The following is a 57,671-nucleotide window of genomic DNA, read 5'->3' on the forward strand; positions in this document are numbered from 1 at the left end:
CGCCCTTTTGCTGATCGCTTTCCCTAAAACCGCGGCCGTATAGTGGCGGTGTCGATGCAAACTCAAAAACATTCCAGCTGACGTAAGATGCATTAAACTTCACGGTGCCAGACTTGCCTTCAATATCTTGAAATAGCGCGGTACCGTCTTGATAAAAACCAATGTCATCTACGGCATCGATTTCTTTTTTCACACGCTCTAAATCAAAGGGATCAGCAGGACGACGAAACAGATGATTGTGATCGAACTGCGCTTCGATAGCATAAATTGGCTGATCGCCATTAAGCGTCATTGGTTTAAACACCAAGCTATTAAGCATCGAGTAGGTATAAACCGTTAACCCCAAACCAACCGCGACAATCAAAATACTGGTGAGGGCAAACAACGGCTTTTTCAGCAGCAATCGCGCGGCATATTTAATATCTATCCAAAAAGACATAATAATCTCCTATTACACCGCAATTGCCGACGCGCTGGCAGTTTGCTTGTCAGCAACAATCTTGCCATCGAACACTTCAATCATGCGACTAGCGCGCGCTGCAGATGCAGGATCATGCGTCACCATACAAATGGTTACGCCATCTTGGTGCAGCTTATCCAACAGATTCATAACGATTTGCGCATTTTTAGAGTCGAGGTTACCCGTTGGCTCATCGGCAAGGATGATTGACGGCGTACCCGCCAATGCTCGCGCAATGGCCACGCGCTGCTGCTGACCGCCTGAGAGCTGTGACGGAAAGTGGCTAGCACGATGGGCCATTTCAACTTTTTCGAGTGACTGAGTGACGCGTTCATTGATTTCGCTAGCAGATAAATCGCCGCGATACGTCAGTGGCAACGCAACATTTTCCGCAACGCTTAAATCACTAATGAGATTAAACGATTGGAATACAAAACCAATTTCCTTGTTGCGAATGCGCGCGCGCTCATCGCGTGATAAATCCGATACATCGTGCCCCGCCAGTTGATATTTGCCTTTGCTAGAGGTGTCGAGTAAGCCAAGTAGTGAGAGCAAAGTTGACTTACCGCACCCCGACGGCCCGGAGATAGACAGGTACTCACCTTTGTTGATGGTGAGATTAATACCGTTAAGTGCTTGGGTTTCAACTTCATCAGTGTGGAAGATTTTGTTGATGTCCACCAAGCTCACTAACGCTTGTTCGTTATTATTTGTTGTTTCGTTGCTCATGATAGTATTCCTTTGCTTAGTTAATGCTAACTTTTTGATGTGATTGCCACGCCGTAACATCAGATACAACGATGCTATCTCCCGGCTTAAGGCCTGATTTAATTTCAATGAATTGATTCGATGTTTGCCCGTAGGTGATATCGCGCTTAACCGCGTATTGCGATGCTTGATCAAGCACATAGACTTTGCTGGTGGTGTCGTTTTTCGCGAACATTGGGCGTTTTACGTAAAGTGTGTTTTCAATATCGGCAATATCGATAACGCCATCGATTGTTAGATCAGGACGCGCCTCAATTGGCAACTCGCCAACCAAATCAACATCCACCTGCACAGTGCCGTTAACCACTGCTGGGTCAATACGAATAATGTGGCCCTTGATTTCCGAACTGCGGGTATCAACCGTCACCGATTGCGATAACTTTACGTTTTTAATGAGTTTTTCAGGAATGCGCAGTTCAGCAATAAACAACCCACTACGCGCCAAACGCGCCAAGTTGTTGCCAGGATTAACCTGTTGTCCCAGCTCTAGCGGCATTTCTTGGACAATAGAATCCATGCTGGCGCGTACGGTTAGATTGTCCACTTGGGTTTGTGCTCGCGCTAGACTATGGCGTAAACGCTTGAGTTTGGCTTGGTAAGATAAGCGCTGTGCATCTAAATTTTCACGGCGCTTGGCAAGGCGCTTCTTCTCTAAGTCCCAACGCTGTTTAAAGCGATTCACTTCGATTTTCGCTTCTTGGTGTTTGATCTTAGAAATAGCGATAACGCCTTGCGTCAATAATGTATTTTCAGCATCAAATGTCAACTTAGCGCGTTCGTAATTGAGCTTCTCGTTAAGCACTACGGTTTCTTGATCCAACAGTTGAGACTCAAGCGATACTTCCAGCGCCGTTGTTTCCGCTTCCATTTCTTCAAGCTGCCACTGGAAATCTTCCATCTGTTGCACTAACTGCGGATTTGAAAGCTCTAAGATCACATCACCCTTTTTAACCACCGCGCCAGCTTTGGTAACAATGCGTTCTACGCGACCAGCAACATCTGTCGCCAACCAGCGAATATCTTTCGACGCCAAAACGCCCGTGCCGCGCACACGAACTTTCATATCGCCTTGTTCAACCGTCGCCACCAAAAGCGCATCGCGATCTACCACATAAGAGGCGTTACTAGGCTTGAAAACAAACGCCAACGTACTAAGGGCTACTACACCGATAGCGCCCACCATTAGCAGTGGTTTGCGTTTTGATTTTTTCTTATCTCTAACAATATCCATTTTCGGCTCACTTTTAACCTTGAATATTGATGACATTACAAGGGCTGTGCCAAAACAAATAAACACAATAAAAACAAAACCTTGGATAAATAAAAGGAAAATCAATAGATAGTCTATCTCGAAAATGGGACGAATTCTCGAAATCGAAATCCCACAAATGGGACGCGGAAAATTAGCTGATGAATAAATTGTAAACAGTTAGGCGAGGACGAAAGGTTACTACTTGAAATCTAAGAATTAGCGGGTAGTATTAAGCGTGATTTTATCCCCTAAAATCATCAGTCGGAACGTAGCGCAGCTTGGTAGCGCACTTGTCTGGGGGACAAGTGGTCGCAGGTTCAAATCCTGTCGTTCCGACCAATTTTCCAACTAGCCCAAATTCCCTCATCTCTAATTCTTCTAGCCTAGGCCAAGCCATTAAACGCCGTCATAGCGACAGCTATTTATTACATCTTGTTTTTAACAATATTTACTGTTCTAATCATTTTTTACTTACTGATTTATGCAGTGTTCTATAGACAAATCCTCAATGCGGCCGTTCACAGTAATGCTTTCCAACGTTGATAGTTTCAATTAAAACTATTAGAATTATTATTAATTGAATGTTCAATTAAAATAAACAGCACCTAATTTGTTTTAACTTATTGAAAAGCCTTCACCACAATAAACAGATATTGGAGACCTCTTCGTGCCTAAAGTTGGAATGAAAGAATTGCGTGAGCAGCAATTAATCGATGCCACTTTAGAATCAGTTGCCCAATACGGTTTACACAACACCACCATAGTAACAATTAGCCGATTGGCTGGACTGTCATCTGGAATTATTAGCCACTACTTTGGCGGTAAACAAGGTTTAGTTGACGCCACTGTTAAGCATTTGTTATCCCAATTAAAAATAGCGTTGTTGGAAAAAACGCATGATAAACAACTATCGCCAGAGCAGCGTTTAATGGTGATCATCGACGCCAACTTCAGTCAAACACAGCGCTCGGTAGCGGCGACTAAAACTTGGCTTAGCTTTTGGGCGCAATCGATGCATGAGCCGGGGCTCGCGCGACTTCAACACATCAACAACAAGCGTTTGTACAGTAACCTTCTTCACTCTTATCGCCGCATTCTAAACAACGAAGCAGCAAATATTGCAGCCAAACAAACTGCCGCAATGATTGATGGCTGTTGGCTTCGCAGTGCATTAAGCCTTCGCCCAGAAGAAGAGTTTGTGCAAGCACAGGCGCTGTGTAAGAAATTTATCAAAGACTTGCTAGTGCACAGCGCATAAGCAATACGGAGAACACCTTTGTCATTACCAACTCATCAAAATTACGTTAACGGTCAATACCTCGCTAATAAAACTGGCGAAATCTTTGACGTTATTAACCCTGCAACTGGCCAGGTGATTTATCACATGGAAGTCGCTGATGACTTTATTAAACAACAAGCAATCGACAGCGCTAAACAAGGCTTTGCCATTTGGTCAGCAATGGATGCTACCCAACGCAGCCGCTTGTTATTAAAAGCAGTTGCCCTGCTACGCGAACACAACGATGAGTTGGCAAAGATCGAGGTGCTAGATACTGGTAAGCCATGGCAAGAAGCGAGCGTAGTTGATGTTGAATCTGGCGCGGATGCGATTGAGTTTTTTGCATCGCTCGCCCCGTCTATCGAAGGTAATCAACAAAGTGTTGGCGACGATTTTTACTATTCTCGCCGCGAGGCATTGGGTATTTGCGCTGGGATTGGCGCATGGAATTACCCAATACAAATTGCCTGTTGGAAATCAGCTCCAGCACTTGCCTGTGGTAATTCGATGATTTTTAAACCATCTGAAGAAACACCACTTGGAGCGTTAAAACTCGCTGAAATATTTACCCAAGCTGGCATCCCAGATGGTGTCTTTAATGTTGTACAGGGTGCTGGCGATGTTGGGGCGTGGTTGTCACATCACAGTGAGGTAGAAAAAGTGTCTTTCACTGGCGAAGTAGGCACTGGCAAAAAAGTCATGGCTGCGGCTGCTAGCACGCTAAAAGATGTCACGATGGAGCTTGGAGGAAAGTCACCATTAATCGTATTTGAGGATGCTGATATTGACAACGCAATTTCTGGGGCAATGTTAGGTAACTTTTATACCCAAGGGGAAATTTGTACCAACGGCACCCGCGTATTCGTGCATAGCTCAATCTTAGATACCTTTGTTGAACGCTTATTAGCACGTACTCGCAACAACATTGTCATTGGCAACCCAATGCATCCAGACACTAACTTTGGCGCGCTAATTTCTCAAAAGCACCATCAATTAGTGCTTGATTACATTGAAAAAGGCATTAGTGAAGGAGCGACATTACTCGAAGGTGGTCACGCATTATCGCCGTCAGATAGCGCTGGCGGCTACTTTGTTGCACCAACGATTTTTAGCGATGTGACTGATGAAATGACAATTTGTCGCGAAGAGATTTTCGGCCCTGTTATGTCAATTTTAACCTTTGACGACGAAGAAGAAGTCATTCGCCGAGCTAATAACACCGACCTAGGGTTAGCCGCAGGTGTCTTCACCCAAGATATTACGCGTGCTCACCGCGTAATGCATCAAATTCAGGCGGGAATATGCTGGATTAATAACTATGGCGCATCACCAGTGCAAATGCCTGTTGGCGGCTATAAGCAATCGGGTATTGGCCGTGAAAATGGCATTGAAACACTGCGCCATTACACGCAAATAAAATCGGTTTACGTTGGTATGACACCGCTTGAAAGCCCGTTTTAAGAAAACAGTATTTGAATGCATGAATAAAGTAACAAATTAAAGCTATTGAGAATTGAAATGAGTAACGCGAAGTTTGATTATATTATCGTTGGTGCTGGCTCTGCGGGCTGTGTATTAGCCAACCGTTTGTCAGAAGATCCAAACAACAGAGTATTGCTATTAGAAACCGGCGGTAGTGATAAAAGCATTTTTATTCAAATGCCAACAGCACTGTCAATTCCGATGAATACTAAAAAGTATGCATGGCAGTTTGAAACCGAGCCTGAGCCATTTTTAGATAATCGCCGCATGCACTGCCCTCGTGGCAAAGTGCTTGGTGGTTCATCATCCATTAACGGCATGGTGTATGTACGCGGCCACGCAAAAGATTTTGATGAGTGGCAAGAGCACGGTGCAAACAACTGGGATTACGCCCATTGTTTGCCCTACTTTAAACGTGCCGAAACTTGGGCATTTGGCGGCGATGATTATCGCGGCGACCAAGGCCCACTGGGCGTTAACAACGGCAATGAAATGAAAAATCCATTGTATAGAGCATTTGTCGATGCCGGTGTACAAGCGGGATATTTAGCCACCGACGATTATAACGGCGCGCAACAAGAAGGCTTTGGTGCAATGCACATGACTATAAAAGATGGTGTACGAGCATCAACTGCCAATGCCTATTTACGTCCAGCCATGAGCCGTCCCAACCTAACCGTTATAACCCATGCACTGGTTCATCATGTGTTGCTTGAAGGCAAAACGGCAACGGGTATTAAATATGAACGTAAAGGCAAGGTGATTGATGTTCACGCCGCTAAAGAAGTTATTTTATCAGCTGGCTCTGTTGGCTCACCACATATTCTGCAATTATCAGGGATTGGTGATAAACAAACGTTAGAGCAAGCCGATATTGCCGTTAAGCATGAATTACCGGGCGTTGGTCAAAACTTACAAGATCACTTAGAGTTTTATTTTCAGTTTAAGTGCAAGCTGCCAATTTCATTAAATGGCAAACTCGATCTGTGGAATAAATTCCTTATTGGCAGCCGTTGGTTCTTTACCAAAACGGGGCTTGGCGCCACCAATCACTTTGAGTCCTGTGGCTTCATTCGCGCCAATGAACATTCACCTTGGCCAGATTTACAATATCATTTCCTGCCGGCTGCGATGCGTTACGACGGTAAAGAAGCCTTTGCAGGTGATGGTTTTCAGGTTCACATAGGCCATAACAAACCAAAGAGCCGCGGCGCTGTTACTGCAGTATCAAATGATCCTAAAGCTCATCCTCGCATTCAATTTAACTATCTTGAAGACGAAGCTGATCGCGAAGGTTTCCGCGCCTGTGTGCGTTTAACGCGTGAGATTATCGGCCAAGAAGCATTTGATGAGTTTCGCGGTGAAGAAATTCAGCCAGGCACACACATTCAAACAGATGAAGAAATTGATACCTTTGTTCGTCAATTTGTAGAAAGCGCCTATCATCCTTCTTGCTCATGCAAAATGGGAGAAGATGATATGGCGGTTGTCGATAGCAAAACCCGCGTTCACGGCTTAAAAGGACTGCGTGTCGTTGACTCCTCTATTTTCCCAACAATTCCAAACGGCAACCTCAATGCACCGACGATTATGGTAGCAGAGCGAGCAGCCGATATGATTTTAGGAAAAGAGATGCTTGAACCTGTGACAGCGCCTGTCATTTTAGATACCAGCGGCAAACAACGCCAACAGGCACCACAACGAATTATTGGCTAAGCTCAATCTTGAGTACGCCCTTCAGGTGTTAACTATCATCGTCAGCTTGAGACTGATGATTATAGTTAACACTTGGTATTTTGCTCTTAGTCGGGCGTACTTTTAACTTTGTAATCTAGGAGCAAAAACGTGTTTACACACAATAACAAAAACAGGAGACAACTATGACCACCTGGTTATCGGCAGGTCTATTATTTACCTTCGCAGCAATCGCTTTCATTGTTTATCGATGGGGCAATATGCGCTGTGTTGGTGTTACCCCCGTAAGAACATTTACTTTTATCGCAATCCTATTTACCTCTGGCTTAGATGTGGGACTCATCATGTTCCCGCTAACCGAGTTTGCAGGATATGCCGACCTAGCCACTAGCCCAGAGTATGGGTTTACAAACCCACTCGCCATTGAGTTTGGTTTTTGGGCATTCTTAATTTGGGGATTCTATTTCCTGACGTGTTTCTATTTCTGTGTTATTGAACCGCGCGTGAAATTTTTTGAAATACCAATCATTAAATTAATCAACAATGTCGTTATTATTGGCACTTGTGCCTTCACCGCCTACTTATTACTAAGCAATTTACCTTGGTATGTACCATCGCTTGGCGACGGTGAATCAATCATTAGCACGTTCTATTTAATTGTCTTTGTAGTGATTGCGGCAGCGGTTTATTCAAGTACTAGCATTCGATATGTACGCATTTTAAGTTTAGCAACAACCTATTTATTCCTTGGTCTTATTGTGCTCATGTGGGCAGGTGCATTTTTGTCGGACAAAGGTGATATCAGCGCATTTGTTAGTACAGTTGCGTTAATTGGCGGCTATTTTGGCAACATTCACGAATTCGTACTCCCAATGAATGACTACCACGAATTCTACCTATTCTGGTGGTTTGCTTGGAGCATTATGATTGGTCAATTTACTGCGCGCTTTGTGGGTGGTTTACGTACTTATCAAGTATTAGGTGCGATGTTGATCTTCCCATCTATTCCAATCGCAATTTGGTTCGCTGTACTTTATTACTACAGCTCAAATGGCATTGAGACTGCAGGTTTTTATAACATCACTATGGCGATCGTAGGCATCACTTTTGTAATCAACTCTCTTGATTCATTGATCCGCCTATATACCGATAATCTCGATTTAACCGTTGCTAAATTAGGCAAAGTAAAATACTTCTTTGCTAACTTGATTGCACTGAGTTTATTGACCTTATTATTTAAACTCGACTTCCTACAAATTCAGTGGGTTGGCGCAGTGGTAATCGGTTTATTCTTCACGTGTTTCGGTTACATTCTGGTCAACAAATTCAAGGCAGTACGAGAAATCGATGCATCACCTAAAGAAAACAAAATCGACTTTAACAAGATCGAATTAATTAATTAACTACAATATTGTGCGCCTTGATAGGCGCACCTTTCACTTGGAAAATAGCATGAAAAAAACAATAACAGCTGCTAGCATTGCAGGATTACTATTATCAACCAGCGCCATGGCTAACGTATCTTCGACCGTTAAAGTCGTATCAGATTACACCTTTAACGGTGTAAGCCAAACAGCTAACGATCCAGCCTTACAAGCGAGCCTCGATTACGCTGCTGACAGCGGTTTTTACGCCGGCACGTGGGCGTCTAATGTTGACTTTGGCGGCGGCGATGATACCAACCTAGAGTGGGATGCCTACATTGGTAAGTTCTACCAACTCAATAAGCGTTGGAGTGTTGACACTGGTATTGCTTATTACACCTACCACGGTGATGATGCTTCATCAGACTACAACTACCCAGAAGCTTACGCAAAATTTGGCTACAACTCATCAATGGGCGATACTGAATTTAACTTTTGGTATTCATGGGACTACTTTGGTTTAGACGCAAACCACTACATTGCGATGGTTGCACATACATTCGAAGTTACCGAAGGCCACAACATTCGCGTCAGCTTTGATCGTTCAACCTCTACTGACGAACAGAAATGGTCATGGGATGGCGGCAAGTCATACAATCATTACCGCGTTGCTTATACCACAAGTTACAGTGGCTTTGATTTTGATCTTGCCTTAGAAGATACCAGCATTGATTCAGACACCACTGATACACGTGTTGTATTTGGTATTTCACGTACTTTTGGTTTTTAATCAGTACTCTTACATAGCCTAAAGCCCTAACCTGACGGTTTAGGGCTTTATATTATCATCGTCTATGCTAGCAAGTATTCTCAATATTAAATTTATCTGTTAATGTGCGCGCCTTTCATCATTGTTAATGTAAGCAAGCGATTATGTGCAGGCTAACTGCTATTTGGGAGCATTATGGAAAAATACGAACAGCTACTTATTTCTTTACGCCAAGTGATTCGTGCTATCGATATTCACTCACGAAAATTGAGTAAACAATCCGGGTTAACTGGCCCACAGCTAGTTGTGATGAAAAAAATAGCAGAGCTTGATGCGCCGATGGCAAAACAAGTAGCTAACGAAATAAACCTCAGTCCTGCAACTGTAACTAGTATTATTGATAGACTAGAAGCCAAAGCATTAGTGATCAGACAGCGCAGTCAAGTTGACAAGCGTAGAGTTGAACTCTATCTCACTGACAGCGGCAGCTTATTACTTCAAGATTCACCAAAACCACTACAAGATCATTTCATTCAGCGCTACCAATCGCTTGAGCCATGGGAACAAAGTCAGTTACTTTCATCAGTGGAACGCATAGCCTCTATGATGGACGCTGAAGAATTAGATGCATCACCTTTGCTCATGGTTGGAAAGATTCAAGATAGCCAGTAGGATTTACTTCAGCCGATTTGTGCTAAATTCCAGCTGGCTCCAATTATGCTATGTGATGATTGTTCAATACAGACATCATGTAGCCAGAGAACTCTGTAATTACATTAAAAATTTTAATTACAGAGGCCCTCCGAATCATTTTAATTTAGCCGTTTTTTACATGCGCCTTAAATCTCAAAAACAGCAGTAATCCAATTGTTGTCAAATAACAATACGGCTGAAAGAGTCAGTGTTGTAATAGCTGGGATTGCATCTTTAACGGTGTCATATATTAAGTGAAAATAAATGGCTCCCAGTGAGGTGAGAAAGATTCCTACACTGCCAAATGCTCGATTCATGTCACTCTCTAAAACAAAAGAGCTCAATAATAGAAGTGATGCCAATAACTCAATCACGCCAATGACAATCATGTGGCTGCGATTCAATCCGTATTTTTTAAAAAACTTTAACTGTGTCTCAAAAATAAACCTGTGCCATCCAGCTATTTTTATAGAGCTCGCGAAAAGAAAAAATAATGCTAAAAAGCTAGTAATTAAGTACATAAATAATCTCCAAATTTGTATATTTCGCAAACATTAAACCATTCCAACTTGCTAGGTTAAATGCTATTTTAAAGCTAGTTACTATTCCCAGTAGGAATGAAAATGGACAAATTAGATTGCATGAAAATGTTTACTCAGGTAGCTCGCTTGGGAAGTTTTACTGCTGTTGCTAATGAGCAGAATCTGACTCAAGGTGCGGTGAGCAAAAAGATTGCATGGTTGGAGAACACTATTGGCTTTTCTCTTTTCCATCGAACATCTAGGAAAATATCTCTAACTAACAGTGGAGAAAAGTATCTAGGCTACTGCGTTCAACTTCTTGAGGAAATGCTTCATACCGAACAAAATATAAAAGGTGAACTTAGTGAAGCTATCGGTGAGCTAAAAATATCTGTACCGTCGGCTTTTGCAACCCAACGACTCGCCATCCCCATTTCCAAATTCATGGAGTCCAACCCAAACGTTAAAATCAATGTTTCGGTGAGTGATAAGCAAGTAAATTTGTACGAAGATGACATAGACATAGCGATTAGAGCTGCTCAACTGGAGGACTCGGGGCTAAAGGCTAAAAAGATACTCGATCATCAGCTTTGCTATTTTGCCTCCAGAGAATACATCAAGGGTTATGGAAAGCCTGAAAATCCATATGAACTTATTGACCATAGATGTATAACTTACTCACTCAGTAATCCGTCCGATGTTTGGCAAATTGGAAACAAAAAATATGCCGTTAATGAAACGTCCACCAGCGATAGCCCAGAGTTAATTGTGAAACTTGCGCTAGCAGGCTCAGGCATTGCTGCAATGCCTAAATGGATGGTTGAAAAACATTTATTAAATGGACAACTAATAGAACTTTTTAGAGCTATTCAAAAGCCCAGCCTACCAATGTATGCGCTATACAAGAATGTTGAATTTTTACCTTATAAAATTAGAGCCTTCATTGACTTCATCGATAGTTATTTTGACGATGACCTCAATAATGGCTAACTCCTTACATCTTGATATTAAAAATTAATCTTAAGCAACTCGTTATCAAGAGATATTTGTTCTAATTTAACAAACAGTTGTTGTGCTCTATTGACAATCTATTGTGAAAATTAGGATCATTACCCTAATTCTACTTAACGTTAAAACCCATGATTTTACTTTCAATTTACCTGTTTATTGCCCTGTTCTTTTCCTTTATTTGTTCGATTGCCGAGTCGGTGATTTTAAGTGTTAGCCAAGGCCAAGTGGCGTTACTTGAAAAAGAAGGACGCCCGTCAGGTAAGATTCTTGCGAAACTCAAACAAGATTTAGACAAGCCACTTGCGGCTATTCTCACCTTAAATACCGTTGCACATACTGTTGGTGCTGCAGGTGTTGGTGCGCAAGCGGCGGCGGTTTTTGGTGAGTCTTATCTTGGCGTGATTTCTGCGGTTCTTACTATTCTAATTCTATTTATTTCTGAGATTATTCCTAAAACACTTGGCGCAACCTACGCCAAGCAGTTGGCACCTATTACTGCACACGTATTGAAGTACATGATTATGGTGCTAAATCCGATCATTATTATTTGTGAATTTGTGACTAAGTATCTGGTACGCCACAAACCACAGTTTGATTTTAGCCGCGATGAATTTACGGCGATGGCGGAGATTGGTGAGAAACAAGGGACTATCGACAGTCACGAAGCGCAGATTTTGCAAAATTTAATGATGCTGCAAGACTTAAAAATCAAATCGGCAATGACACCAAGTACCGTTATTTTCAGCGATGAAATCAATACTACTGTAGAAGCCTTCTTCTTAGAGCATCAAAAAGTGCGTTTTTCTCGTATTCCAGTTTACGAAAAATCAAGCCACGATATCGTCGGTTTTGTGTTGCGCTCAGACTTATTACTCGCTCAGGCGCGTGGTAATACAGAAACCACCATTGGTAACTATTTACGTGAAATGCCAACGCTGTTAGAGACCATGACGTTATCGCACGCGATGCGTGAATTATTGGCCAAGAAAGATCACATGGCGCTGATCGTCAATGAATACGGTACGGTGCGCGGTATTATCACCCTAGAAGATATTCTCGAAACGCTCATTGGCCGTGAGATTATCGACGAAGGCGACAAAGACATCGACATGCAAAAACTGGCCAAAAAGCTATGGAAAGCCAAAGCCCAGAAGTTAGGTGTCGATGAAGATGTGATTAACCCAAATGACGATAAGCCAACAAGCTAACCGTCCTAAAACCACTTCACAATATGTTGATGCGGGCCAACGCCCGCAATATCAAATACGGTGTCATCAACATTAAAATTGGCGCGGCGATAAAAAGCTATCGCGGACACACGTGCATTAGCCCACAAATAGTTATCTGTTGCAGCATAATACTCACAGATTGCCGTTAACAATTGCTGCCCAACACCCTTTCCTTGCACGCCCTGAGAAACGGCCATTGAACGTAACTGTCGGCCATGGCCTTGATAACTTTGATAATTTCGCTGATAAACAGACGCTATTGCCACCAGCTCTTCGTCGTCGAAATAGCCCCAATGATGAGTATCGGGTAGTTCGTCGCCATCAAACATACAATCTTGCAGGTTGCCATCAGGACGCAAAATCGCTTGTCGCAACGGGTAGGCCTGTTGAGGGCTAATACGTTTAATCATGCTTGACCTGCTGTTGTTTGATTGTCTGGAAATACCTCATCTAGCACCAACTCTTCAATTCCCTCATTTTGCTGGATGCTAAGTTGGACGAGCTTTTGTGCCACCTGCTTTCCTTGAATTGGTCGGTAGCGTTTTAGCATCGGTAGTTTACAAAGGAATGGTAATAGCGCGCCTGCGATTTTCTCTCCGAAGCGAAAATGATTGCGCTCGCCTAATAAAACCGACGGTTTCACAATACTGATGCGTTTAAATGGCATGGCTTTAATCGCATCATCCAATTCCCCTTTCATCTTTAAATATTGGCTAGCACTTTGCGCGTTAGCGCCGCTCGATGAAACTAGCAGATAATGGGCGACCTTGTTATCACACGCCAATTTAGCTGCGCTAATTTGATAATCTAAGTCGATTTTACGTTGAGCAACGATTGAACCCGCCTGCTTTTTGGTCGTGCCTAAACACGAAAACATCACGTCTCCTTGAAACATCGCTGCATGTTCAGACAGGCATTCAAAATCTATCACGTGATTTTCAACTTTATCGTCGTGAAAAGTAACTCTGCGGCGAGTAATAGTGACGATTTTTGAATAATACGAACAAGCTGCAAGCTCTTTGACTAACGCGCTGCCAACAAGACCAGTAGCGCCAATGACGATGGCGGTTTTGGGTGTTTGCGATTGTTGCAGGATTGAAGAATGTTCAACTGATATCATAGAGAGATGAGAATTAAGCTACTGAGAAAACAGTAGCTTATCACAAGATGTTATTTAGTGAGTTAAGTTTTAGAAGTAGACGTCGAAGCCAATACCATAGTGATTTTCTTCACTGCCAACAATCTCAAACTTTAACGCGACGTATTCGTTAAAGTGGTAGCTAGCGCCAGCACCGAACAAAGCAGCAGTACCACTGTTATCAACATAGCCAGTAATACGCTTTTCAAATGGGTCGTAGTAATGACCCTCTTCTGAATACGAAAAAGCGCCGAGTTTACCGTATAGATTAAAGTTACCTAGCGGATATTTAGCCACTAGCGCTGCTGCATATCCATCAAAACTAATATCTTCGAAATCGTCATTATCGCTCTTACCGTAATCAATTTGACTCAGCTCTACAGCAAAATTTGGATGGAACTGATAACCAATATTAAACTGAGCTGGATTTTTAACTTTATAATCACCATTGGCAATAAAAGAAGCGCCAACAATGAATTTATTATCGAAGTCATTTGCATTAGCAGATGTGAAAAATAACGAAGAAGCGAGGGCAATAGCGCTTAAACCTATCCCTTTGTTCATAAATATCCTTAATAATCTTAGCGTTAAAAAAGTGTAAATGAGTTTAGCACAAAAATATCTAAACGCTGTCGATAATTCAAACACCTAATCATTTATATAGCGCAATCGAATATTAGGACGGTTTGAACGCTGTTAATAAAATGTTATCTTGTGGCGCTCATGTGCTGTTAAAACAATAAGAACAAAAATAATGAGCCTAAAACGTCAACACTTTATTGCCATTGGCCCCGTTGCGGCAATGGCTTTTTACTATGTCCTCATCGCTTCTGGTTTAGGAGACATGCCGGCAAAGGCTGCGGCGATTACGCTGCTTACGGTCATTTGGTGGGTCACCGAAGCTTTGCCCATTCCGGCAACTTCATTAGTACCTTTTGCATTACTGCCGATGTTTGGCGTTGTCGATCACAAAGGCGTCGCATCAGCGCTTGGTAGCCACGTTATTTTGCTATTGATGGGCGCATTTATGCTGAGTAAATCGCTAGAGAAAAGCGGTGCTCATCAGCGGCTTGCAGTCTACATGCTTAGAGCAATTGGTGTGTCGAGTGGCAAGCGTTTAGTGCTTGGCTTTATGCTCACTGCCGGCTTTTTAAGTATGTGGATTTCTAACACTGCCACCACCTTAATTATGCTGCCAATGGCACTAGCAATCTTAGCCAATGTCGATAATCCAAAACTCAAAATTGCCCTTATTCTGGGGATAGCTTATGCAGCGAGTACTGGTGGCATCGCAACGCCGATAGGCACACCGCCAAATGCGATATTTAGCGCGGTATATCAAGAAATCACCGGTAACGAATTTAGCTTTTTCCAATGGATGAAAGTTGGCGTTCCTGTTGTTCTTATCGCCCTGCCAATCATGGCACTGTGGTTAACCCGTAATGTTAAACTTGAGCAAAATCTCGAACTGCCTAAATTGGGTGAATGGCGCACCGAAGAAAAACGCACGTTGATTATCTTCGGCTTAACGGCGCTTGCTTGGATCACCCGTAAAGAGCCATTCGGCGGCTGGAGTGGATTATTAGATATTAAGATTGCAGGCGACAGCACCATTGCTCTGCTCGCCGTGGTGATTATGTTTATGACGCCTAATGGTAAAGGCGGCCGCATTTTAGATTGGGACAGCGCCAAAGAAATTCCTTGGGGCATGCTGTTGTTATTCGCAGGCGGTATCGCCATTGCCAAAGGTTTTGTCGCATCTGGACTTAGCGATATGATGGGGGAATGGCTCTCAGGTATGACTCACTTGCCGATTATTCTAGTTATTCTAACTATTTGTCTAACAGTGACTTATTTAACTGAAATCACCAGTAATACAGCAACCGCTACGCTGTTAATGCCAATTCTTGCGGCAGCGGCGATCAGCGCAGGATTAGATCCCGCTATCTTTATGATTCCTGCAGCCATGGCAGCCAGTTGTGCTTACATGTTACCAGTTGCAACCGCACCAAATGCCATTGCCTTTGGTACGGGAGAATTTGAGATCCGTGATATGGTGAGAGAAGGCGCAGTGCTAAGTTTGTTAGTTTCCTGCGTTGTCGCTATGGTGTGTTATTTCTTATTAGTGAATTAATATAAAGGTCCCAGCGCTAACAATCGACTTAGTGTTGGGACGTCATGCCAATCATAAAATTCTTAATTTCTAGTAGACGATTGTTACGTTCCATTTCATTAAACCATTCCCATAATTCTACACGCTGTTCATCATAGATAATGGTTAGCCTAGCTCTGGTTTCGTCAACTTTTGCAGGTTGCTCAGAACTTATTTGTAACCACACCTGATGTTTTAGGAGTAGCTGAAGTAAATGCTTCATTGACTGTGGCGTTACACTTTCTGATTGTGGTGCTAATTTAACGCCGAGTGATTTTCGACTTAACTCATATTCACCGTTCACGCTGATTTCAATGCCGCCATGAAAACCATGATAATCGCTATAAATCACTTGAAGTGGCTCTATCGGTAAATCCCCTGACTCAATTTTTCCAAGGAGTGATTCAATTGGATGCTTCGCAACTATCTTAGGCTGAGTTTCCTGTCTTCCCAACATGCTTAAAGCTAGAACAAATAAAAAACTAGGTATGACAAGATACATTAAAAGGTTTCGGTCAAACAGCCAGTTCTTAAGGCGTGGACGTCGCGCCTTTATTCGCTTTTGGATACGTTTTTTACTCATCGAATCAGTCTTCTTTCACGTGTAAGATCATATCAACACGGTGCATCCCCCCGCCCCAGCCATTGGGAGTTTCCTTTATGACCTTGGCAGCAAATTTAGCAAAAAACGGTGCAGATAAATGACTGGCCGCAATCGAAATTTCACTAATACGCTGGTCACGCGCCGTTTGAACGACCTGCGCCATTATTTGCTTACCTAAACCGATGCCTTGCGCTGTCGGTGATAATAAAATCCAATTTAACGCATGGCTACTATCATCTTGTTTTAGCAAGCCAAAGGCTCCCACGACCTTGCTCTCCAATTCACAAACACAATAGCCGTCGTATTGCTGATCCAAGAATCCGCGGTAGTCATCACGTTCGTTTGGGGCAAAAAACTGCGGACAATTTTCATCAAATAGTGCCAAACAAGCGTCTTGATGTTCAGGCGTGTATGGTATGAAAGCCGCTGTGTGGGTCATCGTAATTCCTTAAATTAGTACTTATGGGCATCGATACATGTAATAAGACTCGTAGATTTAGTAACAGTCAATAACATAGCCGTTGACCAGCTAACTAAACCAAAGCGCCACAACTTGTACTGGCGCTTCATCGTCACATAAATAGAGCTGCCACAACAAGTCTTCATCACTGTGTTCAAAACGTACACGCCACAATAATTGGTGTTCATTAACGCGTTTCAAATAACCGAGATAATCGCACGAGACCAATTGCCCTAGCGGCAAAATAGCCTCATCAACCGCTTGCTCGAAACGCTCTATCGTTAATACGTCTTTGTATTTTTGGCTAAAATGACGGGTGAGTAATTGATAATCACGTGTCTGATGGGCGGTAAGAATTTCATTAATAATACAACGGCCTATTTGCTCTGCATTATCGGGTGTAATAGTAATAATCATCGGTAATTCGTTTCTCCAATCAGTGATCATTAAGTCTCAGTCACGCGTATGCTCTTAACCACAGATGTTATTTGTCGCAAATGTTTCAAAGTATGTCAAAGATCGCTATATGTAAAACATTGTAAAACAAAACAGAGAATGGCGTAATTTAGTGTATTGTGCCGCCATCAATAAACCGTGAACAATCAAACTGTGAGTAGTTGTATAACATGAGAACAATAAAAATACTCTTACCCTTTATCGTAATCGCTGTCTTTGTGACGGCTGTTTACCTGATCTTTTTTTCAAGCCCAGAAGCGCGCAAGCGCGGTCAACGTCCACCACCAAGCTTAGTGGTTGAAGTATTAGATGTGAAACCACAGAGCTATCAAGTGACACTGTCGTCATTTGGTAAAGTGACACCTACTACGCAAAGTCAGCTGTCATCACAAGTTAGCGGTCAAATTGTTGCAGTAAGCGATAAGTTCAAAGTGGGACAATTCTTTAGCAAAGGTGATGTGTTAGTAACCCTTGACGATCGCGACTACAAAATTCGCGTGCAATCGGCCAGCGCAGAGCGTGCACAAGCACAAGTAGCGCTAGACGAAGAAATCGCTTTATCAGCACAAGCGATTAAAGATCGTAAAAATCTAGGCACCCTCGGCCAAGCCAGTGACTACGCACTTCGCAAACCGCAAATGGCAGCAGCTCGTGCCAAACTACAAGCGGCAGATGCCAACTTGAAACAAGCGGTGTTAGACGTTGAACGTACCAAGATCACCGCGCCGTATGATGGCCGTATTTTAGCCAAGAAAGTATCAGTCGGTCAGGTTGTTGGCTCAGCAACCGCCCTTGCCGATATCTACGCAGTTGATAACGCCGAAGTTGAGTTGCCAATTAAAAACTCACAGCTAGCACTTATCGATTTGCCCAATAACCATTTAGGCAGCGGTAGCAAAGGGTCACCAATTACCTTGTTAAATAACGAAGGTGGTGCGACCCAATTTTGGCAGGCACAAGTTGCTCGTACTAGCGGCGCAATCAACGACAATACCCAACAGCTAAGCGTGATTGCCGAGATTAGACATCCATTTGCTAGAGACGACAAACGTTCGTTAAACATCGGACAGTTTGTGACTGCAGAAATAACAGGTAAAACCATCGATAACGCCATAGTGATTCCTAATGCGGCAATTTATCAAGGCAGTTACGTTTACCTTTACCAAGACGGCGTATTGCAACGCAAAACAGTCGATATTACCTATCAAAACGATAAAGAAGCCGTAATTGCTGCGGGTGTAGGTGCTAATGACAAATTAGTAACAACACCGCTAGGTCAAGTTAACTCGGGGACTGCTGTGTCTATTGCTGGCCAAAAGAAAATGCGTAACAAAAAACGTGGTGGCAAAGACGGTAAACGTCGCGGTGAAGGCCGTAAGCAAGGTGGCAAGAAAGGCGCCAAGCAAAATGGTAAGCAAGGGAGTGAGTCATGATCGCTTGGTTTGCCAGAAATGGCGTAGCCGCGAATCTATTGATGGTTTCCATCTTAATTTCCGGCTTACTGATTTTAAACACCAAAATTCCACTAGAAGTTTTTCCAACGCTTGAAGCGCGTACTATTTCTGTATCGGTAAGTTTGCGTGGTGCAACGCCAGAAGATACAGAAAAAGGCATCGCAATCTTAGTTGAAGAAGCGGTACAAGATCTCGAAGGCATTAAGCAATTGCGCAGTCGTTCAACTGAAGGCAGCGCCAGCATTTCTATTGAATTGGACAATGGCGCCGATGCGCAAAAACTACTTAATGATGTAAAAAGCCGTGTCGATGCTATTAACAACTTCCCTGGCAGCGCCGAAAAACCTGTGGTTCGCTTGGCACAGCGTACACAAGAAGTAATCAGTGTTGTGGTTGCTGGCGTGCAATCTGAAAAGGAAATTCGCCAGTTAGCTGAAACAGTGCGCGATGATATTCTGCGTATCGATGGTGTTACTCAAGTGCAGTTAGACTCTGTGCGCCCTTATGAAATCACTATCGAAGTGAATCAAGACATTCTTCGTCAGTACAATATTTCCCTCAATCAAATCTCACAAGCCATCAACAACAGCTCACGTGATTTGTCATCGGGTAATATTAAAACATCCGGTGGTGATGTACTCATTCGTTCATCAGGCCAAGCGTATCGTCAAGATGAATACGAGAACATCGTTATCTTGACCCAAAACGACGGCAGTCTTATTCGCTTAAAAGACATTGCTAAAGTTAAAGATGGTTTCGAAGACAGTGATTTCTCATCACGCTTTAACGGTAAAAACGCCGCCTTTATCGAGGTGTATCGCATAGGCGATCAAAGTGCGATTGAAATCGCCGACAAAGTTAAAGCTTATTTAGAAGTTAAAACGCCAACTATGCCGCAAGGCACTGAATTAACCTACTGGCGCGACCGCTCGGTGATTGTTAAAAACCGCTTAGCAACGCTTACTGGTAACGCGATTCAAGGTGGTATTTTAGTACTTGCGCTACTGACGTTATTCCTACGTCCTGCTATCGCTTTCTGGGTATTTATCGGTATTCCAGTGAGCTTTATGGGGGCGTTTTTCCTAATGCCGTTAATGGGCGTTACCCTCAATATCTTTAGTTTATTCGCCTTTATTCTGGTGCTGGGTATCGTGGTAGATGATGCGATAGTGACGGGGGAGAATATCTACGCCCATATGCGCAACAGCGACAATGGTTTACAGGCGGCCATCAAAGGCACGCAAGAGGTAACTGTTCCGGTAACCTTCGGTATTCTAACCACAGTCGCCGCATTTATGCCGCTGGCCTTTATTGAAGGACGCCGTGGTGATCTGTTCGCGCAAATTCCAATTGTTGTAATCCCTATTTTACTGTTCTCACTGATTGAATCGAAATTAGTCTTACCATCGCATCTTAAGCATTTACGCCTACGCAAAGACAAAAAAGAGCCAAATGGGTTTAGTAAATTCCAACAAAAATTTGCCGATGGTTTCGAAAACGCCATCATCAAATACTATCGCCCTGTACTCGACATTACGCTGCGCAACAAAGCCACGACCTTGCTTAGCTTTATTGGCGTGCTTGCGGTAGTAATTAGCTTAGTAATGAGCGGTTGGACGCGCTTCACCTTCTTCCCTCGCGTTGAAAGTGAAACGGCAACAGCATCGTTAACCATGCCTGCTGGAACGCCATTTGAAGTAACAGATCACTACATTACTAAAATGACAGACGCTGCTTTTGCCCTTAAAAAGAAATATTACGAGCAAGAAGGTGTCGATTTAATTTTGGATATCAATGCCACTATCGGTAGTAGCGGTCGTAGCCAAGGCTCACATCTTGGTCGTGTAAGATTCCAAACAGTGCCGCCTGAGCAGCGCGATCTCAAGATTGGGTCAAGTCAACTCGTGCGTGAATGGCGCGCGCTTATCGGTGAAGTGCCGGGTGCACAAAGTCTCACCTATCGCGCTGAGATTGGCCGTACCTCAGATCCTATCGACATTCAATTTGCCGGTAACGACTTTAAAACCTTGGGTGAAATCTCGGAAAAAGTTAAAGAGAAGCTAGCAGAATACCCTGCACTATTTGATATTTCAGATTCCTTATCAGATGGTAAAGAAGAGCTGCAAATTGAGCTTAACGAGCAAGCCTATGCTCTCGGTTTAACCCGTAGTGAAGTGCTAAGCCAAATTCGCGCCGCTTACTTTGGTATTCAAGTACAACGTATTCAACGTGGACGCGATGATGTGCGTGTCATGCTTAAATTGCCAAAAGCTGAGCGCCGCTCTATCGCAGGTCTTGAAGACTTACGTATTCTGACACCAACCAAGCAAAGCGTGCCATTGTCGCAAATCGCCAGCTTATCACCGGGCAATTCACCAACGGCGATTAACCGTATCGATCGCTTCCGCACCATGACGGTTAATGCCGACGCAGTGAAATCAGAAGCCAATATGACACTGATCAACCAAGAGTTACGTGAATTTATCGACGAGTTACTCGTGCAATACCCTGGTGTTAGCTACGAGTTAGAAGGCGAAGCCCGTGAACAACGTGAATCTTTCGGTTCAATGTTCATCGGTCTATTGGTAATGTTATTTGTGATTTATGGCCTACTGGCTATCCCTTTCCAGTCATACTTGCAGCCAGTTATCGTCATGTCGGTGATCCCATTTGGCGTTATTGGCGCCATCGGTGGTCACTGGTTAATGGGCATGGACTTAACTATTTTGAGTTTAATGGGAATGATGGCGTTGGTAGGTGTTGTAATTAACGACTCGTTAGTATTGGTGGATTATATTAATCAGCGCTATCGCAACGGCCCTATGAGCTTGATGGATGCTGTATTAACCGCTGGTGTCGCGCGTTTTAGACCGGTAATGCTAACCTCGCTAACGACATTCATTGGCTTGATGCCACTACTATTTGAGAAATCGACACAGGCGCAATTCTTGATCCCAATGGCAGTATCACTGGCATTCGGTATTATCTTTGCGACCTTTATTACGCTCATCTTAGTGCCAATCAACTACGTGTTAGTTGAGAAAACACGCCTCGCCTACACGCGGTTTGTTAGGGCCTGATGATCTTTCGAGGATGAATTTTGTGCAATTGACAAGGCTGTTTCGCAAGGCATGAGGAGCGACGCCTAGTTTACCTAGGCGAGCGACGAGAAACGCGGCGAAAATGTCTTGTCATTGCATCCAAAGGACAGCGTTTGTTCGTGATTTCTACTGCGTTATCGCCTGCTAGCTTAGCCCACTAAGCGTCGCAGGCTCTGCCTTGTATAAAACCCGAACAATTCGCTGCAAAAACCTTCTCCAAAGACCAACAGGCCCTATTAGCTGATGAAACAAAAAGAGCATTGTCATTAAAACGTAACATAATAACATTATGCTACGCAGCAATGAGAACGCTCTCTCTAATGACTGTTAACAGTTAATTGTGGCTACCCAATTGGGTAGCCTTTTTTTTTTGCCTGAGCTTTTTAGTTTTTTAAACCTGCTTAAACGTTATATTTTCAAGCTCATCTTTAGATAATATCGAACGTAAATATTGCTCGATTTCGTTACCACTGCCATCGACGAAAAAGTCATAGCCATTGCCGTTACCATCAACAATCACCGACAAATAATCTTCGCGAATGCTAAATACAGATAAGCGCGCCACTTCAAGTTCTACGCCCTGCTCTAATTTATAGCCGCCTTGCGGTTTACTTTTAAATACAACCTTATCGCCCTCCCTGCTAATTAAGACTGGTAGAGCAAAATCTCCTGCACTTAGTTTGGCGTAATGACGTGCCCAATAGAACGAAGACAACGATATAACCAACATGCTGGCAATTCCTAATAATTGCCCGTCGTCCATGAAGAAATTGTAAGTACGTACTACTGCAACAATCCCTGTTAACGTGCCAAGGGCAATTAATGCATTTTGTCTTAATTTTCTTTTATTACTCAAAACGATATTCCTATTATCTAAATCCAGCTATGTACTTTATGGACAAAAGTTACAAGAGGCAATTAACATTTATCAGATGGGTGAAATTTAAACGCTGCACACCCGTTCTAATTCAACACTGTCTCACAAAAAACAATAACAATTATGACAATCTCTCGCTGGCTGTTTTTATCATTCTCACTGCTATTAGTGGGATGTGGTGGTTCCTCAAGCTCTCAAACCACCACGCCAACACCAGAGCCAACACCGCCTGTATCGCCTGTCGTCGCGCCGCAAATAACTAATGCCGTTAGTGATAAACAAACAACGGGGCGTTATCAGAAAATAGAATGGCAGCTTGATATTAACGCCAGCTATGACAACCCCTTTGATCAACGCCAAGTTTCTGTCAATGCTCGCTTTACCTCACCCGATAGTAAAACCCATGACATCAAAGGATATTGGGATATTAGACGCGGATGGATAGTGCGCTTTGCGCCGAATCAGATTGGCAGCTGGCGAGTCAATTTCTCCGTTACTACACCTAATCAACAAAGCGCTGAAGTAAATCAGCAGTTTAATGTCACAGCATCAAACGAAAAAGGCATTATCCAAATTGCTAACCAGATAGATGCTACGTATTCACCCCGCTATTTCATGCATCAAGACGGCAGCGAATTCTACGGCATTGGCCACAGCGACGCCTTTTCAATCTTTAGAAACTCAGATACCGCCGACAGATTATTTGCTCGTATGAAAACCGCCAATGAAAACTATTTTATGTGGTGGCCGTTCTTCTATTTTTCGATGGTTGAAACCAATTACAACAACTTTAATTTGCAAAATACTGAGATGATTGACGAGGTCATTGAAAAAACCGAACAAGCAGGACTGACTTTAGTTTTTACCCTATGGGATCACTCACAGCTGAGAGATAACAATCATCCGTGGAGTGATGGCCGCTGGCATCGCAACAATGGATTTAATCTGCTCACCAGCGCCAATGAATTCTTTACCGATGAAGAAGCGTGGCAATGGCAACAAAACTTGTACCGCTACATTATCGCCCGCTGGGGCCATAGCTCAGCCATCGCCATGTGGCAAACGGTGAGTGAAATAGACGGCACCAATGCCTTTGAAAACAGCAATACGTGGCATCAGAAAATTAACGACTATTTCAAAGAAAACGATCCCTATCGCCATCCAATTACCGCTAGCATGGCAGGCGATAAAACATGGCCGGAAGGCCATGCAGTGATGGACGTGCCGCAAGTTCATATCTACCGCGATTTACTCACCGACAAAAACGACGCCCGCTCACCCGCAAAAGTCATCGAAAGCGCGTCAATCATCGCAGATTACACATCAAATATGTGGCAAGCACAGGCAAAACCAAATTGGATTGGCGAATTTGGAGTGATTAACCATCCAGTCAATCAAGATGAAGACTATTACCCCGAAGTATTTCACAACGCCTTGTGGTCAGCCTTAGCCTCAGGCGCAGCCATGACGCCAGCAGAATGGAATGACTTTTCCGACTGGGCACAAGTTACCGCTGAAATGACAACAACCTTGCAGCACTTTTCGACTTTTGTTGATCGGTTATCACTGGCCAAATGGAATCCGTCCCCACTTAACATCACCTCACCCAATGGCATCAAGGCATGGGGAATCGCCAGTGAGCAAGGCGGAATGATTTGGCTGCAAGATACAACACTGCAAGGTGAAAGTATTTCTAATATTCGATTACAACGCCAACCTACAGCGCCATTAACAATTGAACTCAACAATATGCCTGCGGGGGATTATCAGATCACGCCGTATAACACGCAACAAGGTGAGTTTCTCGCGCCAATATCGGTGACATGCCAAAACAGCATACCGTGTTTGATTACTGTGCCAGAGTTTTTGGGGGATTTGGGGTTATTGGTTACGAGATAAAGCAGTGTCATAAAGATGTGGCTTTAAAAGATCATTTCTGAGCCTAGGCAGTAAAATTATGGATATTAAATATCTATAACAGAATTTAATTTACTCTTTCTGTGGAAATAAAAAACCATTGCTTGATGTACTAATATAAAGACGCCTTGATAGTTGGTTGTGTGAATTAGTAATGAAGCCCATTAGTCCATGATCATAAGAATATAGAAATTCATTACTTAGACTGCTCGAAAGAGAATCTTTTTGTGTACTTTCAATAACAAAAACTTCTATATCAACTCCTAGAATCTTCAAAAAGGTCTTTTCCTTAGTTTTGTATCTGATATCTTCTTTTTCCCAAACTGCATTGATTTTGGGTGGGATCTTAGGAATAGCGAACTGAAGGGCTTCAGCTCTAAAACAAAAAATAAGTTCTGTACTACAAACCTCAATACTTTCAACAACATCATAAGATTCGATGCCCCAGCCGTAACGAAACTTCTTTAATTTGATGATATCTTTAGAGCCATTCACTACTGAATTCTCTATATTAATATAACTATATGAATCAGTGGTTTTAATTTCGCTAGATAAAGTCACTTGTGTAAAAAATAGTATTCCAAGAGCAATAAGTACTTTCAAAATTGTCAGATCCTTTTGGAGCGCTTTGTAAGCATAAAGCACAAATATCTCATTGATTCAATTCAAGTACAAACAATCCCAATACAATTCAGTAAATAAAGAGAGAAAGACTCTGCTTAGTTTATAAATAGAAAAGATGTGAATTTAGAAACTATCAAATCCTAGTCCGCGCCTAGAAGAATTCGTATTGACTCAATATCTAAAAACACACAACAAATTTGCACTTTCAGAATCTTCTAATAGGCTTAAATAAGAACAAATTATTAGTGTGTGTTTGATACTAGGTATCAAGTTGGTCAAATGCGGAGGTGGAATATGTACACCAAAGCTAAGGGATATACGCTTATTGAACTCATCATTGTCATTATTGTATTAGCAATAATTGCAGTATCGGCCTACTCACGCTATGTCGATATTACAACCGAAGCGCGAATTGCGACAAATCAGGGTATAGCGCAGAGCTTTGATTCTGCAGTGTCATCTGCCAACATTCGCTGGCGCATAGAAGGCTCTCCGGGACGTATCCAAAACCTTGGTGTATTTGGTGAAGAGGTTCTAGATTTCAACAGCTCTGGCTGGCCTATCGGCGTTAATAAAGGCTCTCGCAACGATAATATTGGACGCGGAACATTGGGATGTACTTCGGTTTGGAACTACATCATGAATGACTCACCGCTGTCATCAGAATCAGCAGACACCGATTATCAATCATATCGACATAGTGGTAATTCCCAATGTTCCTACATTCTACGTACCAATGGCGACACCGCGGGACGTACCGCTGCAGAATTAGGCATTCGATATAATTCCACCGACGGCAGTGTTACTGCTTGTGGGCAGTTAGTTGGGTCAAATTGCTAGAGACTAGCGAAATCAAAGACAACACAGATGATAGGCACAAAGAGCCTAATGAGTAAAAGGCATCCTATAACAATTATTGCTGGTGTAGATGAGTTATTTTACACGTTAGCCTAATGCACTAATTATGAAACTTATGCTTTAATTCCTCATACTCAACATGACTAAACAAGAAAATCTCTATGGAATACTTCGGCGTCATTAACTACGTTACTTATGTCATCGGCGCGATACTTATCGTATTATTACCCGGTCCTAATTCGCTTTATGTCTTGTCACTCGCCGCACAGCATGGGCAGAAGGTAAGTTGGTCAGCGGTTGCTGGTGTCTTTTTAGGTGATTCATTACTCATGTTAGCAACGGCGCTGGGAGCCGTGACATTATTAACCACCTATCCTGCCCTATTTATGATTATCAAATATGCCGGCGCAGCCTATCTTGTTTATATCGGCTATAACCTATTAACAAATGCGCTAAAAACATGGCGTCAGAGCAACTCATCTATCGACATCCATGTACAGAATACTAATCACATTTCAGGCAAAAAAGCCTTTAACAAAGCATTGTTGATGAGCCTACTTAATCCGAAAGCGATTCTATTTTTCCTGTCTTTCTTCGTGCAATTTGTTGATCCGCAATATTCACAACCAATAGTACCTTTCTTGATCCTCGCACTTACGTTGCAAGTTTTTAGTTTGCTCTATTTAGCAACACTGATTTATGCAGGCTCGACCCTAGCCCATTTATTTAGAAAACATAAAAAAGTCTCAGCGCTATCTGGTGCTGGAGCAGGCAGTGGCTTTATTGCCTTTGCGGCTAAGTTAGCATTTGCAAATGCTAACTAACCCAAGCCCCACTTAATTAATCCACCAAATTTGCTAAGTTATAACAAATAACACTCGTCATATTGCAATAACCGTTGTAGTATGACGAAAACGTCTAGACGTCCAAACGTCTAATACGTGTAAATCTTTACCATTTCAATGTATAGCAGTTAGGGTTATTTGTTATGAGCCGTCAATCTAGTACTAACACAAAGAGTCATTTAAAAAGTCAGTTACAAGAGATACTTCAAGATCGCATTATGATCTTAGACGGCGCTATGGGTACCATGATTCAAGCGCATGATTTTAATGAAGAAGACTTTCGCGGCGAACGCTTTAAAGATTGGCCCTGTGCGATCAAAGGCAACAATGACCTATTATCGATAACTCAAAGCGAAGCGATTAAAGACATTCACCGTCAATATTTCGCGGCTGGCGCTGACATCGTTGAAACCAACACCTTTAACGCCACCACTATTGCGATGGCGGATTATGAGATGGAATCTATTTCGCGTGAAATCAATTATGTTTCCGCGAAAATAGCCCGTGAAGTGGCGGATGAATTTGCGATTAGCGAGCCTGAGAAACCGCGTTTTGTGGCAGGTGTACTTGGCCCAACCAACCGTACTTGTAGTATTTCGCCGGATGTCAATGACCCCGGCTTTCGTAACATTACCTTCAATCAGCTAGTTGAGGCCTATCGCGAATCAGCGCTTGCACTAATTGAAGGCGGCAGTGACATTTTGATGGTAGAAACCATCTTCGACACGCTAAACGCCAAGGCCTGTTTGTTTGCCATTGAAAGCGTGTTTGACGACATTGGTTTTAAATTGCCAGTGATGATTTCTGGCACCATTACCGATGCCTCAGGCCGTACCCTCACCGGACAAACGACCGAAGCATTCTACAACTCACTACGTCACGTTGAACCAATCTCGATTGGCCTTAACTGTGCCCTTGGCCCAGCGGAATTACGCCAATATGTAGAAGAATTATCACGTATCAGTGAATTTCCAGTAAGTGCCCATCCCAATGCTGGCCTGCCGAACGAATTTGGCGGCTATGATCTCGATGCTATTGAAATGGCGGGCTACATTAACGAATGGGCGCAAAGCGGCTTTTTAAATATCGTTGGTGGTTGTTGTGGTACCACGCCATTGCACATTCAAAAAATCAGTGAAGCATTAAACAGCACCGCGCCGCGTCAGCTGCCAGAAGTCAATGTAGCTTGTCGCCTGTCAGGGCTTGAGCCATATAATATCTTTGAAGATTCGCTTTATACCAACGTGGGTGAACGTACTAACGTTACTGGCTCGGCGCGCTTTTTACGTCTTATTAAAGAAGAAGATTACACCACGGCATTAGAAGTAGCGCTACACCAAGTAGAAGCTGGAGCGCAAATCATCGATATCAACATGGATGAAGGCATGCTCGATGCCAAAGCAGCCATGACGCGCTTCTTAAACCTCATTGCCTCAGAGCCTGAGATTTCTCGCGTACCTATTATGATTGATTCGTCTAAATGGGACGTTATCGAAGCCGGCCTGCAATGCGTGCAAGGTAAATGCGTAGTGAACTCGATTTCTCTTAAAGAAGGCGAAGAAGAGTTTATTAAACAAGCCACGCTTATTAAGCGTTACGGCGCAGCCACAATCGTGATGGCGTTTGATGAAGACGGCCAAGCCGATACTTATGAGCGCAAAGTAGAAATTTGTCAGCGCGCTTATGACGTACTGACCCAAAAAGTAGACTTCCCACCAGAAGACATTATTTTCGATCCTAATATTTTCGCGATTGCCACTGGTATCGAAGAGCACAATAATTATGCGGTAGACTTTATTGAGGCTACCCGTTTTATACGCGAAAACTTGCCTCACGCGGGTGTGTCAGGCGGTGTGTCTAACGTCTCATTCTCTTTCCGTGGCAATAATCCAGTGCGTGAAGCCATCCACGGCGTATTTTTATATCACGCCATTAAAGCTGGCATGAACATGGGGATTGTAAATGCCGCGCAACTGGCAATTTACGATGATATCCCAGCCGATTTAAAAGACGCGGTGGAATATGCAGTGCTTAATCACGGCGAAGATGCCACCGAGAAACTGCTCGAAGTCGCCGAAGAATATCGCAACGCGGGCAGCAAATCGAAAACCCATGTTCAAGATTTATCGTGGCGCGAACTGCCAGTTAACGAGCGACTAGCCCACTCGTTAGTTAAAGGCATTACAGAATATATCGACGAAGATACCGAAGCGGCGCGCGTGATGTTCGACAAACCGATTGAGGTTATCGAAGGGCCATTAATGGATGGCATGAACATCGTTGGCGACCTTTTTGGCTCTGGCAAAATGTTCTTACCGCAAGTAGTAAAATCAGCCCGTGTAATGAAACAAGCGGTGGCCTACCTCAACCCATTTATCGAGGCAGAAAAAACACCCGGCCAATCCAACGGCAAAGTGGTGATGGCAACCGTTAAAGGTGATGTGCACGACATCGGCAAAAATATCGTTGGCATCGTATTGCAATGTAACGGCTACGAAGTGTTTGATTTAGGGGTGATGGTAAGCGTTGAAGACATTATTAAATGCGTTAAAGAAAACGATGCTGACGTTATCGGCTTATCAGGCCTGATCACGCCATCGCTGGATGAAATGGTGCACAACGTAAAAGCCTTTACTCGTGAAGGCATTGATGTGCCAGTACTGATTGGCGGTGCGACCTGTTCGAAAATTCACACCGCCGTGAAAATTGCGCCTCACTATGAATACGGCGCACTTTATGTGGCGGATGCCTCACGCAGCGTACCAATTGTAACGCGTTTAATTAGCGATAAAACGCGCAAAGCCTGCATTGATGAGCATTATCAAGAATACGATGTAATGCGTGAAAAACGTCTCGCGCAAGGGAATCGCAAAACACTTGTGAGCATCGAACAAGCGCGTGAGAATCGCTGCACTTTTGATTATGAAAACAATCCACCAGCTAAACCTAATGTACTTGGCAAACAGGTATTTGACGATTATCCATTAGAGAATTTACTCGATCGCATTGACTGGACACCGTTTTTCCGCTCGTGGGAGCTACACGGTAAATTCCCGAAAATTCTAGAGGATAAAGTTGTTGGTGAAGAAGCCACTAAACTCTTTGCCGATGCACAGGAAATGCTTAAAAAGATCGTCGATGAGAAATGGTTAACAGCACGCGGTGTAATTGGCTTATACCCTGCTAATAGCGTTAATTACGACGATATCGAAATTTACAGTGATGAGTCACGCTCAGAAGTTTTAATGACTACCCATCACTTGCGTCAGCAATTAGAGCGTGTAGGTGGCAATCACAACTATGCCCTTTCCGATTTTGTTGCCCCGAAAGATTCCGGTGTGCCTGATTACATGGGTGGCTTTGCGGTCACCGCAGGTATTGGTATCGACGAGCACGTTGAACGCTTTGAGGCCGCCAACGATGATTACAGTGCTATTATGCTTAAATCCCTTGCAGATCGCCTCGCCGAAGCCTTTGCAGAGCACATGCATGAGCGCGTACGTAAAGAGTTCTGGGGCTATGCCAGCGATGAAACGCTCGATAACGAAGCGCTTATCAAGGAGAAGTACAAAGGTATTCGCCCTGCGCCGGGTTATCCCGCCTGTCCAGATCACACTGAAAAAGCGCTGTTGTGGGAGTTATTAACGCCAGATCAAGATATCGACCTTAATATCACCGAAAGCTTTGCCATGTTCCCAACAGCAGCTGTATCGGGTTGGTACTTTGCTCACCCAGAATCACGTTACTTTGGAGTTAGCGATATTAAAAAAGATCAGGTAGAAGATTACGCCAAACGCAAAGGCATGAGTTTGCAAGAAGCTGAACGTTGGTTAGCGCCTAATCTGAGTTACGATCCAGAGTAATCGATATTCCCCCTAAGTGAAGGGGGAATATAAATTTATTTAAACATTAACGATGCTATTGATATGTGAAGAACCATTTGGTGTGCTAAAAAATTATTCGATTAATTTGAATTTTGTGCGAGCACACCAGTTACTTTTCTTTGCGTCGCCAAAGAAAAGTAACCAAAAGAAAGGCGACCCGTAAATTTCGCGTTGATTCTTAAATAATTAATTGCCTTATCAATACCGTATTTGATCCGCATCCATGCGGCAAATACTCAAAAATCATCCCTGATTTTTGCATTGGGCAATTTCTGATTTAAGACGCGAAATGACGGGACTTAGCCGCGCTTCATCTCTAGCGAAAATATGAACAGCTCAGTATTACATAATCAACGGCGTTTTTACTTCTTTTAACCATTAACCATAGATAACATCATGCTTGAATTTATCACCAGTAATTTATCAACCCTGTTCGCGCTAGTCGCCACTGGCATATTCGCGGGCATTCTAGCGGGCCTACTTGGCGTTGGCGGCGGCATCGTAATAGTGCCCGTATTATTCTTTTTGTTTCAAAGCTTTGGCGTATCGCCAGAGTCAGCCATGGTCATTGCTACTGCAACATCACTAGCGACAATTATTCCCACCTCAATTAGCTCAATACGCGCTCACAAGAGCAAAGGCAATGTCGATGTTGAGCTCTTAAAACGTTGGGGCGTATTTATCTTTATCGGCGTGTTGGCGGGAAGTTATCTGGTGACTCGTGTTGATGGCACTTACCTCACAGCACTATTTGGCACAATCGCGAGTTTATCGGCGCTTAATATGCTATTTCGCACTGGTAAATCCGCGCTATTTGAGCGTCTGCCAAATGCTGCAGGTCAAGGGGTAATGGCAAGTGGCACAGGTTTTTTCAGCGCCATGGTCGGCATTGGCGGCGGCACTATTTCGGTGCCACTGTTAACAGTATTTAACTACCCTGCCCATAAAGCTGTTGGCACTGCTGCTGCGATTGGTTTACTGATTTCATTGCCCGGCGCAGCAACGATGTTGCTACTAGGTGAAACTCCGGCCGATGCGCCTGCTGGCACCTTTGGTCTGGTCAATATTGTCGGTTTCGCCTGTATTGTGCCGCTTACCGTGTTATTTGCTCCTGTTGGCGCGGCACTGGCGGCAAAGCTCGATGCCAATAAGCTTAAAAAGATTTTTGCTGTAGTGTTACTTATCACTGGCGCGCGTATGTTGGCGCAATTGATTTTATAGTTGAGTGTTCAAACAAAAAGGCCGCTGCGGAATTCTCGTCTGCAGCGGCCTTTTTACTTTTTAGGTAACCGAGTTCAATTAACCTACTAATTCCTGTCTCACAATCTGTGCACCAGCGCTTAATGCCGCTAGTTTAGCGTTAGCTATATCGCTAGCCAGTGGCGCCATACCACAATTGGTACAAGGATAAAGCTTATCACTGTCGACGTATTTAAGCGCTTTACGTAGCGTCTTTGCCACTTGCTCTGCAGTTTCAACCGTATCGGTGGCGACATCAATCGCCCCCACCATTATTTTCTTACCACGAACCAATTCAAGCAGTTCAATTGGCACGCGAGAGTTGTGACACTCTAACGAGATAATATCGATATTCGATTGCTGTAGTTTCGGGAAGACTTCTTCGTATTGACGCCATTCGCTGCCCAAGGTTTTCTTCCAATCGGTATTGGCTTTAATGCCGTAGCCATAGCAAATATGTACTGCGGTTTCACATTTTAAGCCTTCGATAGCACGCTCTAAGCACTTAATACCCCATTCGTTTACATCATCAAAAAAGACGTTAAACGCTGGCTCGTCAAACTGAATGATATCGACCCCAGCCGCTTCTAGCTCTTTCGCTTCTTGATTGAGGATTTTGGCAAATTCCCACGCCAACTGCTCACGGCTTTGATAATGGGCATCATACAAGGTGTCGATCATCGTCATCGGCCCCGGCAACGCCCATTTGATCGGCTTGTCAGTTTGTTGGCGTAAAAACTTAGCATCTTCCACAAATACTGGCTTGATGCGAGATACTGGGCCAACCACGCTAGGTACGCTGGCCTCATAGCGATTGCGAATAGTCACGGTTTTGCGGTTTTCAAAATCAACGCCTGCCAAATGCTCGATAAATGTCGTCACAAAATGCTGACGGGTTTGCTCGCCATCACTAACAATATCAACGCCAGCGTTAATTTGATCTTGCAATGACAAGCGCAATGCATCGCGCTTGCCGTCCGCTAATTCTTTATCTTGCAATTTCCACGGCGACCACAGTTTTTCAGGTTCAGCTAACCAGCTTGGTTTCGGCAAACTGCCAGCGGTTGATGTTGGTAATACTTTTTTAGTCATCTTAATCTCTCACAATAAGGCGCGTTTAGGCACAGTAGTTAGCCGACCATTGATTCAGCAGCTGCTGATACGGCTTAATGAAGTTATCGCGGGCAAATTGTCCTTGCTCTATCGCCAAACGGCTGCGCTCTTCTCGGTCATAAACAATTTGCGTTAGCGAATGATCGCCATTTTTCAAATTCGGCTGATAGCGGTTGCCTGCTACTGCATTGGCATTGTAGATCTCTGGACGATAGATTTTTTGGAAAGTCTCCATCGTACTAATGGTGCTAATTAACTCAAGGTTACTGTAGTCGTTAAGCAAGTCACCGAAGAAGTAAAATGCCAAAGGTGCAACACTGTGTTTTGGCATAAAGTAGCGTACCGACAGCCCCATTTTTTGGAAGTATTGCTCTGTAAGTGAAGACTCGTTTGGCGTGTATTCAAACCCTAATACTGGATGCTGATTCTCGGTGCGTTGATACACTTTGTTGTCAGACACCGACAAACAGATCACTGGCGGCTTTTTAAAGTGCGCTTTGTAAGTTGATGAGTTAACAAAGCATTTGAATAAATTGCCATGTAAATCACCAAAGTCGTCAGGCACACTAAACCCTGCGCGATCTTTATTGTGATCGAGCAGCAAAACGCTAAAGTCATAATCGCGTACATACGACGAGAAGTTATTGCCAACAATGCCTTCGATACGTTCGCCCGTTTGACGATCTAGAATATTAGTTTTAAGGATTTCAATCGAAGGGAAGGCATCACCGCTGCCCTCAATGTCGATGTCTACCGATACGATATCTAGTTCTAACGCATAGCGATCACCATGGGGATTATCCCAATGGGCTAACGCGTTAAAGCTGTTATCGATCATGGTTAACGCGCTGCGCAGGTTACTCCGACGGCTTTCGCCACGGGCCAAGTTAGCAAAATTGGTAGTGATGCGTGTGTTATCAGACGGTTGATAGTTTTCATCAAACTTAATGCGTTTGATAGTAAAGTTAAATTCGTTACTCATTAGATAAAGCCTTAATGTGGAGAGCTAATTCAATGAGTGTATTTTTACCTACAACCTATCATGAATAAAATTGATTTAATTTCATCAAACCATGAATTTTGTTCAACTTATGTCTTCCAGTGTTACAAATCAACAAACGTGGGTGTCATCAATACCGTTTGATTGCGCCCTTGTCGCTTCGCTCGATATAACCCTTGATCCGCGAGCTTTAAGATATCGCATTCACTCAGGTCAAACTGCTCGATATGAGCAACACCGATACTTAAGGTTAGATCAACTAGCACTCCTTGATGTTGTGCTACGCGTTGACGAATTCGGCAGGCGATATCTTGCGCCTGTTTTGCGTTGGTGTTGGACATTAACAGCATAAACTCGTCGCCACCAAAGCGGATACAAAAGTCGGTATCCCGTGACTCTTGTTTAAGTAAATTTGCTATAGCGATCAAAGCCAAATCACCCGTGGCATGACCCTGAGAGTCATTGAGCTGTTTGAAGTTATCAACATCCATCATCAATAATGAAAACTCGCCGCCATAACGCTTACTGCGTTTGAGCTCACGACTCAACTCTCTATCGAGAACACGGCGGTTGAATAAATTAGTCAATTCGTCGGTTTGACTGAGGGCCTTTAACTGACGATTTTGTTCAGTAACTCGTTTTTCTAAATGCTGACTGATGGCCAAGGCTTTTCTGAGCTCTAACAATGCCATGGTTTGACGAGCTAACGCTTGCAATGCTTGCTGCTGATATTGCGTCAACGAGTTGGGTTTAGTGTCGATAACACACAAGGTGCCAAGGGCATGTCCTGCTTCGTTTATTAGCGGCACGCCAGCATAGAACCTAACGTAAGGTGGATTATTAACGATACCAATGTGCTTAAATACATCGTGCTTATGGGTATCTTCGACAATGAGCATCTTGTCGTCACAAATGGTGTGGGAGCAAATGGCAAAATCGCGGGGAACGTATTCTTTATCTAAGCCGTATTTGGCTTTATGCCATTTTCGGGATTCGTCAACGATGGCAACTGTCGACATTGGGGTGTTACAAATTTGCGCCGACAACAAAGCAATATCGTCATACTCTTGCTCTGGCAATGTATCTAGGATCTCGTAAGATTCTATTTCTTGTAATCGTGCCAACTCATTATCGAGCTGAGCCAAGTCCCTTTGCGAATACGTATTACTCATGGCGTTAACTCGCAAAATAAGAATTTATAACTAGACTATAACACGGTTCCTACGATTGGGTTAGATACATTTATTCTGACGATATTCGCCGCTCAATGGACGATCTGGTTTTTACCGTTGTCTTTAGCCGTGTACAACAAATTATCAGCTGATTTTATCCATGAGTTGGTATCGAAATGGCCTTTACACGGCGTAATACCACCGGAAATAGTGATAGGTCTTTCAACGGCAAAGTCATAAGCCTCAATAGTAGCGCGAACTTTCTCTGCCACTCGCAATGCCGCAGTGATTTCTGTTGCGCTAAGAATAATAGCGAACTCCTCACCACCGTAGCGAAATAGGCGGTCGCTTTCGCGAATATTATTAGTGACTAATTCAACGGTTTCAATTAATACACGATCACCGACATCATGGCCAAAGCTATCATTAATTGTTTTAAAATCATCTAAATCAAACATCAATAAGGCCGCTGACTGCTTATCGCATTTTGATAATTCAAGTGCCTTTTTAATTTCTTTATCAAAAGCCAACCGATTTCCCGCACCTGTTAATGCATCGATTTGTGCTTGGCGTTTAAGTTTATTTTCGATCTCTCGATAGGATCTAAAAATAAAATAGGTACATAAATAACTCACCATCATAGTGATAACAATAGTAGCAGTGCGAGCGAGATAATCGGGATCGTAAATAATTGCAGATATAGTGAGAATAAGCAGTCCGCTGATGATAAGCGCGGTGTTCAAGGGCACTAAAAAGAAGCTAATGGCGATAGTTGGATACATCCAATAAATTGAATTTACTCCATTGGCCGCAGTGACTGAAGCTGCTGCAGCCGCGAGCGAAATAGACACAATCAAATGTAGGAAATCGCTAGTACCACGGCGATAAATTTGCACCATGCAATAACTGGCTAGAATTAAGACATAGGTATCGACAAAGGCTTGAAACCAATGGCCTAGCATAAAACGGTAAACGGTGAAGGGACCAACAAATAAACAGGCGACAATAGAAAAGTAAAACAGACCAGATTCCAGTGGCTGCAATTCCTTTAAGCGTGCGATTCCGTGTCGATGAGGCATCTAATACTCCTAGTCCCTCGGTTCCTTTGAAGGTAATTTCTTATACTAACTAACCATGAATGGCACTATTTTACAAATAAATGCGTAACTAATGAATTCGACAATCTGCCTAATACTAATGCCGAGATAAAAAAAGCCCGCTAATAGCGGGCTAAAATGTCTATAGTGCTAAAGAAGTCTTTAAGCAAGCTCAGTCTCTAATTCTTTTGCCAGTTGTGGGCAAACGTCGCTAAGAATGCGTTGTGCTAATTGCTCATGACAACCAAAATCCGTCCACTCTTGCACGATTAATTGTGTGTTATAACGACGACAAATGTGCGGTAGGAAAGTATCGTGACAATCTGAAATTAACTGCAAATACTCTTGTGATGTGCCCGCTTCAGCGTCACGTGCACGCTCTAGCATGCGTTTGTACGAAATAACAGGATCAGATTTTAAGTAGATTACCGCACTCACTTGTGGGTAGTCTTTTAGTTTTTCTTGAATGTCGTAGTAGTAATCTAAATCTTTGCCATCTGGACGACAGGCTTCTGCTAAGTTTGCTTGACAAAACACCAGATCAGAAAATAGTGAACGCTCGATGACGTAGTTGTAATTTGGATCTAAGTTTTGGCAAATATCAGCACGCTTGTTAGTGATGTAGCGTTGGAATTCAATACGTTTAGTAGGATCTACTGTGAACGCTTTTAGTAAACGTTGAAATTCTGGATCAGTATCCACATCTTCAATAATCAGCTGCCATTGCTCGCTGCTGTGCTCGTTAAGTTCGCTAATAAGTTTAGGTAGTAGAGTCGATTTGCCGACGCCAATATTCCCTTCGATTGCGATAAGATTAAACTGTTGCTGTGTAGACATAAGACGCCGCTTGTTATCGTTGTAATTAAAATAGCTGGCAACGATAACACAACGATTATTGAAAACGGTGAACTAAATCATGCTTTGACTCAGCCCCCGTTTAAGTGATTAATATACAAACAAAGTAAGTCTATTTTTTAATCTTACTGATATATTCAGATGCGAGTTGATACAGTTTAAACTGATTGGCGGCACGGTCTAAATTTTGCCCCTCACGCGATACCGAGAAGTAACAATCGCCGTTAAGATAATCCGTTAAAAATCTCACGCCAATAATAAACGGCATCAAACGTGCGCCAACGAGTAGCGACTGCTTTTCAGCATCAGAAATGCTGTCATCTAATCCCGCTAAATAGCCATCCATTAACTGCTCAAAAATCTCAGTCTTAAATTCCATCGCGTCAACATTCGCATCATCTTCCGCCAATGAGCTGCAACAAGTTCGCACCATATCGCCAAAATCATGCAATAAATAGCCAGGCATACAGGTATCGAGATCAATAACGGCTTTTGGCTTCATCGATTGGCGATCGAACAATAGGTTATTAATCTTGGTGTCGTTGTGAGTAACGCGCTGCGGCAATTCATTCACTAAGGCTGTCACCTGCTCAATAAAAAGCGTTTCGCCAAGAAAAGCGTCGAGTAGCGTGCTTGCATTGCTAATTCGATTACTGTCAGCACTCTCTTGCGCGGTTGCTAATTGCTGCATACGAGTGGTGAGATCGTGAAAATTAACAATAATGGGTTTGATTGTCTGAATATCGAGATCGGCTAACGCCATGCTAAATTTAGCAAAGGCATTAGCTGCAAGCCACGCTTGTTTAGGCGTATCCATTTGCTCGAGCGAAATGCTGCCATCGATAAACTCTAACGCACGCCACGTAGTCTGCTCTTCACTCTCACGGCACTCGATAAGATATGAGCCATCATTAGATGCGCGCGGTTTCATGATTTCAAACGGATAATCCGCTTGTTTTTGCGACAGGTGTGTAGCTATGGTCAAACTATTTTCGACAATATTGCGCGGGTGAGGAAACACATGATGATTAATAGCTTGCAATACAAAGCGCTGCTCTTGTTCTTCTACTAGATAAGTAGCATTAATCAAACCACTCCCTAAAGGTTTCACTGTAGCGGTTTGTAGGTCGTTAACGTAATGATTTATTATTTTACTGCTTGGCGCCTTGCTCATTGATTTTCCTGATCACTTATACTCTTTGCTATTGGCTTAGCAATTTTGCAGCTACCCTATCACAAGTTATCCGTCAATAAACAGCGCCAAAGCACAACTAAAGCATTAATAAATTGCGCCGAAAAACTCGATTTGCGTTAAATAAAGGCGAGTATCTAGCTCTAACTGAAAGTAATCAGGCTCGATGTGCTGGCACAGTTTGTAAAAGGCTTTGTTATGGGCCTTTTCTTTAATGTGCGCCAATTCATGAGCCACAATCATCGACAAAAATGGCAATGGCGCAACTTTAAACATACGAGCGATACGGATTTCATTTTTCGCTTTAAGCTTGTTGCCTTGCACCCGACTCACAAAGGAGTGGGTTCCCAACGCGTGATTGACGGCGTGAATTTTGTCATCAAATATCACTTTAGATAACGGTGAAGACTTTTTGATAAAAGTGTTTTTAAGCTCCAGCGTATACTGGTAAAGCGCTTTATCACTGGTGATATCGTGACATGTCGGATAACGGCTAAGGAGATAACCTTTCAGCTTATTACTTGCAATAAGTCGCTCTACTTGCGCTACAATATTCGGCGGATAACCCGAGATGTATTTTAATTGTGGTGCCAACGTCATACAATGCTCTCCCCAATTATCTGACATTAATCCGTTATGCCCAAATCACCTGTCAACAGCATGCTTGCTAAGCATCCAAACTTAACTCACTCAACGGATGTTAAAGTACAATCTCACGTACAACGAGAAGAAGATGATTGGTATGTTAACACCATCATGATTGACAATGTCTCAGTGCCCTTCATCTATAAGCGCAAACAACCCTATCGTTCGTTAACTGGTGCACGCGTTAATGTCACTTATTATCCAAGTGTGAAACAAGTTGCGGGATTTGAGGTGGAAATTATGAAAGTGGTGCGATTGCGTATTGCTTAACCGCACCACTCTTTAACCAAAAATTTGGATTAGTTACTAAGGTAAGCGTAAGCCGTCATAAATGGCTTTTCTTGGAATGGACGCAAACCAGTGTGCTTAAACTCAACCGGTGGTGGGCTGTGCTTTAACCATTGCTTTTCAACCGTCATTGGTACGATTTCAACATGCAAATCTGCACAAGTTTGCAGCGCCGCTTCTAGTTTAAAGGTCGACATCTTTGCTGCATGTTTACCGTTGGCAATACGCTCGGTGATTACCACGCGATCTACCTTGTAGTCTTCCATCAATTTCTTAAAGGCAAATTGGAAGTCACGTAGTTGTTCAGTGTCATTAACCTGTTGCACGGTTAATCGATGCTGACGACAATCTGGAATATCGAACACATCATTTTCTTTGTGTAATAAACAAATATTAGCGTGATTGTCTTTAAAATCTACGGCACATACTCTCATTAAATTTACCTTTTAGGCGCTGAAATATAAATTGGCGCTCATTATACCCAAGCGGTGAGAATAAACATCATTGTTGGCAAGAAAAAACCTGTTTTATGCCGCAGGTAGCATAAAAACTCATATTTTCCAGCGATAAACACTAAACGCTAGTAGTAATAAGCAAGAACTTTCGTTAAAGTTTAAAAATATGCCGTCCATTCAATCTCAAATAAGGATGTTTTAACGATTGAGTGTGTTATTCAAGATCAAAGCAAGGTAAAGGAAACGAGATGTCAACTATAATGGATTCTGTTAACCAACGAACGCAACTCGTTGGTGAAAATCGCTTAGAGCTACTGTTGTTTAGCCTTAGCTCAATGCAAACCTTCGCGATAAATGTTTTTAAAGTGCAAGAGGTTGTTAGTTTACCTCGCTTGTCGGCACTACCTGGCTCTCACCCGTCAGTTGTTGGTGTGGTTAATATGCGTGGCAATACCATTCCGGTGATTAATCTACCGCAAGCCATAGGTATGCGACCGCTGGAAATTAACGACAAATGTAATTTGATCATCACCGAATACAACCGCACTATCCAAGCGTTTTTAGTGGGACAAATCGACCAAATCGTAAATACCACATGGGAAAGTATTCAGCCGCCGCCAAAGACAGCCGGACGTGGTCATTACTTAACAGCAATTACTCAGATTGAACGTGATAATCGCAACAACATCGTCGAAATCATCGATGTAGAAAAAGTGTTAGCTGAGATTATCTCTTATGATACCGCTATTTCAGATGACGTATTAGATCAAGAAATTGCCGATCATTTGCACGGCCAGAAAGTATTGATTGTCGATGACTCCTCTACCGCCCGTAATCTAGTTCGAGAAACCTTATCTGCCGTAGGTATTGAAGTTATTGAAACCTACGATGGCTTAAAAGCGTTAGAGCTACTTAAAGGATGGGCGGATGAAGGCAAAAACGTGACGGATGAAATCTTGATGATGATCACCGATGCCGAAATGCCTGAAATGGATGGTTACAAGCTCACTTATGAGATCCGCAACGACCCACGCATGAAAGACTTATTCATTGCTTTAAACACATCGTTAAGTGGCAAGTTCAACGATGCGATGGTAGAAAAAGTGGGTTGCGACCGCTTTATTTCTAAGTTCCAGCCAGACAAACTGGTTGAAGTGGTGCAAGAGCGAATGCGCCAGTTAGTATAAAGCACCAAAAGTTAATTTTTGTTAATTATCAAAGCCCCGTCAAAATCGGGGCTTTTTTATCGCTATTTTTCCATGGCCGCCACTTGCTGCAAAATATCTAAATACCCAGCCTCTCCTTGCGCTCCTGCAATTGCATATTGATTATTCACAATAAGCGTCGGCACGCTGGTGACACCTGCAGATCTAATTTGCTGCATCACAACACGCACGTCTTGTCGCAACTGCTCATCGTTAAATGCCTTAGCTATTGCATCGCTTGGCAAACCAACGTCGATTGCAGCATTTGATAACAACTCTCGATCACTAATATCACCACCACGTTGAAAATAAAGCGATAGTAGCGCGAGCTTTAGTGGTGTTTGTAGGTCGTATTCTTTGGCGATGTGAAGTAAACAATGACAATCGAAGCTGTTATAAACATGGCGATCTTTCATTGGCTTAAATTCAAAACCAGCCGCGTGCCCTCGAGATTCAATCATCGCCATATTTTGCTGTTGCTGCTCAGATGTCATGCCGTATTTTTGCGATAAATAACTGGTGACATCCTGTCCTTCCTTACTCATATCCGGATTAATCTCAAGCGGCAACCAAGCTATGTCTACCTCGCCTTCAAATTGCGAAATGGCGTTGTTAAGCTCGTTATAGCCAACGGCACACCAAGGACAAGATACATCAGACACGATGTCGATCTTGATTGCACTATCGTTACTTCTCTTTATAAAACTAGTCATACTTTTCTCTATCGATTATTCCTTGCACTAACGGGCTAATTTACCTAAGCTGCATTTCTTATAACTCAATGCTATATCCATATATCTGGTTAATTACAATGATAAAAACAATAATAACAGCGCTAGGATTAGGCGCTACCCTCGCCTTGCCACTTCACGCGGCAGAGCTTTACAAGAATTTCGAAGGCTATCATACGCCAAACCGCCAGCTCAGCCAATTTAGTGCCATGGTGGTTGATAACAACAAAGTGGTTGCCACAGGTGATTTTGCAACATTACAAGCTAAATACCCTAAAGCACAAATTATCGATTTAAACGGCAAAACACTGTTACCAGGACTGATTGATGGACACGGCCATGTCACAGGATTGGGGCTTAATTTACAACGCATTTCGCTCCGTGAAGTTGGCAGTGAAGGCGCCAGCGTCGATAAAGTAGTGGCCTTTGCTAAAAACAACCCTCAACTTTCTTGGATCCGCGGCCGTGGTTGGAATCAAGAATTGTGGCCAACTAAAGCCTTCCCAACTAAAAAGTCACTCGATGAGAAAATTGCCACCAAGCCAGTATGGCTACGCCGTATCGATGGCCACGCTGGTTGGGCTAACAGCAAAGCCTTAGCCCTAGCAGGCATCACTCGTGATAGCGTATCACCACCGGGCGGTGAGATTATTAAAGATGAAAACGGCGAGCCAACGGGCGTGCTTATCGACAACGCCATGGATTTGTTAGAAGCCAAAATTCCATCAAGCTCTCATAGCGAAATCAAAAATGCGATTTCCCTCGCCAGCGATCACTTAGCAAGTATCGGGATTACCAGCGTTCACGATGCAGGCATTGGCGGTCAAGTTTATCGCGCGCTCGGCGAAATGGCTAAAGACAAGCAATTACCAATTCGCGTCTACGGCATGTTATCTGTTGTTGCAAACGATTACCCGCAAATGCTAAAAACAGGCATTATTAATACCAAGGATGACCAACTGGTGATCCGCAGCGTCAAAATATCTGCCGACGGCGCTTTAGGCTCACGTGGTGCGGCTATGTTAGAGCCCTATACAGATGATGCCGATAACACGGGTTTATTGCTTCATACCCCTAAATCGTTAAAAGACAACATGAAAAAAGCCATTGATGCAGGATTTCAGGTTAATGTTCACGCGATTGGCGACAAAGCTAACCACCTAGCACTAAATTACTTTGAAGAATTTAATAAAGACAAAAAGTCGCGCGATTTACGTCATCGCATCGAGCATGCTCAGGTCGTTAAACCAAGTGATTTACCGCGCTTTAAACCCCTTGGCGTGTTGCCATCGATGCAACCCACTCACGCCACAAGTGACATGAATATGGCAGAAAATCGCGTTGGTCATGCACGTATTAAAGGCGCTTACGCTTGGCGTACCTTGCTCGATGACGGTGTCCGCGTTGTTTCAGGCTCTGACTTTCCAATCGAATACGCTAACCCGTTTTATGGCCTTCATGCAGCGGTAACCCGTCAAGACAGAAACAATCAACCGCCGCTTGGCTGGTTGTCTCATGAGTCGATGACATTGGCCCAAGCCCTTAACTCCTTTACACTAGATGCCGCTTATGGCGCCCATCAAGACAAGGTGCTAGGAACACTTGAGCCAGGAAAATGGGCAGATTTTATCGTCATTGATAAAAACATCTTCAAAAGCCCGATATCTGATATTTGGCAACCTAAGGTCATAGGCACTTGGGTCGGCGGTAAGCAAATTTATTCCGCGCAACAAAAATAGTCTGTTTGCCCTCACCAAGCTAGCAATACACTCTCATTTCCAATATAGTCACGCCATTGGAAATGAGAGAACACGCAATGTTTAAAGACAACGCGCTATTAGCACAACTAAAACAAAATATTCAAGAATCACTCCCTAAAGCCGAAGGACGCGTCAAAACCACTGACAAAAGCTTTGGCTTCTTAGAAACCGAAGATGGAAAAAGCTACTTTATCGCCCCGCCCAACATGAAAAAAGTCATGCATGGCGACATCGTTAGTGCGACTATTTCAAGCGATAAAGGCAAAGAGCAAGCAACCCCAGTTGCGCTAGTTTCAAGTGCATTAGCCTCTTTTATCGGCCGTGTAAATCTCAACAAATCCAAACTAACAGTAACACCACCTGCGCCTTATAAGGGCAGTGCTATTAGTGCGATTCTAGACGGCGAACTCTATGTCGATCACGGCGATTACATCATCGGCGAACTTACAGGCCATCCTCTTAACGAAGCGCCAAATAATGTGTTAAAAGTTAAAATCGTTGATGTTGTCGCCGCCAGTAACGATCCTTTTTTGCCATGGCTAGTAACACTGGCTAAACACAACATGAATAATGATGTTGTGCCAATTGAGCCACCAGCCGATAAAGAACAATGGCCTCTGCGTAAACCAGAACTGGCACGTAGCGATCTTAACGACGAGTTATTTTTCACTATCGACGGTGAAACCACTCAGGATATGGATGATGCCATTAGTATTATCGCACTAGACAATGGCGACTGGGCTCTTAAGGTTGCGGTAGCAGATCCATCTGCGTATGTCACCGCTGGCGATGACACTGACATCGCGGCGAAAGCACGTGGCTATACCCATTATCTTCCAGCACGCACCACCACCATGTTGCCTGATTCACTGAGTCACGATATTTGTTCACTACGCCCCGATGTCACTCGTCCAGCATTGGTATGTAGCATGGAAATTAACGCCCGTGGCCAACTGCAATCTGATGCACAATTTGAACTGGCGTGGATTACCTCTAAAGCGAAACTAAGCTATCAGCAAGTAACAAATTTCGTCAACGGTGAGCAAGCACAGTTGCCAGCTATTGATGGTTTAGCCCAAGCACTCACCACACTAAACGCGTTTGCCTTTGCGCGCAGTATGTGGCGTGGAAAAAACACCCAGCTATTTGATAATCAGCCAGATTATCGATTAAAACTCGATTTTGAGAACAAAATCAGCGGCATTGATATTCGCCATCACGATGTTGCCAATTCAATGGTGGAAGAAGCTATGCTTTGTGCCAACATTTCTGGCGCAGCACTACTCGCCAAGCATGAAAACGGCGGTATTTTTAATACCCATCCGGGATTTGACGGCGATAAGGTCAAAAAACTTGCTGAATTGCTGGGCGATCAAGGTTACATTTACCATCCAGAGCACCTACTAACGAGCGGCGGCTTTTGTCAATTGCAGCGTGAATTAACATCACGCAGTGATAACTACTTCGCAGCAAGACTACGTAAATTTCAGCTTTATGCCAATATTGCCCATCAACCACAACCACACCACGGTTTGGGCGCTGAGCAATACGCCACTTGGACATCACCAATTCGCAAATATGGCGATTTAACCAATCATCGTTTAATCAAAGCAGCAGTTTGCGGTGATGATATGCCGCCGTTACCAACGGCAGAAGATGCACTCCAATTAAAAACTCAGCGCGACAATCAGCGCACCATTGAGCGCGATTTATGCGCTTGGCTGTATATTGATTTTCTGCATCATGCAGCTAAGAATAAGCAAAAGTTTAAGGCGCAAATCTTTAACGTTAACCGCGGCGGCGTATTAGCACGCCTTGTAAAAAATGGCGCTACCGTATTCATTCCTTTTAGCAATATTCACAAAGATCGCAAAGCATTAAAGAGTGATAGCGAAGCAGGCACGGTAAGCGTTAACGATGAAGTAGTTTATAAGATCACCGACGAAGTGACCTTAGCCATTACCGATCTCAATAAAAACAAACTCAATATTACCGGCAGCCTACTCGCTAGCGATTTAGCTTAACTGGCTCTTTTCTCACAAGTGGCGAAGACTCTCGCCACTTGCTAAGGCCCACAAAATACCGCAAGATTAATTTATTCCTTTAAATTGAGAGCGATTTATGGATAAAGCAGCGGATGTAAATGCGGTAAATGATTCGGCATGGCAAGATGGAACGTTAGGCCAATTACCTGACGCCAAAGAACGATTAGGTGAGCGGGCACGTAGTGGTCAACCGATGGAAAACTTCGCGCTAGCAAACGGTGATTATAGTCACGTCAACCTCGTCAATCGCGCCTCAAAAACAGGCTATCAGCTCCACAACGCCGATTGCTATCACAGCGACTTTAATCACGCCCATTGCTTTAAACTCGATTAATCCGGCAGCTCGCTGATGAAAGCTGACTTTTCGTTTGCCAATCTGCACTGTGCCAACCTCACCAATTGCAATTTGCTAGGCACCAATTTCAAAGGCGCCAAGCTAGAGCATGTTATTTGGGGAGACTATGCGCTACAAGAGCAACAAGCCAATGTCGCTAAATCTACTGAAGAAAAACTCGATTTATACCAGCAAGCTGAAGAAGTCTATCGCAACCTGCGCTTGGTGTCGGAAAAACAGGGACTATTTGAAACCGCCGGAAATTTCTTTCAACGTGAAATGATCATGCGCCGCAAACAAATGCCGCTGTGGTCTGTTAATCGCATTGTCTCTAAAATCGTCGATATGTTTTGTGGTTATGGCGAACAACCAATGCGCGTGGTCGGCTTCACGTGGTCGGTAATCATTATCTTTTCAGTGTTATTCTTCTTTAGCGGCGTGATGTATAACGGCAATATGATTAACTATGACAGCACGCTAAGTGGTCAGCAGAACATTGAAAACTTTTTATCTTGCCTCTACTACAGCATTGTGACCTTTACCACGCTCGGCTATGGCGATATCACCCCCACCGGCTTATCGCGAGTATTAGCCGCTATCGAAGCCTTATTCGGCAGCTTCACCCTCGCCTTATTCGTGGTGGTTTTCGTTAAGAAAATGACGCGTTAGCGGACTCTTACTCTATCAATCACACATTTCAATATCTGAGTATATTTTGGTGTACTTGTGAGATATGAATGCTTAATTGAAATTCGCGAAAGCACACCATGTTATTCCCATTACTAAAAATTCGCACCTATATGAGAAAATTAAGTCCCCTCCATCATAGATGCTGTTTTTGGCTCAGCTAATAAATCGGTAAAGGCTTGCCAAAGTGCATCATGGGAATCATCAGCAACTTGCTTTGCGAGGTATTGTTTTACCAAATCTTGGCCGTAGTTGTAATTCATCACATAGGCGCGATTGTGTTTAATAAAGGCTAAGCGTTGTTTAGCGCGCTCTGGGCTATTTAGGGCATATTTAACCAACATATCGCAGGCTTTATCGTCATCGATATCACCGTTAATCCAGCGCTGAGCTATTAGGTTGTCGACATAGGACAAGCGATGAAGTTGACGCTGAATACCGTAATATTGCTCGACTTGCTCAGGATCTAATCCAGCAAGTGGAAATAACACACCACGTTCGAACGCTAGGCGCTCATCCCACGGAAATGCCACTTCAATGCCGTAATTAGCACTGCCCTCAGCCAGCAGCGATACTGGGCTGTAGAGGTTATAAATGCTGTATTCAAGCCAACCGCGCTCATTGACTAAATGTTTTTCGATTAGCGCATTAAACACATGATGTCCCGGATAGCCTTCATGCGCGGCTAAATCAATGACCCGTTCAATATATATAGGGTGGTCAGTATTAAGCTCAATTAAGCTATAGCTGTTGCCTTTATACCAATTGTAAGCACTCCACACCTGATTATTAGTTAGCTCAACCCTAAAGTTCTCATTCGTTGGCAAGTCAATGCGGGCTAAGGTGCGTTTACGCGCTTCTTCTATGGCCGCATCAAACACTGTGCTTAGTTTGCTAGGCGAAACAATAAACTGTTGTCGATAGTTAGCGAAGCGCTTATTGAGCTCGCCTTCGCCAGGAATTAGTGTATCAAGTGAGCGTAAAACATCATCAAAATAGACTTCATCAAAAAATGGCACTTTGGCGTCATAAAGTAGCTCACATTCACGCTCATAACTTGCGGTTTGGCCAGCCAGTTGTTGTGCGTAAAACAGCAATGCTTTTGATTGAATGAGTAAGAATTGATGGCGTTGATATAGAAAAGAATCTGCAGCAATGTCACCGCCTGTTAATAATTCACAAAGCGTTTTTATATCTTGTGTCAGAGAGGTTAGAGACTGCGCATCGCCTGTTGGTCGCCATTCCTCTGGACCATAATAGGCATCGACGAAATATTCACTGTGCTCACCAACGCCAAGCGATAATGTCACGTAATCTTTGGCAAATTGATTAAGCTGATGATTGTGAGCGTGCTCTTGGGAATTAAGACTGGCTAAAAACTCAGATTGCTGCTGGGTAGGATTTGAATCTGTCACTGGGTAACCACATTGAATACTTAACAATGTGGTTTAGTGTATCCAACCACAAGATTGGATACAATATTCAATTTATTAATTATTTTTAATCACATAATCTAACGCACCAACAACGGCGGCAACTTGTGCATCGATGCAGTTTTTATCATCGACTAATGGGCTGTCTGGATACACTTCGGTGGTTGTACAATAAGTTGCATTACTAAAACCCGCACATAGCCCCAGTTCAACTGTTGCGTAGTTAATTACACCAAACTGCTCTAATGGCGCACCAATTAAGCAATTATTATCATCACTAGGTGCAATGTGCGTCACCTTTTCAACATGCTCGATAACATGGCGTTGAAACGCTGGCTCTGGTTTTAATGTATCGCCGACCAAATAGAAGCCATCAGGAATATTCCAATTGGTGTGCTCCAGGCCATCACGCGCCGCCAATGCAGGTCGAAACTCGCTGTTATCTGTATCTGTGGTTTCATGTAAATCGACATGAACATCAATTATGATAGCTAAGGATTTTACAAATGCCATCAACTGAGCCGATTCAGGCGCAGGACTATCTTGATAAAAAGAGCGATTGGGATCAATCGCTTGAGGGTTCCAGCGGTTAATCGTTTCGTAACCCCAAGGGCTAACGCAAAACGCCACTAGAATATTAAATTGCGGGTAGTTATGAGCTAACTCAACAAAGGCTAATGCCCCTTGCACACCGCTGGTTTCGTAACCGTGAACACCACCTGTCACCAAGAGTGTTTTTTTCGCGTTATCCCATTGTTTAGATTTAAACGCTAATAGCGGGTAGTTGCTACTGCCTGAAATCACTTCGCTATAGTTGAGCTCACCATACTGAACCAACTCCAGTGTCTCGCTGACTGTACTTAGCTCATTCAATTGATTTGCTTTCGTTAGCACTTCATCGAAAAAACTGCGCTTGATTTGCTGATTAGCGAGCCACTTCGCTTTGTGAACTTGTTGCCAAGCTTCGCCCGGTGTGCCTATGGCATATGGCGTTTGCTGGTTCATATATCGACCTCAAAACTGTATACAAAATTTTGGCGTGAAGCATAACACGCCGCGCTCGTGATACAAGATGTAGCCAATAAAAAACCCCACTGGCTTCGCAGCCAACGGGGTTCTTAACCTGCATAATTTTAGTTCAAATTAAGCAAGTTGTTTGTTTACGATGTCATCAAACGCAACAGCGATAGCACACACAGTGAACGGCAGTGTGAACAATAGGCCTAGACCTAATAACATCACACCGATGATGTTGATGATCATGATAACTAGAGCGAAACCGAAGAATGCGAACCACTTCTTAGTGATCAATTTACGGCTCATTTCCATTGCTTCAAAGAAACCTAGGTCGCGATTAATTACCATCAGTGATGTGAACATGTAACCGATCGCCAAGTAGATACCTGGAATAAGTAATAAGAACATACCGATCATAATGAAAATGCTAGATACTAAGTAAGCAAGAAATAACGGTAGGAAGTGATCAAAACCACCGAAGAAATCACCAAATGATGTTTCTTCACCGTTCATTACTTTACGCGCTACAACGTAGTAACCGGCCATTAATGGTGCACTAATAACGAGATTAGCAATTTGACCGATAATTGGAATTAAGCTTAGTACAACACTGATAAGCAGCATTACTACGGTAAAACCGATGAAGCCACCCATGTTTTTAGCAAAAACACTCCAGCCATTGCTGAGGTATTCGCCGAATTTAAATTCATAACTATCTAAGGCAACTGGACCCTTTGCACTAACTGCTGCTTCCGTTGGGCCTTGTGTTGCTTCTTGGTGTTCTTGTTCCCAATCTGCCATTGTATGTTACTCCGTGTTTGGGGAATTAAAATTGAGCGGAATATCCACCCGTAAAATACAGTTTTTAACTGCAAACCTATTAGTCGCTGTTCGACGATAGCATCAAAGCGCGATATTTTTATGACAATAACTTAAAGGAGTCTGCAGATAGCAGTAAATTCAACGAAAATACGTTGGAATGACGAGTCACATCCTTGTAAGAAATTGGTGGTGTTTTTAAATAAGAATACTTCTCAAAAAATAACGGCGATAGATTAGCGTAAAATCGCTGTCGCTACAATTTTAAACAGCGATTTTTTTGATATTTTTTTACATCTCAATCTCTTGCTCAATTTACCCAGCGCTATCAATTAAGAAGAAATTTTGTGAGTGATAAAATCGACAACCTCTGGCGTGAGACATTGCTTGGAAATATAACTGACACCCGCAGAATGAGTGAGCAGGAGGCCAACATCACTCTGTTTTAGCTTGGACACATCACTGAAGTTCAGCTTGCTGTTGACGTGAAATGACTTAGTGGTAATACCCTGCTCATCAATAATCAAATCCACTTGATGATTATAAGCTTTCGATAGCATTTGACGCCATAACCACCAAGTGCGTTTGTAATAAACACTCAACGCCTCAAGCGCAGCAACTGCAACCACAAAAAACGCCGCATATTGGTTAGTGCCTACGACAAAAATAAGCAATAGGCCAACGACTGTTAAAATCATCGCATTGCGATATTTTTGCATCATCGGTCGTTCGACGACGGATTGGTCAAAGCACTCAGCAAAGTGAGCTTTATCGAGTTTGAATGATGTTTTAAATTCAAATGGCGTAGACATATAATTACCCGTAAACGCTAGCTTATTAATAGCGCGCAGTGTACGCGTAATTACAGTCTATTTCACCTATTCAGACCACAATTTTGGCTAAAAACGTGTGATGCGATATGGCGTTAAATCAATGTTCGTTGCTTGGTTACTTACTAGCTGCGCCATTAATTCACCACAAGCAGCGCCCCATGTCAGTCCCAAGTGTTGATGGCCAAAATTGAAAAAGACACTGGGATTATGTGGGCTGCGATCCATCACAGGCAGTGAGTCTGGTAGCGATGGTCGGCGCCCCATCCATCGTGCATCCTGTGGTAAATCATCTAGAGTTAGTTGATGTAACTCAGGGCATTGCTCAGCACTTATCATCGCTTTAGCATGAGTTAATAGCATATCGCTACGCTGATAATCAGGTGTTGCTTCATTACCGCCAAATTCCACAGTGCCCGCCAGTCTCAAACCCTGCGCCATAGGCGTCATAATAAACTTTCTATCATTTGAAGCTATTGGCAGCGTTAAACTGGTTTGCAGCGGCAGCATCAAATGGTAGCCGCGTTCAGTTTCTAACGGCACCCGATAACCTAAGGACTTTGCTAACGGCTTAGAATAGGCCCCTGCACAGACCATCACTTTGTCAAAGGCAGTATCGTTTTGCTCTGTGGTGACTATGGGTCTAGGTTCATCGGTGACATTAAGCACCTGTTGTGATTCAACTTTTCCACCAAGGCTTACAAACTTATCGGCGATTGCTGCGACAAGTGTCTGTGGATTTGCCGTGTGGCCAACATCAGTGAAATACAGTGCACCTTGAATGTTACCCTCAAGAATTGCCGTTAGCTCAGCCAACCGAGCCCCCTGAACGAATTCGACGCCTACGCCTTGCTCTCGATAGAGCGACAGCAATTGCTCAACTTCTTCTGGGGTAATAGATTCAAACGTGAGCAAAGAGCCATTGAGAGAAAACAATTCGCTGGCTTCCACCTCGTGAACAATCCGTTGCCACGCCTCAATAGCTACTTCATTGAGGGCTTTAATATGAGTGCTATTAGTCTGACGCTTTCCCGCAGTCATTTGACACAGAAAGCGAGTAAACCACGGCAGTGCCTTAGGAAAATAGCTTGTTTTAATGCGAAAAGGCCCCAGCGGATCTGATAACATTTTTGGCACCTGTAGCAAAAGAGCAGGATCAGCCAACGGAAATACTTGCTCTGTTGCAAAATGTCCAGCGTTGCCAAACGATGCACCACCTGCAATGTCGTTCGGCTCAAACACAGTCACGTCATAACCAATCTTCTGCAATTGATAGGCGCTATTAATGCCAATAACACCGCCACCAATCACCGCAACACGTTGGTTTAACATCATCTTATCAGTCCTCAACTATCGTAAGATAAAGCCGTTTTGAAAAATATCCGTTGGATCGAGCATAAACTGATGCACACCAGTGATCCACGCCCTACCATGTACTTTTGGCTTAACCGCAGGATACTGATAAAAATCATCACAAGCCATTGCTGACACTTTCATTTGACCGTCAACAATACTCTCAATAGTAATTTGCTCATCGTGCGCGACTTCACCTTTGGCATGCAGCAGCGCAATGCGCCCAGCTACACCAGTGCCCGTCGGGCTGCGATCGACTTCGCCCTCTGCGAAAATACACACATGACGAGAATGAGACGTTTCCTGTGTTGTCTTCGCTGAATGAAAAATAGTGCCATATAAAAAGCCCAAATCTTCATCGCGAGGATGTTCAATCGGATGAGCTTCCATCACAGCATGTTTAATGCGACGTCCCATATCAATTAGCTGATTGACATTGTCTTGACTGCAACTAATGCCATGTGCGTCGGCATCAACATAGGCATAATACGCCCCGCCAAAACCAATGTCGTATTTCACTGTGCCGAATCCCTCTACCTCAACACTACAGTCGAGAGCGTGAGCATAAGAGGCAACATTTTCGAACCACACGGTAAGTTCCCCGTCGTCATTTTTATCGACCCAAGACGAAATAAGACCAGCAGGACTATCGATTTTTAAGTTATGTGGGAAAGATGTTGGCTTAACATGACCAATTTCTACGGCGATTTTGGAAACCGCAATAATCGCATGGCCACACATGCTGCTATAACCTTCGTTATGCAGGAACAAAATGCCAAAGTCGCTGCCTTGCGTAACAGGTTCGGTAATTAGCGCCCCATACATATCAGCATGACCGCGCGGCTCGAACATCAGCACTTGACGATATTGATCAAGGTTATCCAACAAATAGCGGCGCTTTTCCAGAATTGTCTTACCGGGGATTTCAGGATAACCCCCAGTAATAATCCGTAAAGGCTCACCTTCAGTGTGGGCATCTATCGTGTGAAAGTGCTTAAAGTGATCAAAGGTTGCTACATCAATTTTCATCAAATATCTTCCTATTACTCATCGGCTTAGCGCGAGAAATTTCGCTATCTAAGCCAGTGCTTTAGCCTGTCTTATATTTTATACTTGGCAAGCGATCAAAATTGTATACAATATACTTGAGTCATAAAGTAAATACAATCCGAAAATCCGCGATTCACCGTTGATTATTGCTGAGCAAATGTTGCTCTCCACGTAGCAATTTAGATTGGTTTACTTGTTATAAGAAAAATAAAATTTACGCAGCTCTTATTTAGTTGTCCTGCGTTAGTTGTGTAGGAAATTACCCATGAAAAAAGGCACATTTTTTTGTGTTGATGCCCATACCTGTGGCAATCCGGTTCGCTTAGTTACCAGTGGTCACCCAAATTTAAAGGGTGAAAACATGAGCGAAAAACGCCAAGATTTCTTGGCACACCATGACTGGATCAGACAATCGTTAATGTTTGAACCACGTGGCCACGATATGATGTCAGGATCGTTCTTATACCCCCCGTGCAGTGACAACAGCGACGCTAGTATCCTGTTTATTGAAACTAGCGGCTGTTTACCAATGTGTGGTCACGGCACTATTGGCACTATTACCAGTGCGATCGAGCAAGGATTATTAACGCCAAAAACGCCGGGCCAATTAATTATTGATGTGCCTGCTGGTCAAATTCGCATCGAATATCAGCAAACAGACAATAAAGTCGATTGGGTAAAAATCTATAATATTGCCAGTTACCTCGCCCACCGCGATAAAGTTATCGACGTACCGGGCCTGGGTGAGCTTACTGTCGATATTAGCTACGGCGGTAACTATTACTGTATCGTTGAACCACAAGAAAACTTCCCAGGCATTGAGCACTGGAGTGCCAGTGAGATCATTCACTGGAGTAACATTGTACGCAAAGCCGCTAACGAACAACTAACCTGTGTTCATCCAGACGATGAAACCGTTAATGGTATTAGTCATTTACTGTGGACAGGTACGCCACAAACTGACGGCAGTGATGGCGCAAACGCCGTGTTCTACGGTGATAAGGCGATTGACCGCTCTCCTTGTGGTACTGGTACTAGTGCTCGAATGGCGCAGCGCTTTGCCAAAGGATTACTCGCAGAAGGTGATACTTATGTTCATGAAAGCTATATTGGTAGCCAATTTATAGGCAAAGTTGAATCAGTTACTAAAGTCGGCGACTATGACGCCATTATGCCAAGCATTCAAGGCTGGGCCAAAATAACCGGCTACAACCAGATTATTGTTGACGATGAAGATCCATACGCCATGGGTTTTCAAGTTAAATAACGCATTTATTCCTCCAAGACACGAGAGAAAAATTACATGATAGAGATTACAGGAAAGCATCTAATCGATGGCCAATGGGTAAGTAGCACTGCAACTTCATTTGAAAGCGCAAACCCAGCAACAGACGGCGTTAATCCGTGGTCATTTTTTGACGCTAGCGAAACCGATGCCAATGACGCAGTAACTAGTGCCAATAGGGCGTTTCGCGTTTACCGCCGCAAAAGCGCAGCTGAGCGCGCTGAATTTTTAAATACTATTGCTGCTGAAATTGAAAACCTAGGTGAGCAACTTGTTGAAGCAGCGATGAGCGAGACAGCACTACCACAAATGCGCATCGAAGGTGAGCGCGGCCGTACTTGTGGCCAGTTACGCGCCTTTGCTAACAACCTATTAAACCCAATTTCGCCAGTGTTTATCGACCACGCTCAGCCTGAGCGTCAGCCATTACCTAAAGGTGACAGCCGTTTAACTAATGTGCCATTAGGTCCAGTCGTTGTGTTTGGTGCTAGTAACTTCCCGCTCGCATTTTCGACTGCTGGTGGTGATACCGCATCGGCATTAGCAGCTGGTTGTAGCGTGATTGTAAAAGGTCATCCAGCGCATCCGGCAACAACAGAATTAGTGGCCCATGCCATTAATCGCGCAATTGAAAAGTGTAATATGCCAAGCGGTGTATTTAACATGGTGCAATCGACAACGCCGCAAGTTGCCCAGTGTCTAGTACAACATCCACAAGTAAAAGCCGTTGGTTTTACCGGTTCACAAAAGGTTGGCGATATCCTTAATAAACTAGCGCAAGAGCGACCTGTACCAATTCCATTCTTTGGCGAGCTAGGTAGTACAAACCCACAATTCGTATTGCCACAAAAACTTGCTAGCGACGCACAAGCGCTTGCTAACAATCAAGTCGCCTCAATGCTAATGGGCCACGGTCAATTTTGTACTTCACCTGGTTTAGTCATTATTCAGCGCGGTGAAGGTTTTGACGGTTACATGACGGCACTTGGCGATGCAATTAGCAACGCGCCAGCGGGCACTATGCTGACCAAAGGCATTGCGCAAACCTACAACAGCCAAGTTGATAAACTAAGCTCAAACCCAGCACTAAGTATAATTGCGAGTGGCGACGCCGGTAATGGCGGCTGTCAAAGTGGCGCAATTGCATTTAGCGTGTCAGCCAGTGACTTTATCGCTCAACCTGAATTACATGAAGAAGTATTTGGCCCATGTGCACTTGTTGTTGTGTGTGACAACGACGAGCAAATGAATGAAATCGCACTGTCATTATCTGGCCAGTTAACAGCAAGTGTATTTGGTACGGATGACGAGTTACTCGATTACATCGATTTAGTTGATGATATTGCACAAAGCGTTGGTCGCTTGATGTTTAATCAATTACCAACTGGTGTTGAAGTATGCCACTCGATGCAACACGGTGGTCCTTACCCAGCATCGACAGCGCCGCAAACGACTTCAGTTGGTAGCCAAGCAATCCATCGCTTTACCCGCCCACTGTGTTTGCAAAACATGCCTGTGTCTATTCAGCCAGAAGAAATCAAAGACGGCTCATCACACCCGCAAGTTATCGTTTAACTAATTCACTCTTAGTATTTTTAGCGACCTATTCGCTGGATTTATAAACGATATTAGTAAAAAGAGGCATTATATGCCTCTTTTTCACTATCTTATCCTTATCTTTTGCACGAAAAACGTCTACTATGAAGAGTAACCGTAAAAATTTTTGCAATTGACTGATAACTATAATGAATAACAATTCTCAAATCGTCCATAAAACCCGCACTCAGGTTGTTGTGGAAGTGCTTCGTGAGCGCATTCTCTCAGGCGACATCAAAGCGGGAACCCCACTGCGTCAAAGTGCCCTAGCCGCCGAACTCAACGTAAGCCGGATCCCAATTCGAGAAGCATTATTGCAATTAGAAGGTGAAGGGTTAGTAAAATTTGAAGCTCACAAAGGCGCGACTGCGGCACAACTGTCGAGTCTTCAAGTGCAAGAGTTATTTGAATTACGCGCCCTACTCGAAACCGATTTACTTGCAAAATCAATTGCTAAGATGACAGATCAAGATATTGAGAATTCGCGAGAAATGCTACAGCAGTTAGAAGAGTCGTTTCATCACGCCAACTCAAGTAACTTGTGGAGTGATTTAAATACGCAATTTCACACTAGCCTATACATCGCAGCAGATCGTCCAAACACCATGGAAATCGTGCAAAACCTCAATTCAAATTGCGACCGTTATATTCGCCTTCATCTAATGCAAAAAGGCGGCATCCCACGTGCGGAGCAACAACATCAAGAGTTATTATCGCTGTGTGAAAAACGTGATATTGACGGCGCATGTCGCGTGTTAAAAGAGCATATTCTTGGCAGTGCGCAAGATCTTATTGAACTGGTTGAAGCACATAATGCACAGCAAGAAAACAAATAGGCTATTTTAATGAAATTGATTATTACATCACTGTTACTCTTAATTTCTACTTCTAGTGCTGCGGCACTCAATACAAATCAACGAGAACTAGCTAAGAATCTCCATTTAGCTGTCAATCAAATAAATAGCGCTGGTCCTAAGATGCTCGATGACGAAACGCGTCTCGATTCAGCGGCTACTATGTCCAATTACATTATCTATAATAACACCCTAGTCAATTACACCGTTGAGCAATTAGATACTCAATTATTAGATAAAACACTCACCGAGAATGTGATCGATAAACTGTGTGCTAACGCAGGCTTAACAGCTTTTTCAGATCTCGGTGTCGTGATGGTTTATCGTTACATCGATAAGAACAATGTCTTCGTGACAGAATTGTCCAAAGATATGGCAAGCTGCAAAAGCTAGAATTCGTATGATGCTTTTAGGTGTGCGACACGTGCACACCTAAATATTATTTCAACTAAACATCTCCCCTTGCCCTTTGGCTCTAAACCACTTAGTAATAATTATTTTTTCGCCTTCTTCCACTGGCATACCATGATGCAGTGTGTAAGGGTTTGGATAGCCGTTTTCATCGAGATTATTCCACAGCACCGCTTGACCTGCTTTGGGGTAGAACGTGTGACGTAAATCCACAAACTTAGTGCCACCGCCTTTTGGCGTGTCCTGCAGGTAAATCATAAAGGTCCAAGTGCGCTGGCCTTGACGCTGAGCAAATTGCAAATACTCGTTGGT

Annotated in this window: 54 protein-coding genes and 1 tRNA gene (2 of these 55 only partly in view); 27 read left to right on the plus strand and 28 right to left on the minus strand. The window is 43.4% G+C overall.

The window, feature by feature from the left end:
* The 3 genes in view from MHM98_RS01225 to MHM98_RS01235 are tightly spaced (at most 16 nt apart) and all read right to left on the minus strand, a layout consistent with a single transcriptional unit that may run on beyond the window.
* Positions 1-439, minus strand: partial view of an FtsX-like permease family protein gene (locus MHM98_RS01225; protein WP_239437272.1) — the 5' portion only. 2,060 nt of this gene lie to the left of the window's left edge; the window shows 439 of its 2,499 coding nt (coding positions 1-439); its start codon is at positions 437-439; its stop codon lies off the left edge, out of view.
* 12 nt (positions 440-451) lie between these two features.
* A complete protein-coding gene (locus MHM98_RS01230) occupies positions 452-1,189 on the minus strand; it encodes an ABC transporter ATP-binding protein (RefSeq protein WP_239437275.1) in 738 nt (245 codons plus the stop codon).
* 16 nt (positions 1,190-1,205) lie between these two features.
* A complete protein-coding gene (locus tag MHM98_RS01235; protein WP_239437277.1) occupies positions 1,206-2,459 on the minus strand; it encodes an efflux RND transporter periplasmic adaptor subunit in 1,254 nt (417 codons plus the stop codon).
* A 283-nt stretch (positions 2,460-2,742) separates the two neighbouring features.
* Between MHM98_RS01235 and MHM98_RS01240 the strand changes: the two genes are divergently transcribed.
* The 7 genes from MHM98_RS01240 (at position 2,743) to MHM98_RS01270 (ending at position 9,741) form a co-directional block, all read left to right on the plus strand.
* A tRNA-Pro gene (locus MHM98_RS01240) sits at positions 2,743-2,819 on the plus strand.
* A 328-nt stretch (positions 2,820-3,147) separates the two neighbouring features.
* The gene (gene betI / locus MHM98_RS01245) at positions 3,148-3,738 is read left to right on the plus strand and encodes a transcriptional regulator BetI (RefSeq protein ID WP_239437278.1); all 591 of its coding nucleotides are present in this window, start codon (positions 3,148-3,150) and stop codon (positions 3,736-3,738) included.
* Between the two features lie 18 nt (positions 3,739-3,756).
* Complete coding sequence (betB, locus tag MHM98_RS01250) at positions 3,757-5,220, plus strand: betaine-aldehyde dehydrogenase (RefSeq protein ID WP_239437280.1); 1,464 nt, start codon at positions 3,757-3,759, stop codon at positions 5,218-5,220.
* A gap of 57 nt (positions 5,221-5,277) precedes the next feature.
* Entirely contained in the window at positions 5,278-6,957 is a 1,680-nt protein-coding gene (betA, locus tag MHM98_RS01255) for a choline dehydrogenase (protein WP_239437284.1), read from the plus strand.
* 164 nt (positions 6,958-7,121) lie between these two features.
* Positions 7,122-8,339: a BCCT family transporter gene (locus MHM98_RS01260; protein WP_239437285.1), complete on the plus strand. Its 1,218-nt coding sequence runs from the start codon at positions 7,122-7,124 to the stop codon at positions 8,337-8,339.
* A gap of 49 nt (positions 8,340-8,388) precedes the next feature.
* Entirely contained in the window at positions 8,389-9,090 is a 702-nt protein-coding gene (locus MHM98_RS01265) for a TorF family putative porin (RefSeq protein ID WP_239437286.1), read from the plus strand.
* Between the two features lie 174 nt (positions 9,091-9,264).
* A complete protein-coding gene (locus MHM98_RS01270; protein WP_239437288.1) occupies positions 9,265-9,741 on the plus strand; it encodes a MarR family winged helix-turn-helix transcriptional regulator in 477 nt (158 codons plus the stop codon).
* A 167-nt stretch (positions 9,742-9,908) separates the two neighbouring features.
* Here MHM98_RS01270 and MHM98_RS01275 read toward each other — a convergent pair whose 3' ends face one another.
* Positions 9,909-10,283 (minus strand): DoxX family protein, encoded by a 375-nt coding sequence (locus MHM98_RS01275; RefSeq protein WP_239437289.1) that lies wholly within the window; start codon positions 10,281-10,283, stop codon positions 9,909-9,911.
* A 102-nt stretch (positions 10,284-10,385) separates the two neighbouring features.
* Here MHM98_RS01275 and MHM98_RS01280 point away from each other — a divergent pair, with 102 nt between their 5' ends.
* Together MHM98_RS01280 and MHM98_RS01285 are read left to right on the plus strand one after the other, a co-directional pair.
* On the plus strand, positions 10,386-11,273 hold the full coding sequence (locus MHM98_RS01280; RefSeq protein ID WP_239437290.1) for a LysR family transcriptional regulator: 888 nt from the start codon (positions 10,386-10,388) through the stop codon (positions 11,271-11,273).
* Between the two features lie 149 nt (positions 11,274-11,422).
* A complete protein-coding gene (locus MHM98_RS01285) occupies positions 11,423-12,502 on the plus strand; it encodes a hemolysin family protein (RefSeq protein ID WP_239437291.1) in 1,080 nt (359 codons plus the stop codon).
* A 5-nt stretch (positions 12,503-12,507) separates the two neighbouring features.
* Here the strand turns inward: MHM98_RS01285 and MHM98_RS01290 are convergent, their stop codons facing one another.
* From MHM98_RS01290 to MHM98_RS01300, 3 genes are all read right to left on the minus strand, one after another.
* Positions 12,508-12,933 (minus strand): GNAT family N-acetyltransferase, encoded by a 426-nt coding sequence (locus MHM98_RS01290; RefSeq protein WP_239437292.1) that lies wholly within the window; start codon positions 12,931-12,933, stop codon positions 12,508-12,510.
* Positions 12,930-13,643, minus strand: coding sequence for an NAD(P)H-binding protein (locus tag MHM98_RS01295; RefSeq protein ID WP_239437293.1), 714 nt, complete (start codon positions 13,641-13,643; stop codon positions 12,930-12,932). Before MHM98_RS01295 ends, MHM98_RS01290 begins: the two co-directional genes overlap by 4 nt.
* Positions 13,644-13,712: 69 nt before the next feature.
* On the minus strand, positions 13,713-14,225 hold the full coding sequence (locus MHM98_RS01300; RefSeq protein ID WP_239437295.1) for a porin family protein: 513 nt from the start codon (positions 14,223-14,225) through the stop codon (positions 13,713-13,715).
* 190 nt (positions 14,226-14,415) lie between these two features.
* Here MHM98_RS01300 and MHM98_RS01305 point away from each other — a divergent pair, with 190 nt between their 5' ends.
* Positions 14,416-15,795, plus strand: coding sequence for an SLC13 family permease (locus MHM98_RS01305; protein WP_239437296.1), 1,380 nt, complete (start codon positions 14,416-14,418; stop codon positions 15,793-15,795).
* 28 nt (positions 15,796-15,823) lie between these two features.
* On the opposite strand, the gene MHM98_RS01310 is transcribed toward MHM98_RS01305, so the two are convergent.
* The 3 genes from MHM98_RS01310 to MHM98_RS01320 all read right to left on the minus strand — a co-directional run bounded on the left by MHM98_RS01310 (position 15,824) and on the right by MHM98_RS01320 (position 17,324).
* Positions 15,824-16,396: a hypothetical protein gene (locus tag MHM98_RS01310; RefSeq protein ID WP_239437297.1), complete on the minus strand. Its 573-nt coding sequence runs from the start codon at positions 16,394-16,396 to the stop codon at positions 15,824-15,826.
* A gap of 4 nt (positions 16,397-16,400) precedes the next feature.
* Positions 16,401-16,856 carry a GNAT family N-acetyltransferase gene (locus MHM98_RS01315; protein ID WP_239437298.1) on the minus strand — a complete coding sequence of 152 codons (456 nt, stop codon included), beginning with the start codon at positions 16,854-16,856 and terminating at the stop codon, positions 16,401-16,403.
* A 90-nt stretch (positions 16,857-16,946) separates the two neighbouring features.
* Entirely contained in the window at positions 16,947-17,324 is a 378-nt protein-coding gene (locus tag MHM98_RS01320) for a hypothetical protein (protein WP_239437299.1), read from the minus strand.
* Between the two features lie 179 nt (positions 17,325-17,503).
* Here MHM98_RS01320 and MHM98_RS01325 point away from each other — a divergent pair, with 179 nt between their 5' ends.
* Complete coding sequence (locus MHM98_RS01325; protein WP_239437301.1) at positions 17,504-18,766, plus strand: efflux RND transporter periplasmic adaptor subunit; 1,263 nt, start codon at positions 17,504-17,506, stop codon at positions 18,764-18,766.
* The gene (locus MHM98_RS01330) at positions 18,763-21,867 is read left to right on the plus strand and encodes an efflux RND transporter permease subunit (RefSeq protein ID WP_239437302.1); all 3,105 of its coding nucleotides are present in this window, start codon (positions 18,763-18,765) and stop codon (positions 21,865-21,867) included. Before MHM98_RS01325 ends, MHM98_RS01330 begins: the two co-directional genes overlap by 4 nt.
* A gap of 412 nt (positions 21,868-22,279) precedes the next feature.
* Here MHM98_RS01330 and MHM98_RS01335 read toward each other — a convergent pair whose 3' ends face one another.
* Positions 22,280-22,744, minus strand: a complete 465-nt coding sequence (locus MHM98_RS01335; protein WP_239437304.1) for a hypothetical protein — start codon at positions 22,742-22,744, stop codon at positions 22,280-22,282.
* Positions 22,745-22,888: 144 nt separating this feature from the next.
* Here MHM98_RS01335 and MHM98_RS01340 point away from each other — a divergent pair, with 144 nt between their 5' ends.
* Positions 22,889-24,664: a DUF5060 domain-containing protein gene (locus MHM98_RS01340; RefSeq protein WP_239437306.1), complete on the plus strand. Its 1,776-nt coding sequence runs from the start codon at positions 22,889-22,891 to the stop codon at positions 24,662-24,664.
* 90 nt (positions 24,665-24,754) lie between these two features.
* Here MHM98_RS01340 and MHM98_RS01345 read toward each other — a convergent pair whose 3' ends face one another.
* Complete coding sequence (locus tag MHM98_RS01345) at positions 24,755-25,285, minus strand: hypothetical protein (RefSeq protein WP_239437308.1); 531 nt, start codon at positions 25,283-25,285, stop codon at positions 24,755-24,757.
* 315 nt (positions 25,286-25,600) lie between these two features.
* Between MHM98_RS01345 and MHM98_RS01350 the strand changes: the two genes are divergently transcribed.
* The 4 genes from MHM98_RS01350 (at position 25,601) to MHM98_RS01365 (ending at position 32,114) form a co-directional block, all read left to right on the plus strand.
* A complete protein-coding gene (locus MHM98_RS01350; RefSeq protein ID WP_239437310.1) occupies positions 25,601-26,146 on the plus strand; it encodes a prepilin-type N-terminal cleavage/methylation domain-containing protein in 546 nt (181 codons plus the stop codon).
* A gap of 179 nt (positions 26,147-26,325) precedes the next feature.
* Positions 26,326-26,988 (plus strand): leucine efflux protein LeuE, encoded by a 663-nt coding sequence (gene leuE / locus MHM98_RS01355; RefSeq protein WP_239437312.1) that lies wholly within the window; start codon positions 26,326-26,328, stop codon positions 26,986-26,988.
* Between the two features lie 164 nt (positions 26,989-27,152).
* Complete coding sequence (metH, locus tag MHM98_RS01360) at positions 27,153-30,872, plus strand: methionine synthase (protein ID WP_239437314.1); 3,720 nt, start codon at positions 27,153-27,155, stop codon at positions 30,870-30,872.
* 417 nt (positions 30,873-31,289) lie between these two features.
* Positions 31,290-32,114 carry a sulfite exporter TauE/SafE family protein gene (locus tag MHM98_RS01365; RefSeq protein WP_239437315.1) on the plus strand — a complete coding sequence of 275 codons (825 nt, stop codon included), beginning with the start codon at positions 31,290-31,292 and terminating at the stop codon, positions 32,112-32,114.
* Between the two features lie 78 nt (positions 32,115-32,192).
* Here MHM98_RS01365 and MHM98_RS01370 read toward each other — a convergent pair whose 3' ends face one another.
* The 7 genes from MHM98_RS01370 to MHM98_RS01400 form a co-directional block, all read right to left on the minus strand.
* The gene (locus tag MHM98_RS01370) at positions 32,193-33,224 is read right to left on the minus strand and encodes a methionine synthase (protein WP_239437317.1); all 1,032 of its coding nucleotides are present in this window, start codon (positions 33,222-33,224) and stop codon (positions 32,193-32,195) included.
* Positions 33,225-33,249: 25 nt separating this feature from the next.
* A complete protein-coding gene (locus MHM98_RS01375; protein WP_239437319.1) occupies positions 33,250-34,227 on the minus strand; it encodes a DUF1852 domain-containing protein in 978 nt (325 codons plus the stop codon).
* Positions 34,228-34,349: 122 nt separating this feature from the next.
* Complete coding sequence (locus MHM98_RS01380) at positions 34,350-35,417, minus strand: sensor domain-containing diguanylate cyclase (RefSeq protein ID WP_239437320.1); 1,068 nt, start codon at positions 35,415-35,417, stop codon at positions 34,350-34,352.
* Positions 35,418-35,509: 92 nt separating this feature from the next.
* The gene (locus MHM98_RS01385; RefSeq protein ID WP_239437321.1) at positions 35,510-36,496 is read right to left on the minus strand and encodes a GGDEF domain-containing protein; all 987 of its coding nucleotides are present in this window, start codon (positions 36,494-36,496) and stop codon (positions 35,510-35,512) included.
* Between the two features lie 180 nt (positions 36,497-36,676).
* Entirely contained in the window at positions 36,677-37,351 is a 675-nt protein-coding gene (locus MHM98_RS01390) for a deoxynucleoside kinase (protein WP_239437327.1), read from the minus strand.
* A 130-nt stretch (positions 37,352-37,481) separates the two neighbouring features.
* A complete protein-coding gene (locus MHM98_RS01395) occupies positions 37,482-38,543 on the minus strand; it encodes an aminoglycoside phosphotransferase family protein (RefSeq protein WP_239437328.1) in 1,062 nt (353 codons plus the stop codon).
* A gap of 105 nt (positions 38,544-38,648) precedes the next feature.
* On the minus strand, positions 38,649-39,161 hold the full coding sequence (locus MHM98_RS01400; RefSeq protein ID WP_239437329.1) for a YgjP-like metallopeptidase domain-containing protein: 513 nt from the start codon (positions 39,159-39,161) through the stop codon (positions 38,649-38,651).
* Between the two features lie 36 nt (positions 39,162-39,197).
* Here MHM98_RS01400 and MHM98_RS01405 point away from each other — a divergent pair, with 36 nt between their 5' ends.
* A complete protein-coding gene (locus tag MHM98_RS01405; RefSeq protein WP_239437330.1) occupies positions 39,198-39,476 on the plus strand; it encodes a hypothetical protein in 279 nt (92 codons plus the stop codon).
* Positions 39,477-39,505: 29 nt separating this feature from the next.
* Here MHM98_RS01405 and MHM98_RS01410 read toward each other — a convergent pair whose 3' ends face one another.
* Entirely contained in the window at positions 39,506-39,928 is a 423-nt protein-coding gene (locus MHM98_RS01410; protein WP_239437331.1) for a DUF3010 family protein, read from the minus strand.
* A gap of 269 nt (positions 39,929-40,197) precedes the next feature.
* On the opposite strand from MHM98_RS01410, the gene MHM98_RS01415 reads away from it, so the two are divergent.
* Positions 40,198-41,136, plus strand: coding sequence for a chemotaxis protein CheV (locus MHM98_RS01415; RefSeq protein ID WP_239437334.1), 939 nt, complete (start codon positions 40,198-40,200; stop codon positions 41,134-41,136).
* A 62-nt stretch (positions 41,137-41,198) separates the two neighbouring features.
* On the opposite strand, the gene MHM98_RS01420 is transcribed toward MHM98_RS01415, so the two are convergent.
* A complete protein-coding gene (locus MHM98_RS01420) occupies positions 41,199-41,867 on the minus strand; it encodes a DsbA family oxidoreductase (protein WP_239437335.1) in 669 nt (222 codons plus the stop codon).
* A 98-nt stretch (positions 41,868-41,965) separates the two neighbouring features.
* Between MHM98_RS01420 and MHM98_RS01425 the strand changes: the two genes are divergently transcribed.
* The 4 genes from MHM98_RS01425 to MHM98_RS01440 all read left to right on the plus strand — a co-directional run bounded on the left by MHM98_RS01425 (position 41,966) and on the right by MHM98_RS01440 (position 46,693).
* Positions 41,966-43,624, plus strand: coding sequence for an amidohydrolase (locus MHM98_RS01425; protein WP_239437336.1), 1,659 nt, complete (start codon positions 41,966-41,968; stop codon positions 43,622-43,624).
* 77 nt (positions 43,625-43,701) lie between these two features.
* Positions 43,702-45,669 carry an exoribonuclease II gene (locus MHM98_RS01430; protein ID WP_239437337.1) on the plus strand — a complete coding sequence of 656 codons (1,968 nt, stop codon included), beginning with the start codon at positions 43,702-43,704 and terminating at the stop codon, positions 45,667-45,669.
* 97 nt (positions 45,670-45,766) lie between these two features.
* Positions 45,767-46,024: a hypothetical protein gene (locus MHM98_RS01435; protein WP_239437338.1), complete on the plus strand. Its 258-nt coding sequence runs from the start codon at positions 45,767-45,769 to the stop codon at positions 46,022-46,024.
* A gap of 15 nt (positions 46,025-46,039) precedes the next feature.
* A complete protein-coding gene (locus MHM98_RS01440) occupies positions 46,040-46,693 on the plus strand; it encodes an ion channel (protein WP_239437341.1) in 654 nt (217 codons plus the stop codon).
* A gap of 140 nt (positions 46,694-46,833) precedes the next feature.
* On the opposite strand, the gene MHM98_RS01445 is transcribed toward MHM98_RS01440, so the two are convergent.
* The 6 genes from MHM98_RS01445 to MHM98_RS01470 all read right to left on the minus strand — a co-directional run bounded on the left by MHM98_RS01445 (position 46,834) and on the right by MHM98_RS01470 (position 53,192).
* Positions 46,834-48,126: a hypothetical protein gene (locus MHM98_RS01445; RefSeq protein WP_239437343.1), complete on the minus strand. Its 1,293-nt coding sequence runs from the start codon at positions 48,124-48,126 to the stop codon at positions 46,834-46,836.
* A gap of 75 nt (positions 48,127-48,201) precedes the next feature.
* The gene (locus MHM98_RS01450) at positions 48,202-49,149 is read right to left on the minus strand and encodes a M14 family metallocarboxypeptidase (RefSeq protein WP_239437344.1); all 948 of its coding nucleotides are present in this window, start codon (positions 49,147-49,149) and stop codon (positions 48,202-48,204) included.
* Between the two features lie 138 nt (positions 49,150-49,287).
* Positions 49,288-49,962: a hypothetical protein gene (locus MHM98_RS01455; protein ID WP_239437346.1), complete on the minus strand. Its 675-nt coding sequence runs from the start codon at positions 49,960-49,962 to the stop codon at positions 49,288-49,290.
* 350 nt (positions 49,963-50,312) lie between these two features.
* Complete coding sequence (locus tag MHM98_RS01460; RefSeq protein WP_239437348.1) at positions 50,313-50,792, minus strand: YcxB family protein; 480 nt, start codon at positions 50,790-50,792, stop codon at positions 50,313-50,315.
* An 87-nt stretch (positions 50,793-50,879) separates the two neighbouring features.
* Positions 50,880-52,145, minus strand: coding sequence for an FAD-binding oxidoreductase (locus MHM98_RS01465; protein ID WP_239437349.1), 1,266 nt, complete (start codon positions 52,143-52,145; stop codon positions 50,880-50,882).
* Positions 52,146-52,160: 15 nt separating this feature from the next.
* Positions 52,161-53,192 carry a proline racemase family protein gene (locus tag MHM98_RS01470; RefSeq protein ID WP_239437351.1) on the minus strand — a complete coding sequence of 344 codons (1,032 nt, stop codon included), beginning with the start codon at positions 53,190-53,192 and terminating at the stop codon, positions 52,161-52,163.
* 286 nt (positions 53,193-53,478) lie between these two features.
* On the opposite strand from MHM98_RS01470, the gene MHM98_RS01475 reads away from it, so the two are divergent.
* The 4 genes from MHM98_RS01475 to MHM98_RS01490 all read left to right on the plus strand — a co-directional run bounded on the left by MHM98_RS01475 (position 53,479) and on the right by MHM98_RS01490 (position 57,341).
* Positions 53,479-54,480, plus strand: coding sequence for a 4-hydroxyproline epimerase (locus MHM98_RS01475; RefSeq protein WP_239437353.1), 1,002 nt, complete (start codon positions 53,479-53,481; stop codon positions 54,478-54,480).
* A 36-nt stretch (positions 54,481-54,516) separates the two neighbouring features.
* On the plus strand, positions 54,517-56,073 hold the full coding sequence (locus MHM98_RS01480) for an aldehyde dehydrogenase (NADP(+)) (protein ID WP_239437354.1): 1,557 nt from the start codon (positions 54,517-54,519) through the stop codon (positions 56,071-56,073).
* A 170-nt stretch (positions 56,074-56,243) separates the two neighbouring features.
* Positions 56,244-56,930: a GntR family transcriptional regulator gene (locus MHM98_RS01485; RefSeq protein ID WP_239437355.1), complete on the plus strand. Its 687-nt coding sequence runs from the start codon at positions 56,244-56,246 to the stop codon at positions 56,928-56,930.
* Between the two features lie 9 nt (positions 56,931-56,939).
* On the plus strand, positions 56,940-57,341 hold the full coding sequence (locus MHM98_RS01490; protein ID WP_239437356.1) for a hypothetical protein: 402 nt from the start codon (positions 56,940-56,942) through the stop codon (positions 57,339-57,341).
* Positions 57,342-57,392: 51 nt separating this feature from the next.
* Here the strand turns inward: MHM98_RS01490 and MHM98_RS01495 are convergent, their stop codons facing one another.
* A protein-coding gene (locus MHM98_RS01495; RefSeq protein ID WP_239437357.1) for a 2OG-Fe(II) oxygenase crosses the window boundary here: on the minus strand, positions 57,393-57,671 show its 3' portion. Its footprint extends 579 nt past the window's final position; only the last 279 of its 858 coding nucleotides appear in the window; its start codon lies beyond the right edge, outside the window; its stop codon occupies positions 57,393-57,395.

Source organism: Psychrobium sp. MM17-31 (genome assembly GCF_022347785.1).
Classification (GTDB): domain Bacteria; phylum Pseudomonadota; class Gammaproteobacteria; order Enterobacterales; family Psychrobiaceae; genus Psychrobium.

Bases quoted from the DNA above. Each gene is read 5' to 3' on its own strand.
- MHM98_RS01375 (WP_239437319.1), bottom strand. From the start codon at position 34,227: ATGAGTAACGAATTTAACTTTACTATCAAACGCATTAAGTTTGATGAA.
- MHM98_RS01485 (WP_239437355.1), top strand. From the start codon at position 56,244: ATGAATAACAATTCTCAAATCGTCCATAAAACCCGCACTCAGGTTGTT.
- MHM98_RS01450 (WP_239437344.1), bottom strand. From the start codon at position 49,149: ATGAACCAGCAAACGCCATATGCCATAGGCACACCGGGCGAAGCTTGG.
- MHM98_RS01280 (WP_239437290.1), top strand. From the start codon at position 10,386: ATGGACAAATTAGATTGCATGAAAATGTTTACTCAGGTAGCTCGCTTG.
- MHM98_RS01370 (WP_239437317.1), bottom strand. From the start codon at position 33,224: ATGACTAAAAAAGTATTACCAACATCAACCGCTGGCAGTTTGCCGAAA.
- MHM98_RS01405 (WP_239437330.1), top strand. From the start codon at position 39,198: ATGCCCAAATCACCTGTCAACAGCATGCTTGCTAAGCATCCAAACTTA.
- MHM98_RS01320 (WP_239437299.1), bottom strand. From the start codon at position 17,324: ATGATCACTGATTGGAGAAACGAATTACCGATGATTATTACTATTACA.
- metH (WP_239437314.1), top strand. From the start codon at position 27,153: ATGAGCCGTCAATCTAGTACTAACACAAAGAGTCATTTAAAAAGTCAG.
- MHM98_RS01265 (WP_239437286.1), top strand. From the start codon at position 8,389: ATGAAAAAAACAATAACAGCTGCTAGCATTGCAGGATTACTATTATCA.
- MHM98_RS01295 (WP_239437293.1), bottom strand. From the start codon at position 13,643: ATGATATCAGTTGAACATTCTTCAATCCTGCAACAATCGCAAACACCC.
- MHM98_RS01350 (WP_239437310.1), top strand. From the start codon at position 25,601: ATGTACACCAAAGCTAAGGGATATACGCTTATTGAACTCATCATTGTC.
- MHM98_RS01425 (WP_239437336.1), top strand. From the start codon at position 41,966: ATGATAAAAACAATAATAACAGCGCTAGGATTAGGCGCTACCCTCGCC.
- MHM98_RS01415 (WP_239437334.1), top strand. From the start codon at position 40,198: ATGTCAACTATAATGGATTCTGTTAACCAACGAACGCAACTCGTTGGT.
- MHM98_RS01490 (WP_239437356.1), top strand. From the start codon at position 56,940: ATGAAATTGATTATTACATCACTGTTACTCTTAATTTCTACTTCTAGT.
- MHM98_RS01290 (WP_239437292.1), bottom strand. From the start codon at position 12,933: ATGATTAAACGTATTAGCCCTCAACAGGCCTACCCGTTGCGACAAGCG.
- MHM98_RS01400 (WP_239437329.1), bottom strand. From the start codon at position 39,161: ATGACGTTGGCACCACAATTAAAATACATCTCGGGTTATCCGCCGAAT.
- MHM98_RS01385 (WP_239437321.1), bottom strand. From the start codon at position 36,496: ATGCCTCATCGACACGGAATCGCACGCTTAAAGGAATTGCAGCCACTG.
- MHM98_RS01275 (WP_239437289.1), bottom strand. From the start codon at position 10,283: ATGTACTTAATTACTAGCTTTTTAGCATTATTTTTTCTTTTCGCGAGC.
- MHM98_RS01300 (WP_239437295.1), bottom strand. From the start codon at position 14,225: ATGAACAAAGGGATAGGTTTAAGCGCTATTGCCCTCGCTTCTTCGTTA.
- MHM98_RS01455 (WP_239437346.1), bottom strand. From the start codon at position 49,962: ATGGCAGATTGGGAACAAGAACACCAAGAAGCAACACAAGGCCCAACG.
- MHM98_RS01420 (WP_239437335.1), bottom strand. From the start codon at position 41,867: ATGACTAGTTTTATAAAGAGAAGTAACGATAGTGCAATCAAGATCGAC.
- MHM98_RS01325 (WP_239437301.1), top strand. From the start codon at position 17,504: ATGAGAACAATAAAAATACTCTTACCCTTTATCGTAATCGCTGTCTTT.
- leuE (WP_239437312.1), top strand. From the start codon at position 26,326: ATGGAATACTTCGGCGTCATTAACTACGTTACTTATGTCATCGGCGCG.
- MHM98_RS01460 (WP_239437348.1), bottom strand. From the start codon at position 50,792: ATGTCTACGCCATTTGAATTTAAAACATCATTCAAACTCGATAAAGCT.
- MHM98_RS01270 (WP_239437288.1), top strand. From the start codon at position 9,265: ATGGAAAAATACGAACAGCTACTTATTTCTTTACGCCAAGTGATTCGT.
- MHM98_RS01410 (WP_239437331.1), bottom strand. From the start codon at position 39,928: ATGAGAGTATGTGCCGTAGATTTTAAAGACAATCACGCTAATATTTGT.
- MHM98_RS01305 (WP_239437296.1), top strand. From the start codon at position 14,416: ATGAGCCTAAAACGTCAACACTTTATTGCCATTGGCCCCGTTGCGGCA.
- MHM98_RS01470 (WP_239437351.1), bottom strand. From the start codon at position 53,192: ATGAAAATTGATGTAGCAACCTTTGATCACTTTAAGCACTTTCACACG.
- MHM98_RS01465 (WP_239437349.1), bottom strand. From the start codon at position 52,145: ATGATGTTAAACCAACGTGTTGCGGTGATTGGTGGCGGTGTTATTGGC.
- MHM98_RS01285 (WP_239437291.1), top strand. From the start codon at position 11,423: ATGATTTTACTTTCAATTTACCTGTTTATTGCCCTGTTCTTTTCCTTT.
- MHM98_RS01310 (WP_239437297.1), bottom strand. From the start codon at position 16,396: ATGAGTAAAAAACGTATCCAAAAGCGAATAAAGGCGCGACGTCCACGC.
- MHM98_RS01315 (WP_239437298.1), bottom strand. From the start codon at position 16,856: ATGACCCACACAGCGGCTTTCATACCATACACGCCTGAACATCAAGAC.
- MHM98_RS01340 (WP_239437306.1), top strand. From the start codon at position 22,889: ATGACAATCTCTCGCTGGCTGTTTTTATCATTCTCACTGCTATTAGTG.
- MHM98_RS01365 (WP_239437315.1), top strand. From the start codon at position 31,290: ATGCTTGAATTTATCACCAGTAATTTATCAACCCTGTTCGCGCTAGTC.
- MHM98_RS01395 (WP_239437328.1), bottom strand. From the start codon at position 38,543: ATGAGCAAGGCGCCAAGCAGTAAAATAATAAATCATTACGTTAACGAC.
- MHM98_RS01230 (WP_239437275.1), bottom strand. From the start codon at position 1,189: ATGAGCAACGAAACAACAAATAATAACGAACAAGCGTTAGTGAGCTTG.
- betA (WP_239437284.1), top strand. From the start codon at position 5,278: ATGAGTAACGCGAAGTTTGATTATATTATCGTTGGTGCTGGCTCTGCG.
- MHM98_RS01235 (WP_239437277.1), bottom strand. From the start codon at position 2,459: ATGGATATTGTTAGAGATAAGAAAAAATCAAAACGCAAACCACTGCTA.
- MHM98_RS01480 (WP_239437354.1), top strand. From the start codon at position 54,517: ATGATAGAGATTACAGGAAAGCATCTAATCGATGGCCAATGGGTAAGT.
- MHM98_RS01435 (WP_239437338.1), top strand. From the start codon at position 45,767: ATGGATAAAGCAGCGGATGTAAATGCGGTAAATGATTCGGCATGGCAA.
- MHM98_RS01380 (WP_239437320.1), bottom strand. From the start codon at position 35,417: ATGAGTAATACGTATTCGCAAAGGGACTTGGCTCAGCTCGATAATGAG.
- MHM98_RS01475 (WP_239437353.1), top strand. From the start codon at position 53,479: ATGAAAAAAGGCACATTTTTTTGTGTTGATGCCCATACCTGTGGCAAT.
- MHM98_RS01390 (WP_239437327.1), bottom strand. From the start codon at position 37,351: ATGTCTACACAGCAACAGTTTAATCTTATCGCAATCGAAGGGAATATT.
- MHM98_RS01260 (WP_239437285.1), top strand. From the start codon at position 7,122: ATGACCACCTGGTTATCGGCAGGTCTATTATTTACCTTCGCAGCAATC.
- MHM98_RS01330 (WP_239437302.1), top strand. From the start codon at position 18,763: ATGATCGCTTGGTTTGCCAGAAATGGCGTAGCCGCGAATCTATTGATG.
- MHM98_RS01430 (WP_239437337.1), top strand. From the start codon at position 43,702: ATGTTTAAAGACAACGCGCTATTAGCACAACTAAAACAAAATATTCAA.
- MHM98_RS01440 (WP_239437341.1), top strand. From the start codon at position 46,040: ATGAAAGCTGACTTTTCGTTTGCCAATCTGCACTGTGCCAACCTCACC.